General features: G+C 54.8%; 55 protein-coding genes, 1 other RNA gene, 1 riboswitch and 1 other annotated feature (1 of these 58 cut by a window edge). Of the genes, 47 read left to right on the forward strand and 9 right to left on the reverse strand.

From position 1 onward, the window contains the following. Positions 1-425: 425 nt before the first annotated feature. Positions 426-1,088, reverse strand: coding sequence for a GNAT family N-acetyltransferase (locus JUF11_RS07645; protein WP_204119075.1), 663 nt, complete (start codon positions 1,086-1,088; stop codon positions 426-428). 393 nt (positions 1,089-1,481) lie between these two features. Further along, positions 1,482-1,600 (forward strand) — a sequence feature (ribosomal protein L10 leader region). Positions 1,601-1,632: 32 nt separating this feature from the next. Here JUF11_RS07645 and rplJ point away from each other — a divergent pair. Together rplJ and rplL are read left to right on the forward strand one after the other, a co-directional pair. Continuing rightward, positions 1,633-2,139, forward strand: coding sequence for a 50S ribosomal protein L10 (rplJ, locus tag JUF11_RS07650; protein WP_204119076.1), 507 nt, complete (start codon positions 1,633-1,635; stop codon positions 2,137-2,139). Between the two features lie 60 nt (positions 2,140-2,199). Beyond that, a complete protein-coding gene (gene rplL / locus JUF11_RS07655) occupies positions 2,200-2,568 on the forward strand; it encodes a 50S ribosomal protein L7/L12 (protein ID WP_125579857.1) in 369 nt (122 codons plus the stop codon). A gap of 93 nt (positions 2,569-2,661) precedes the next feature. On the opposite strand, the gene JUF11_RS07660 is transcribed toward rplL, so the two are convergent. Further along, the gene (locus JUF11_RS07660; protein ID WP_204119077.1) at positions 2,662-3,447 is read right to left on the reverse strand and encodes a hypothetical protein; all 786 of its coding nucleotides are present in this window, start codon (positions 3,445-3,447) and stop codon (positions 2,662-2,664) included. 131 nt (positions 3,448-3,578) lie between these two features. On the opposite strand from JUF11_RS07660, the gene mprF reads away from it, so the two are divergent. The 8 genes from mprF to ffs all read left to right on the forward strand — a co-directional run bounded on the left by mprF (position 3,579) and on the right by ffs (position 12,207). Next, positions 3,579-6,200, forward strand: a complete 2,622-nt coding sequence (gene mprF, locus JUF11_RS07665; protein WP_204119078.1) for a bifunctional lysylphosphatidylglycerol flippase/synthetase MprF — start codon at positions 3,579-3,581, stop codon at positions 6,198-6,200. Between the two features lie 3 nt (positions 6,201-6,203). Continuing rightward, a complete protein-coding gene (locus JUF11_RS07670; protein WP_204119079.1) occupies positions 6,204-6,809 on the forward strand; it encodes a class I SAM-dependent methyltransferase in 606 nt (201 codons plus the stop codon). Between the two features lie 24 nt (positions 6,810-6,833). After that, positions 6,834-7,334: a tRNA adenosine(34) deaminase TadA gene (gene tadA, locus JUF11_RS07675; RefSeq protein ID WP_204119080.1), complete on the forward strand. Its 501-nt coding sequence runs from the start codon at positions 6,834-6,836 to the stop codon at positions 7,332-7,334. Further along, positions 7,331-7,981 carry a response regulator transcription factor gene (locus tag JUF11_RS07680; protein ID WP_204119081.1) on the forward strand — a complete coding sequence of 217 codons (651 nt, stop codon included), beginning with the start codon at positions 7,331-7,333 and terminating at the stop codon, positions 7,979-7,981. The genes tadA and JUF11_RS07680 overlap by 4 nt, the downstream gene beginning before the upstream one ends. Then, the gene (locus JUF11_RS07685; protein WP_204119082.1) at positions 7,968-8,960 is read left to right on the forward strand and encodes a sensor histidine kinase; all 993 of its coding nucleotides are present in this window, start codon (positions 7,968-7,970) and stop codon (positions 8,958-8,960) included. Before JUF11_RS07680 ends, JUF11_RS07685 begins: the two co-directional genes overlap by 14 nt. Before the next feature lie 51 nt (positions 8,961-9,011). Beyond that, complete coding sequence (locus JUF11_RS07690) at positions 9,012-9,677, forward strand: ABC transporter ATP-binding protein (RefSeq protein WP_204119083.1); 666 nt, start codon at positions 9,012-9,014, stop codon at positions 9,675-9,677. A gap of 4 nt (positions 9,678-9,681) precedes the next feature. After that, on the forward strand, positions 9,682-12,057 hold the full coding sequence (locus JUF11_RS07695) for an FtsX-like permease family protein (RefSeq protein ID WP_204119084.1): 2,376 nt from the start codon (positions 9,682-9,684) through the stop codon (positions 12,055-12,057). A gap of 63 nt (positions 12,058-12,120) precedes the next feature. Further along, positions 12,121-12,207: signal recognition particle sRNA small type (ffs, locus tag JUF11_RS07700), an RNA gene on the forward strand. Between the two features lie 44 nt (positions 12,208-12,251). On the opposite strand, the gene JUF11_RS07705 is transcribed toward ffs, so the two are convergent. Continuing rightward, positions 12,252-13,907 carry an ABC transporter ATP-binding protein gene (locus JUF11_RS07705; RefSeq protein ID WP_204119085.1) on the reverse strand — a complete coding sequence of 552 codons (1,656 nt, stop codon included), beginning with the start codon at positions 13,905-13,907 and terminating at the stop codon, positions 12,252-12,254. A 158-nt stretch (positions 13,908-14,065) separates the two neighbouring features. Between JUF11_RS07705 and dnaX the strand changes: the two genes are divergently transcribed. The 10 genes from dnaX to JUF11_RS07755 all read left to right on the forward strand — a co-directional run bounded on the left by dnaX (position 14,066) and on the right by JUF11_RS07755 (position 21,214). Continuing rightward, a complete protein-coding gene (gene dnaX / locus JUF11_RS07710) occupies positions 14,066-15,748 on the forward strand; it encodes a DNA polymerase III subunit gamma/tau (RefSeq protein WP_204119086.1) in 1,683 nt (560 codons plus the stop codon). An 18-nt stretch (positions 15,749-15,766) separates the two neighbouring features. Beyond that, positions 15,767-16,072 (forward strand): YbaB/EbfC family nucleoid-associated protein, encoded by a 306-nt coding sequence (locus JUF11_RS07715; protein WP_204119159.1) that lies wholly within the window; start codon positions 15,767-15,769, stop codon positions 16,070-16,072. A 9-nt stretch (positions 16,073-16,081) separates the two neighbouring features. Beyond that, entirely contained in the window at positions 16,082-16,681 is a 600-nt protein-coding gene (recR, locus tag JUF11_RS07720; RefSeq protein ID WP_204119087.1) for a recombination mediator RecR, read from the forward strand. A 261-nt stretch (positions 16,682-16,942) separates the two neighbouring features. Further along, a complete protein-coding gene (locus JUF11_RS07725; protein ID WP_204119088.1) occupies positions 16,943-17,203 on the forward strand; it encodes a DUF2508 family protein in 261 nt (86 codons plus the stop codon). 107 nt (positions 17,204-17,310) lie between these two features. Next, on the forward strand, positions 17,311-17,976 hold the full coding sequence (tmk, locus tag JUF11_RS07730) for a dTMP kinase (protein WP_204119089.1): 666 nt from the start codon (positions 17,311-17,313) through the stop codon (positions 17,974-17,976). Continuing rightward, entirely contained in the window at positions 17,973-18,302 is a 330-nt protein-coding gene (gene darA, locus JUF11_RS07735) for a cyclic di-AMP receptor DarA (RefSeq protein WP_125579839.1), read from the forward strand. Before tmk ends, darA begins: the two co-directional genes overlap by 4 nt. Further along, the gene (gene holB, locus JUF11_RS07740) at positions 18,302-19,276 is read left to right on the forward strand and encodes a DNA polymerase III subunit delta' (RefSeq protein WP_204119090.1); all 975 of its coding nucleotides are present in this window, start codon (positions 18,302-18,304) and stop codon (positions 19,274-19,276) included. The genes darA and holB overlap by 1 nt, the downstream gene beginning before the upstream one ends. A 4-nt stretch (positions 19,277-19,280) precedes the next feature. After that, positions 19,281-19,619, forward strand: coding sequence for a DNA replication initiation control protein YabA (locus JUF11_RS07745; RefSeq protein ID WP_204119091.1), 339 nt, complete (start codon positions 19,281-19,283; stop codon positions 19,617-19,619). After that, entirely contained in the window at positions 19,619-20,476 is an 858-nt protein-coding gene (gene rsmI, locus JUF11_RS07750; protein ID WP_204119092.1) for a 16S rRNA (cytidine(1402)-2'-O)-methyltransferase, read from the forward strand. The genes JUF11_RS07745 and rsmI overlap by 1 nt, the downstream gene beginning before the upstream one ends. A 15-nt stretch (positions 20,477-20,491) precedes the next feature. Further along, on the forward strand, positions 20,492-21,214 hold the full coding sequence (locus tag JUF11_RS07755; RefSeq protein ID WP_204119093.1) for an acyl-[acyl-carrier-protein] thioesterase: 723 nt from the start codon (positions 20,492-20,494) through the stop codon (positions 21,212-21,214). A gap of 13 nt (positions 21,215-21,227) precedes the next feature. Here the strand turns inward: JUF11_RS07755 and JUF11_RS07760 are convergent, their stop codons facing one another. Together JUF11_RS07760 and JUF11_RS07765 are read right to left on the reverse strand one after the other, a co-directional pair. After that, the gene (locus JUF11_RS07760; protein WP_204119094.1) at positions 21,228-21,896 is read right to left on the reverse strand and encodes an endonuclease III domain-containing protein; all 669 of its coding nucleotides are present in this window, start codon (positions 21,894-21,896) and stop codon (positions 21,228-21,230) included. Beyond that, a complete protein-coding gene (locus JUF11_RS07765; protein ID WP_270235408.1) occupies positions 21,883-22,854 on the reverse strand; it encodes an asparaginase in 972 nt (323 codons plus the stop codon). Before JUF11_RS07765 ends, JUF11_RS07760 begins: the two co-directional genes overlap by 14 nt. 297 nt (positions 22,855-23,151) lie before the next feature. Beyond that, a riboswitch (THF riboswitch) is annotated at positions 23,152-23,249 on the forward strand. Positions 23,250-23,283: 34 nt separating this feature from the next. Between JUF11_RS07765 and JUF11_RS07770 the strand changes: the two genes are divergently transcribed. The 4 genes from JUF11_RS07770 (at position 23,284) to tsaD (ending at position 26,473) form a co-directional block, all read left to right on the forward strand. Beyond that, on the forward strand, positions 23,284-23,808 hold the full coding sequence (locus JUF11_RS07770) for a folate family ECF transporter S component (protein ID WP_204119096.1): 525 nt from the start codon (positions 23,284-23,286) through the stop codon (positions 23,806-23,808). A 390-nt stretch (positions 23,809-24,198) separates the two neighbouring features. After that, positions 24,199-24,921 (forward strand): tRNA (adenosine(37)-N6)-threonylcarbamoyltransferase complex dimerization subunit type 1 TsaB, encoded by a 723-nt coding sequence (gene tsaB / locus JUF11_RS07775; protein ID WP_204119097.1) that lies wholly within the window; start codon positions 24,199-24,201, stop codon positions 24,919-24,921. Next, a complete protein-coding gene (gene rimI, locus JUF11_RS07780; protein WP_204119098.1) occupies positions 24,905-25,438 on the forward strand; it encodes a ribosomal protein S18-alanine N-acetyltransferase in 534 nt (177 codons plus the stop codon). Before tsaB ends, rimI begins: the two co-directional genes overlap by 17 nt. Before the next feature lie 12 nt (positions 25,439-25,450). Next, positions 25,451-26,473, forward strand: coding sequence for a tRNA (adenosine(37)-N6)-threonylcarbamoyltransferase complex transferase subunit TsaD (gene tsaD / locus JUF11_RS07785; RefSeq protein ID WP_204119099.1), 1,023 nt, complete (start codon positions 25,451-25,453; stop codon positions 26,471-26,473). Between the two features lie 55 nt (positions 26,474-26,528). Here tsaD and JUF11_RS07790 read toward each other — a convergent pair whose 3' ends face one another. Next, a complete protein-coding gene (locus tag JUF11_RS07790; protein ID WP_204119100.1) occupies positions 26,529-28,469 on the reverse strand; it encodes an ABC-F family ATP-binding cassette domain-containing protein in 1,941 nt (646 codons plus the stop codon). 214 nt (positions 28,470-28,683) lie between these two features. Between JUF11_RS07790 and JUF11_RS07795 the strand changes: the two genes are divergently transcribed. After that, positions 28,684-29,349, forward strand: coding sequence for a redox-sensing transcriptional repressor Rex (locus JUF11_RS07795; RefSeq protein ID WP_204119101.1), 666 nt, complete (start codon positions 28,684-28,686; stop codon positions 29,347-29,349). Between the two features lie 81 nt (positions 29,350-29,430). Here JUF11_RS07795 and JUF11_RS07800 read toward each other — a convergent pair whose 3' ends face one another. Together JUF11_RS07800 and JUF11_RS07805 are read right to left on the reverse strand one after the other, a co-directional pair. Then, complete coding sequence (locus JUF11_RS07800) at positions 29,431-30,507, reverse strand: LCP family protein (RefSeq protein WP_204119102.1); 1,077 nt, start codon at positions 30,505-30,507, stop codon at positions 29,431-29,433. Between the two features lie 97 nt (positions 30,508-30,604). Beyond that, positions 30,605-31,234 (reverse strand): CPBP family intramembrane glutamic endopeptidase, encoded by a 630-nt coding sequence (locus tag JUF11_RS07805; RefSeq protein ID WP_204119103.1) that lies wholly within the window; start codon positions 31,232-31,234, stop codon positions 30,605-30,607. Positions 31,235-31,404: 170 nt separating this feature from the next. Here JUF11_RS07805 and groES point away from each other — a divergent pair, with 170 nt between their 5' ends. From groES to JUF11_RS07850, 10 genes are all read left to right on the forward strand, one after another. Further along, complete coding sequence (gene groES, locus JUF11_RS07810) at positions 31,405-31,689, forward strand: co-chaperone GroES (protein WP_204119104.1); 285 nt, start codon at positions 31,405-31,407, stop codon at positions 31,687-31,689. Positions 31,690-31,748: 59 nt separating this feature from the next. After that, complete coding sequence (groL, locus tag JUF11_RS07815) at positions 31,749-33,374, forward strand: chaperonin GroEL (RefSeq protein WP_204119105.1); 1,626 nt, start codon at positions 31,749-31,751, stop codon at positions 33,372-33,374. 162 nt (positions 33,375-33,536) lie between these two features. After that, a complete protein-coding gene (locus tag JUF11_RS07820; RefSeq protein WP_204119106.1) occupies positions 33,537-33,902 on the forward strand; it encodes a DUF1827 family protein in 366 nt (121 codons plus the stop codon). A 129-nt stretch (positions 33,903-34,031) separates the two neighbouring features. After that, positions 34,032-36,599, forward strand: a complete 2,568-nt coding sequence (gene mutS / locus JUF11_RS07825; RefSeq protein ID WP_204119107.1) for a DNA mismatch repair protein MutS — start codon at positions 34,032-34,034, stop codon at positions 36,597-36,599. A 4-nt stretch (positions 36,600-36,603) separates the two neighbouring features. After that, complete coding sequence (gene mutL / locus JUF11_RS07830) at positions 36,604-38,520, forward strand: DNA mismatch repair endonuclease MutL (RefSeq protein ID WP_204119108.1); 1,917 nt, start codon at positions 36,604-36,606, stop codon at positions 38,518-38,520. Next, positions 38,517-39,071: a Maf family protein gene (locus JUF11_RS07835; RefSeq protein ID WP_204119109.1), complete on the forward strand. Its 555-nt coding sequence runs from the start codon at positions 38,517-38,519 to the stop codon at positions 39,069-39,071. The genes mutL and JUF11_RS07835 overlap by 4 nt, the downstream gene beginning before the upstream one ends. A 142-nt stretch (positions 39,072-39,213) precedes the next feature. Beyond that, positions 39,214-39,336 carry a hypothetical protein gene (locus JUF11_RS13300; RefSeq protein ID WP_268886763.1) on the forward strand — a complete coding sequence of 41 codons (123 nt, stop codon included), beginning with the start codon at positions 39,214-39,216 and terminating at the stop codon, positions 39,334-39,336. A 149-nt stretch (positions 39,337-39,485) separates the two neighbouring features. Then, on the forward strand, positions 39,486-40,169 hold the full coding sequence (locus JUF11_RS07840) for a WxL domain-containing protein (RefSeq protein ID WP_204119110.1): 684 nt from the start codon (positions 39,486-39,488) through the stop codon (positions 40,167-40,169). Positions 40,170-40,298: 129 nt separating this feature from the next. Continuing rightward, positions 40,299-41,267, forward strand: coding sequence for a WxLIP family cell surface protein (locus JUF11_RS07845; RefSeq protein ID WP_204119111.1), 969 nt, complete (start codon positions 40,299-40,301; stop codon positions 41,265-41,267). A 3-nt stretch (positions 41,268-41,270) separates the two neighbouring features. Then, the gene (locus tag JUF11_RS07850) at positions 41,271-41,573 is read left to right on the forward strand and encodes an LPXTG cell wall anchor domain-containing protein (protein WP_204119112.1); all 303 of its coding nucleotides are present in this window, start codon (positions 41,271-41,273) and stop codon (positions 41,571-41,573) included. Between the two features lie 59 nt (positions 41,574-41,632). On the opposite strand, the gene JUF11_RS07855 is transcribed toward JUF11_RS07850, so the two are convergent. Continuing rightward, positions 41,633-42,229, reverse strand: coding sequence for a TVP38/TMEM64 family protein (locus JUF11_RS07855; protein WP_204119113.1), 597 nt, complete (start codon positions 42,227-42,229; stop codon positions 41,633-41,635). Between the two features lie 196 nt (positions 42,230-42,425). Between JUF11_RS07855 and ruvA the strand changes: the two genes are divergently transcribed. From ruvA to JUF11_RS07915, 12 genes are all read left to right on the forward strand, one after another. Beyond that, the gene (gene ruvA / locus JUF11_RS07860; protein ID WP_204119114.1) at positions 42,426-43,004 is read left to right on the forward strand and encodes a Holliday junction branch migration protein RuvA; all 579 of its coding nucleotides are present in this window, start codon (positions 42,426-42,428) and stop codon (positions 43,002-43,004) included. Between the two features lie 10 nt (positions 43,005-43,014). After that, the gene (ruvB, locus tag JUF11_RS07865) at positions 43,015-44,013 is read left to right on the forward strand and encodes a Holliday junction branch migration DNA helicase RuvB (protein ID WP_204119115.1); all 999 of its coding nucleotides are present in this window, start codon (positions 43,015-43,017) and stop codon (positions 44,011-44,013) included. A gap of 17 nt (positions 44,014-44,030) precedes the next feature. Then, positions 44,031-45,065 (forward strand): tRNA preQ1(34) S-adenosylmethionine ribosyltransferase-isomerase QueA, encoded by a 1,035-nt coding sequence (queA, locus tag JUF11_RS07870; RefSeq protein ID WP_125579784.1) that lies wholly within the window; start codon positions 44,031-44,033, stop codon positions 45,063-45,065. Between the two features lie 544 nt (positions 45,066-45,609). Continuing rightward, positions 45,610-46,752 (forward strand): tRNA guanosine(34) transglycosylase Tgt, encoded by a 1,143-nt coding sequence (tgt, locus tag JUF11_RS07875; RefSeq protein ID WP_125579781.1) that lies wholly within the window; start codon positions 45,610-45,612, stop codon positions 46,750-46,752. A 66-nt stretch (positions 46,753-46,818) separates the two neighbouring features. After that, positions 46,819-47,229: a preprotein translocase subunit YajC gene (yajC, locus tag JUF11_RS07880; RefSeq protein WP_204119116.1), complete on the forward strand. Its 411-nt coding sequence runs from the start codon at positions 46,819-46,821 to the stop codon at positions 47,227-47,229. 377 nt (positions 47,230-47,606) lie between these two features. Continuing rightward, a complete protein-coding gene (gene adhE, locus JUF11_RS07885; RefSeq protein ID WP_204119117.1) occupies positions 47,607-50,213 on the forward strand; it encodes a bifunctional acetaldehyde-CoA/alcohol dehydrogenase in 2,607 nt (868 codons plus the stop codon). A 110-nt stretch (positions 50,214-50,323) separates the two neighbouring features. Continuing rightward, on the forward strand, positions 50,324-50,968 hold the full coding sequence (locus JUF11_RS07890) for a metal-dependent transcriptional regulator (RefSeq protein ID WP_204119118.1): 645 nt from the start codon (positions 50,324-50,326) through the stop codon (positions 50,966-50,968). Positions 50,969-51,001: 33 nt separating this feature from the next. Then, positions 51,002-52,480 carry a glucose-6-phosphate dehydrogenase gene (gene zwf, locus JUF11_RS07895; RefSeq protein WP_204119119.1) on the forward strand — a complete coding sequence of 493 codons (1,479 nt, stop codon included), beginning with the start codon at positions 51,002-51,004 and terminating at the stop codon, positions 52,478-52,480. A 47-nt stretch (positions 52,481-52,527) separates the two neighbouring features. Then, positions 52,528-53,625, forward strand: a complete 1,098-nt coding sequence (gene dinB, locus JUF11_RS07900) for a DNA polymerase IV (protein ID WP_204119120.1) — start codon at positions 52,528-52,530, stop codon at positions 53,623-53,625. Between the two features lie 91 nt (positions 53,626-53,716). After that, the gene (locus JUF11_RS07905; protein WP_125579769.1) at positions 53,717-55,042 is read left to right on the forward strand and encodes a DRTGG domain-containing protein; all 1,326 of its coding nucleotides are present in this window, start codon (positions 53,717-53,719) and stop codon (positions 55,040-55,042) included. Further along, positions 55,039-55,986, forward strand: a complete 948-nt coding sequence (locus tag JUF11_RS07910; protein WP_204119121.1) for a DHH family phosphoesterase — start codon at positions 55,039-55,041, stop codon at positions 55,984-55,986. The genes JUF11_RS07905 and JUF11_RS07910 overlap by 4 nt, the downstream gene beginning before the upstream one ends. A gap of 4 nt (positions 55,987-55,990) precedes the next feature. Beyond that, positions 55,991-57,328, forward strand: the 5' portion of a protein-coding gene (locus JUF11_RS07915) for a DEAD/DEAH box helicase (RefSeq protein WP_204119122.1). The gene runs 3 nt beyond the window's last position; only the first 1,338 of its 1,341 coding nucleotides appear in the window; it begins with the start codon at positions 55,991-55,993; its stop codon lies off the right edge, out of view.

Genomic DNA, 57,328 nt, shown 5'->3' on the forward strand with positions numbered 1-57,328 from the left:
CACGCAAGGTCTTAGGCTGGAAGACACCATCGGAAGTCTTCATGGGCAAAAAGTTGCACTTGAGTTGACAATTCGTCGGGCAAGGCCGCGGGTGGCGGCGGTGGGCTCCGCTTGGCCGGGGGTGCTGGCGGTGCGGCCGGTCCGAGCCGAAAACCGGTCTCGGATCTAAAGTTGGAGCCAGCCTCGCTGCGCTCGTTGCTGTCTCCAACTTTGCCGCGATTAGCTCTGGGAAGCCTAGCGCAAAAAACGCGCCGGTCTTCCGGTCGCTAATCGTTTCACTGCCAGACCCCCGCCAAGCTCCGCCCACCGCCGTCACCCGCTCGATAACAGTAACGATTGCCGATAATCATCGTGCCTGTTCGCAATGGAGGAGAGGCCCTGCAGACAAAGCGGCCCCGAATCGTCAACGATGATTCGGAGCCGCTTTAATTATGACTCAGCGCGAGAAAATAGGTGCGTTCTTGATACACTTCCTCAACGTCGAAATCGGCCATCGCGGCTTCAGTAAAGAAGGTAAACCACTGTGGGTATGTCGGTAGGACTGAGAGTCGACCTTGGGCCCCACTCAACACTAAAGTTTGAGTAGCTGGATCCAGTTGCCATTTCACTCGAGGAAACTGATAGCTTTTTGGCGTCGCCAGCGCCCGCCAGTTATGGGCGATTTCTTGACCCCCGAGTTTTTGATATAAGCTGTTGGCAGCTGGGTCGCTGCGCGTAAAGATTTCTACGAAGTCGGCGCCATTTTGCCGCAGTGCGGCTAAACACACGGTTATCAGTGCTTGGCCAATGCCTTGGCCTTGGCGAGCGGGGTCGACAGCAAAGAGTTCAATGTAACTGCCGCGCCCACGATTTTGAACATAGATATCATGTTGCATCCGATCATCATTGAAGACTCCGGCATCGATAGCACCAACGATTTGCTCATCAATCACCGCGACCAGCTGAATGACAGCTTGGTAACCGTCTTCCTCGCCGTATGTATCGCGAACATCGCTAATTTGATCGCGGAATTGTGACCGCATGTAGGCTAAGGCAACGACATTCAACCAGTGCTCTTGGTCTTCAGGCTGATAGGGGCGGATTTTCATAGGGTGGATTCCTTTCCGAGTGGGTTGGCCAGTGCTAATAGGCCAGGGCTTGCACATTGGTCTGGGTTTTACAAATGGGTATACTGTTATCTAGCGAGTGAGGGTGGTGCGGCAGAGGGGCGCGGTGGTCCCGCAGCGAAACAGTCATGCCACGAGGAGCCTGCGCTTTTTGCAGGCTGCTCCTGGCATGAGTGGGGGCAAATCCGAAACGCCGTTGAGCGAAGCGATGGCGGTTCGGATTTGAGGCTGGAGACCGTTTTATGGCTCCAGCCGACCCCGCAGCAGGACCACCGCGCCCCGGCGCCGCACCACCCTCACTCGCGGCAGCACACAAAATCCCCACCAGAACGCAATACCGCTTGACGCTGATGCCCCAACATGGTACGCTACCTCTTGTGATTATTCACTCTGCCTAAGACTCAGGTGGCGCAAGCCTTAATATCCTGCCGAGGTGGTATCAGTTCGTTAGATACCTCTATGTCTTGGTAGACATGGAGTTTTTTTATGCGAAAAACCCCAACCAAACTACAGGAGGTGAAAATCAATGAGTGAAACAATTATCGCTGCCAAAGCCAAGGTCGTTGCCGGCATCTCTGAACAGTTCAAAGCTGCTAAGAGTGCTGTTGTCGTTAACTACCGTGGCCTGACCGTGGCCCAAGTAACCGAATTGCGCAAGGAATTGCGCGACGCTGGTGTCAAGATGGAAGTCATCAAGAACACCTACCTGCGTCGGGCAGCCGATGCTAACGGCTACGAAGACCTCGATGCCGTTTTCACTGGCCCAACTGCTATCGCCTTTTCCAATGACGATGTTGTTGCTCCAGCTCGCATCATGGCCAAGTATGCCAAGCAGTTCGATGCCCTCGAAGTAAAAGGCGGGATCATCGAAGGCAAGGTTGCTAGTCTTGATGAAATCAACCAGTTGGCTTCGTTGCCAGACCGCGATGGGATGTTGTCCATGCTGTTGTCTGTTCTGCAGGCGCCAGTGCGCAACGTCGCATACGCTGTCAAAGCCGTTGCCGACAGCAAAGAAGAGGAACCAGCTGCTTAATGCCGCTTGACCTCGTTGCTTAATGCCACCAAACATCATATAAAAATGGAGGAAACAAACATGGCTTTAGACACACAAGCAATTGTCGACCAGCTTAAAGATGCATCTATCCTTGAACTGAACGACCTCGTAAAAGCAATTGAAGAAGAATTCGGCGTTAGCGCTGCTGCTCCTGTAGCAGCCGCTGCTGCCGGTGCCGACGCTGGCGCTGCCGCTAAGGACAGCTACACCGTTGAACTGACCGAAGTAGGTCAGGAAAAGGTTAAGGTTATCAAAGAAGTCCGTGCCATCACTGGCTTGGGCCTTAAGGATGCCAAGGGTCTGGTTGATGCTGCTCCTTCCGCAATCAAGGAAGACATCGCCGAAGACGAAGCTAACAAGCTCAAGGAACAACTTGAAGCCGTTGGCGCAACTGTTACCCTCAAGTAATCAGGCGTCTACCCTAAAATCGTCAGCGATCAGCTGGCGATTTTTTGATTCCCACGGTAAAGAAAAAACCGAGCACTAGGCTCGGTTAAGGGGTTACTTCGTGGTGGCTTGGTACAGCAGTGGTTCGCTCATGCCAGGGCCTTGGTAGGCCAGCTGTAGGTGCATGCCGGCACCAACAACGACACCGGCATTGCCGAACACGGCCCAGAAGGTGGTGCTGGCATAACCGCCAGGCTCGATTTTGGTGGTGCCCACTTGATTGGCCGGCACCGTGGCTGGCGCGAGGAACGGGCCGGTGATGGTGAACTGACCAGGCGTGGGTAAAAAGGCGGCGGTTTGGCTGTAGTTGGCATATTCCACGGTAATCTGCACGCTTAGGTTCTTGCGGAGCGTCCCTTTGGTGACCAGCGCTTGGCCAGTGCTATCGAGCTGATGCGTGACATTGGTGATGCGCAAGCCGTAAGCGTCATTGGGGCCAAGGCCCATTTCATTCACCGGCAGAATGCGCGTGCTACTGCCGGCGCTGTCAACCACGGTCAGCGTTTTCGTGGTGGTTTTACCATGTGCTTTGGCTTCCAGGGTCAGGATGCCTTGTTTCAACCCGCCGTTAATGGTTTGCTGCTTACCGGTGCCAGTGCCGCTGACCAGCACCTTATCGGCCGCGTCGCGATCCCGCAGCGTGAATTTGGCATTATCGCTGATGGTGAATTGCAACTTGGTTTTGCCGTTTTGCGATTTGAACAGGGTCGTTTTCAGGTTAATGGTTGGGGCGGGGTAGGTCTTGCTTGACTGGCTCTCTTGGCCGTTTTTGGCAGGGCTGCTGCAAGCGGCTAACAGCGCCAAGGCCAGCACGGCAAGCCCGGTTTTGAAGAATTTCATTGTACTGCCTCCATCTCTGCTTTGATTGTACGAATTCCGCCGGCCAATTACAAACTGGTGCCGCCGTATAACACTATTGTTAGCTGGCACAAGGCTAACCTCCGTTATAATAAACAGGAACGGAGGGCGTTATGAAGAAGTTTGGACAATCAATGGTTGATGGGATTCGCAAGCACCTGACCTTGCTGAAGGTGCTCTTTGTGTTGTCAGTGTTGGTGTTTGTAATCATCGAACTGGGCCGGATCGGCCGCGAGCTGAGTGGGGCGCAAATGCGGGCTAGCTTGGCGTCACAAAGTCCGCAGTCGCTGCTGGCCATGGCGGCACTGGGGTTGGTGGCGGTGGTGCCAATGCTGAATTACGACTTCACCATCACCAAAATGCTACCAGGTGACTTTAAGCCGCTTTACGTGGTGCGGTCAGGCTGGGTGGTGAATTCCTTCACCAACATCGCCGGTTTTGGTGGCTTTTTAGGCGCCAGTTTGCGGGCGAATTATTATCATGACAAGGCGACGAACAAACAAATTTTGGTGGCCATTTCCAAAATCGCTTTGTTCCTGCTGGCCGGGCTGTCGCTGTGGTCCATTTTGGCGCTGCTGCTGATTTTTGGGCTGGGCATCGGCCGAATGTTCTCGGATTACTGGATTTGGTTGATTGGCGGCGCCGCGTATTTTCCGGTGCTGATGGTGGTGACGCATCTGTCCAATCAACGCTTCTTTGCTGACATGCCCATTCGCCGCCAGCTCAGCTTGACCCTCAGCTCTTTTCTGGAGTGGGGTGGCTGCGCCTTATTCTTCCTAGCCATCGGCGGGTTCATGCAGGTGCCGATCAACTTGGCCCATGTGCTGCCGCTTTTCATGGTGGCCAATGTGCTCGGCGTGATTTCTATGGTGCCAGGGGGCTTAGGTTCTTTTGATGTGTTCATGCTGCTGGGGTTGACCCAGCTCGGGGTGAATAATAACCTGGCGGCGGTGTGGTTGCTGTTTTACCGGTTGTTCTACTATGTCATTCCCTTTCTGATTGGGATCGGCTTTTTTCTGCAGGATGCCGGGCGCCGGCTGAATGCCGAACTCGAAGGCCTGCCGCTCCAGGTGGTGCGCAAGGTCGCGCATATCGTGCTGGTGGTCTTCCTGTATTTCTCAGCGATTATGTTGTTGCTGCGCGGGATTATTCCAGTGTCGGCGATGAAGAACCATGTGTTTGTGCGGCTGTACCCATACACCTTCCTGTTTTTGAGCCGGGTCACCAACATCATGATGGCCTTCATTATTTTCGGCTTTGCCCGTGGCATTGCCAATCGAGTCAAAAAGGCTTACGCGCCGACGGTTATCGTGCTGTTGCTGGCACTGGCTGGCTCCTTGATGCGTGAGTACAGCTTGCGCTTCATCCTCTTCTTGGCGGTCATTCTCGTGGCGGCGGTGTTCGCGCGTAAGGAACTGACCCGCGACCGCATGGATTTTCCTTGGGGCAATCGGCTGGTGGATGCCGGCATTTTCGGGATGACGGCGTTGTTTTATGCGCTGGCGTTGTTCTACAATGTGCCGAATATTCACCACCGTCGGCCAGTGCCGCAGGTCTTCCTCTTTCCGTCAGAGCGGATGTGGTTCTCCACTTTTGTCGGGGTGTTGGTGGCGGCGCTGACGCTGGGGGTGATTTATCACTATCTGTCCAACCCGAAGCCCAATCTAGGCGTTGACCTTGATGTGGCGCGCGTCAAGGCAGTGCTGGCGCAATACGGCGGTAATGAAATTTCACATTTGGCCTTCACCGGTGATAAAAAGTTACGCTTTTATCAGGTAGATGGCGAGGACCGGGTGTTTTTCCTGTACCGTAAGAAAACCGATAAAATCGTCATTCTCGGGGAGCCGATCGGTGATCCGGACCAAATTGGCCCCGCCATTGCCGATTTCATGGCTGCCGCGGATAGCAATGACTTGACGCTGGTCTTCTACGAAATTTCCGAGCAGCTGACGATGCTGCTCCATGAGTATGGGTTCGACTTCATGAAGTTCGGGGAAGAAGGCGATGTGGATGTGACCAACTTCTCCTTAGCGGGCACTAAACGCAAAGGCGAGCGCGCTTTGATGCACAAATTTGAGCGTAAAGGGTACACTTACCAGTGGCTCAAGCCGCCCTTTAGTGCCGAGACCCTCGCGGCACTCAAGCAGGTGTCAGATAGTTGGCTGGAAGGACGACCGGAAAAAGGCTTTTCGCTCGGCTTTTTCGATGCCGATTATCTGAACACGGCGCCGGTTGCGGTGATCAAAGATCAAGCTGGCCAAATCGTTTCCTTCGCTTCAGCAATGCCGATGCACGATGGTCAAACGACCAGTATCGACTTGATGCGCTCCAGTGAAGCCGCCCCAAGCGGCATCATGGATGGCATCTTTATCAATTTGTTCCAGCAGGCCCAAGCAGACGGCTATCAGTACTTCAACATGGGGATGGCGCCACTGGCCAATGTCGGCACTTCCTCGTATTCCTTTTTTGAAGAGAAGCTGGCGCATTTGGTTTACCAATATGGGTATCGCTTTTATGGCTTCCAGGGGTTACGCTCATATAAGAACAAATATGTCACCAAGTGGGTGCCCAAGTATGTCGCTTATCGTAAGCGCAATTCGCTGTTGTTCACCTTGCTGCAAATTCTGCTGCTGGTGAACCAGCGGGTGGATCAGCGCAAGGAAGGCGGCTACTTGACGCGCCGCTTGGCTAAAATCAGTCGGATCAGTGACTTGGTCCAACGAAGTGAGAGGTAAAACATGTCCCATTATTATGAAAATGATCCTGAGCTCGCTCATGATGAACACGAATTCAGTTTCACCTTGGCAGGGCACCCATTGCGGTTCACCGCGGACAACGGCGTGTTTTCCAAGCACACGGTAGATTTTGGCAGTCGCGTTCTGATTGAGACCGTGGTTGAGCAAACCCTGCCAGCTGGGCCGATTCTGGATGTTGGCTGTGGTTACGGCCCAATTGGTTTGGCCTTGGCCAAGCAGTATCCAGAGCGGCAAGTGGTGATGAGCGATGTGAACGAACGTGCCTTGGGCCTCGCCAAGCGCAATGCCGAAGCGAACCAAATCGCCAATGTCACTATTGTTGAATCGTCGGTATACGATGCGATTGACGGCCAATTTGGTGTCATTGTTACGAACCCACCGATTCGCGCCGGCAAAGCCATTGTTTCCGCCATTCTGGAAGGCGCACTGGCGCACTTGCAACCAGGCGGCCAGCTCTACGCCGTGCTGCAGAAAAAGCAAGGTGCCTCGTCGGCTTTGAAGCTGATGCAAGCCACTTTTGGCCAAGCCGAAAAGGTCAAGATGGCCCATGGGTACTATATTTTGCGAGCCACGAAACCAACGGCCTAGCATTCTTCGAGAAAGGAGCCGCTCATGAACCAATCAGAATCCGAGCATTACATGGACCTCGCGCTAGAAGAAGCCCGCGCCGCCGGCCTGATTGGTGAAGTGCCGATTGGGGCGGTGATTGTGCATGATGGTCAGGTCGTGGGCCGCGGGCATAACCTGCGCGAACACAGCCAAGACAGCACGCTACATGCCGAAATCTTGGCCATTCAGGAGGCCTGCATGACTTTGGGCAGCTGGCGGCTGGAAGATTGCGATTTGTATGTCACACTGGAGCCATGCCCGATGTGTGCCGGCGCCATGATCAACAGTCGCATTCGCCGCTGTTACTACGGCGCGCCGGACCCCAAAGCGGGTGCCGCCGGAACGCTCGTGGATTTGCTCTCAGATCAGCGGTTCAACCACCAAGTTGAAGTCGTTGCTGGCCTGAAACAGGCTGAAGCAGCGGGGTTGCTGCAGAATTTTTTCCGCGGCATTCGCGCGAAACGCAAGGCGGCGAAAAAGGCCCGGCAGGAGGGTTCGGCATGAAAATTTTGATTGTGGAAGACGAGCCAGGACTCCGCGCTAGCATGGCGGCCTTTTTTGGCAGTCAGCATCAGGTGCTGGAAGCGGGAGATTTGGCCGCCGCAACAACAGCCTTGACCCAAAGCCCAGAACTCATGATCCTCGATTTGACCTTGCCGGATGGGGATGGCCTACCTTGGCTTCAGTTGTGGCGCCCTAGCCTCAGCGCGAAAGTCGTGGTGCTGACGGCGAATGATCAAGAATCCACCGAGCTGCAAGGCCTTAAACTCGCTGACGAGTATTTGGTTAAGCCGGTGAGTCTGCGGGTGTTAGCCGCCCGGGTCGCTAAGCTTTGGCCAGCAGCAGATCTACAGATTGGGGCGCTCTCTGTGGACTTTGCCGCGCACCGCGTCACCCGCAGTGGCCAACCAATCACCCTAACGGCGGCGGAATGGCGTTTGTTCAGTTACCTGGTGCAAAATCGCGGTCAAATTCTCAGTCGGGAGCAGATTATCGCCAGTTTGTGGGATACCCGCGATGCCTTTGTCGCTGATAATACCTTAACGGTGACCATGAAGCGGCTGCGCGATAAGCTCGAACCCGACCCGGCGAAACCGCAATTGCTTCGTACCATCAGAGGAATGGGGTATTTTCTCGATGCTCAAGCCTGAAGTTAAACCTATCGCCTTGCTGGCGGCGGGTTTGATGATGATTACAGCGCTAGTGTGTTTGCTGGCCTGGTGGCTAAGTCCGCAAGCGGGACTTGGCCTTTTTGCGTTGCTTGGGCTGGCGTGGGTTTTGATTGGCGGGCTGAGCTGGTGGTGGCTGCGGCAAATCCGCCGCCAGCTGGCGAGCATTCAGGCGCAGCTTCATGCGGCCCGCACCGGGGTCAGCACTTATGATATTGCGGCCAATGATGAAGGCGCGTTTTCGAGCCTCAACAACGAGCTTTACCACTATGTGCGACAAACAGCCGCCATGCGCAGTGACCTGCAGCGCGACCGCAATCAGTTAACGGTGGCCATCACTGACATCGCCCATCAGCTGCGCACACCGATTGCGGTTCAAACCAACCTCACCGAACTGCTCACTGCAGCCAATTTGGCTGAGACAAAAACCGAGTTGCGCCAGCAGAATCTGCGCTTAGCGGCGCTGGTTAACCAGCTCATTACCTTGGCTAAAGTGGACACCCATACGCTGAGTCAAAGCCGCACCACCATCAGTGTGGACACCTTGATGCGGCAAAGCCTCGCGCCGCTGTTGACCTTGGTGGCCGACCAGGAACTGGAGCTGGCTTGGCACGTGGATCCGACATTAACCGTCCAGGTGAATGAGAAGCTGATGCAAGAAGCACTGATTAATCTTTTGAAAAACACGATTGAACACGCGCCGAAAGCGAGCACTGTGACCGTGCAGGCCCAGGCCACGCCGCTTTCGACCATCATCACCTTGCAAAACGCCGGCCCGCAGATTCCAGCAGCGGATTTGCCTCATCTCTTTGAACGTTTTTACCGCGGCAGTCAAAGCGCACCGAATAACTTAGGTATCGGGCTGGCCATTGCCCAAGGCATCATTGAGGCTGGCGCCGGGCGGCTGACGATCAGCAATCTAACGGTCGGCGTGGCAATGCGGGTGGAATTATTTCACTAGTCACCTTGCTGTCACTTACCGCGGGTAACTTAAGCAGTGGAGGTGAGGCACATGCCAATTTTAACCGCGACTGATTTAGTCAAAACGTATCCAGAAGAAGAACGACCGGCGCTTGATCATGTGAACTTAACTATTGAGCCTGGTGAATTTGTGACCATTGTCGGGCCTTCAGGGTCAGGCAAGTCGACTTTGCTGCATTTGCTAGGTGGGGTGGATCGGCCGACCAGTGGCCAGGTGCAACTCTATGACACCGATTTGTATCAGCTGAATGAAACTCAGCTCGCCATTTTTCGCCGGCGCCAGGTGGGGTTGATCTATCAGTTCTTTAATTTGATTCCCAGCCTAACCGTGGCTGAGAACATCACGCTGCCGTCTGAATTGGACGGCAAACCAGTGAGTGAAGGCCAGCTGGCTTTGATGCTGGACCAGCTTGGCTTGACCGCAAAGCGCAATGCACTACCAGCCCAGCTCTCGGGTGGGCAGCAGCAGCGGGTGGCGATTGGCCGCGCGCTGATCAATGAGCCAGCAATCGTGTTAGCCGACGAGCCAACGGGCAATTTGGATCAACACAATTCCCAAGAAATCATGCGGTTGCTACATTACGCCAACGTCAAGCAAGGCCAAACAGTGATTGTGATTACCCATGATCCGCAGGTCGCGGCGCAAGCGCAGCGGGTGATGACGATGACTGATGGCCACTTGACCGAGGGGCGGTGAGGACATGAGCATTCTCACCAAATTAGGCTGGCGCCAGCTGCGGGTGGAGCGCGGCCGCACCCTGCTCACCATTGCGGCGATGACCTTGGCGGCCACGTTAGCCGTGGCGACGTTGGTTGGACTGCGGAGCCTGCAAGACAGCATGTATCAGTACCAGTTAAGTAGTACTGGCGGCATGGCAGTGGCGTTTCCGGCGACCGCTGCGCAAACCGTGGCCAAATTAAGCGCGTCACCGCTTTTAACTAAAACCCAGCAGTATGCCGATGAAGGCACGATTAAGGTCGATCATACCAAAACCAATGACATTACCGGCGCCATTCATCTCACGGCGGTAACGCCAGCGACGAAGCCGGCGCTGAAGAGCATGCTGGCCAGTGGACGTCTGCCGCAAGCCGCTGATGAAGTGCTGTTGGCCGATGTCTTGGTGACTGCCCAACGCAAGCTGGGGAGCACGATCCAGGTCAAATCCGCTGGCCACACCCATCAGTACCGCGTAGTTGGCACCACCAATGTGTATGCAAGCAGTTTCATTCCCACTGGCGGGGTGCTGCGCATCACGCCGCACCTGCCCGGTCGCCGCATCACGTTGCTGGCGGCGCTGAAAAATCCGGCGACGGGCAAAGCTGACATGGTGAGTCTGACGAAGGCCCATGATTTGCCTGTGAGTCAGCTGCGCTTGGCCAATCAGGCGTTGAAGGTGATGTGGGGCGCCGGTGATACCAAGGCGCGCACCACCCAGATCATCATTGTGCTGGTGATGCTGGCCGTGATTGGGGCCGTGGCCTTGATTATGATTTATACCAGCATCAATTTAGCCGTGCAGGCGCGGCGCCAGCGCTATGGTTTGTTGCGGACGATTGGCACGACGCCGCAGCAAATTCGGCTGCTGGTGGTGCAAGAATCACTTTTGCTGGTGTTACCGGCTTTGCTGTTAGGTGGCGTGATTGGTATCGGTGGCCTGGCACTGGCGCTACAGTGGATGAATCGTGTGCTAGCAGGCAACGAGTTACCAGTTATTTTGTATCTGCATGTGGATTGGTTGCCGCTAGTGGGCGCGGCACTGTTTATGGTACTCGTGACGCTACTGGCTGCCGCGCGGCCAGCCCGGCGCGCCAGTCGGGTGACGCCAATCGAGGCCATTCGCGCCTTGAATCCCTCGCCGCGGCTGACCGCGCGGAAACTGCGGCCGACCTGGCTCATTCGCCATCTCCACCAACCAATGTTGAAACTCGGGGCGATTTTTGACCGCCGCGACACTCGGCGTGGTACGATGCTGGTACTGCTGACGGTTACGGTGGCGTTGTTCATCGGGTTGACTAGCTTTGTCGGCAATTTTTGGCGCGTGTTTGAATCACCGGCCAGTGCGGATGTGATTGCCACGCTGCTAGGGCAAGGCGACCAAACCAAGCAGCTGAAACGAACCCTAGCGAAAGTCACTGGTATCAAGCGCCAGTTGATTGTACGCACCACTTCGGTGATGATTAAAAGCGGCAAGGAAACCGGCAATGACCTGACGCTGTATGTCGTACCAGAAGCACAGCTGGCACGCGATTTTGGCGGCCAGCCAACGTTGCTCAACACCAAAGTCTTCTACGAAACGGCGAAGGGACGTCAGTATTATGCCTGGCAAATCAATCCGAAAACCAACCGTAGACTGCATTTGGTGAACGGTTTTGAGGCCAAGAAAGCCGGCCAGTGGATCGCCCCTCAGTATATGGCGTTAAGCAAGGCGCCAGGCTTTAAGGGGATGCTCTATCCTGACGGCCTGGCGGGCCTCGTGATTTCGCTCACCCAATTCCACCAGTGGGCCGGTAAACTCGGTATGAAAGACGCCGACCTGACGTCAGAAGTGGCGGTGAAGTTAAGCCCAAAATCGCAGCATACGGCAGTGATTAAGGCTTTGCGCAGTCAATTTGGTCGGGCCCAAATCGCTGACGTCGTGGCCGATAATCAACAGTCAGAAGCGATTATTACGGTGGTGCGACTAACGGCCTGGGCGTTTATCGCTTTGCTGTCCCTAGTCTGCCTAGCGACTGTGATTAATCACACCTTTGCCAATTTAACCGCCAGTCGGCGCAGCTTGGCGATGTTGCAGTCGATTGGCACCACGCCGAAGCAGGTGTTGACGATGCAGCAAGGGCAGTACAGTTTGCTGCTCGTGCAAGGCTGGCTGCTGGGCAGTCTTTTAGGCATTGGCCTTAGTGCGCTGCTGTTTCGGGTGATGGCCGGGGCATATTCGAACGCTCATTTCGTTTGGCCCGGCGTGCAAATTCTCGTGGCCTTAGCCGCCTTAATGATTGTTTGGCTAGGGTTTGGTTTCGCCACCTGGCGCATGCTCAACCATCAAAATATTGATGAGCTGGTGCGAAGTAGCGATTAATGGTTCTACTGATGCAGACTAGTCAAGGCTTAGGGTTTCGTGTATACTAGATTTTGCCGAAAGGCCTTGAGGCAATGGCAGCCTTTCGAATTGTGTCAGGTCCGGAAGGAAGCAGCACTAAGAATCGTTTGTCATGTGCCTTAAGTTTTTGAGCAAATAAACAGGACGTCTCCTTGTCGAGGCGTCCTTTTCTATTACTTCAAACCAAGTGTTGTCAAGGCTTGGGCCACCGCTGGGTCCGTCACTGGTCCTTGGGCAATCAGCCGGCCGGCCTGCATGACGAAAATCGTATCCGCCTTGGCGAAGGTCTTAGCCCGATATTGGTGGGTAATCATAATCAGCCCCTCTGGCATGTCAAAAATATCATCCTGTAGTTGGGCGGCGATTTGCGGATCGAGGCCAGTGGTTAATTCGTCTAATACGAAGAACCGATAATCTCGCAGCAAAAGCCGGGCAATCGCCAGGCGCTGTTTTTCCCCACCAGACAGAAGCGGGCTGGTGCGGTCGACCAGGGTGGCCAAACTGTGTTGCGTCAACCAATCGGCGAGGCCAGCTTGTGTTAAGGCAGCGGTAATCTGGTCATCGCTGTAGTTCGGTGCGAATAAGGTCACGTTATCGCGGACACTGCCAGCGAAAATATCAGCCTGCTGCTCCAGCTCACCAATCGCGCTGAAGACGGATTCCGGGGCCAGGCTAGCCGCTGGTTGGCCGCTTAAAGTGGCGGTGCCAGCGGTTGGCGTTAGTTCACCGAGAAGCAGGCGCATCAAGGTGGTTTTGCCGCTGCCGCTGGCACCAACCAACAGGTATTTCTTGGCCGGGTCGAGCCGCAGCGAAATGTTTTGCAACACACTTTGATAAGCTAGGTGATCCGCCTCAATCAGTGGCGTGGTTAAAGATAAGACTGGCGCTTCAGCAGCTGGCAGCGGGCGGTCAGCCACTGCCGCCAATTCAGTCGCCACTTTACGCGCCCCATAAAACTCGGCTAGCATCGCGGTGAGCGAGGCCAGGGGCCAGTTGAAGAAGCTGGCCAACTGCGAAAAGGCCACCAGCTGGCCCAAGGTGATTTGACCGCGTCGGACGAAATACGCGCCGAGGAGCCAGGTGCCGAGATACATCACGTCACCCAGAAAATCGGAAATACCACTGGTAATTTTTTGCACCTGCTGATCGCGCAGACTAGCAGTTTTCACCCCGGCGGCGGTGGCTTGATGCTGGCGGAAAAACGGCGGCTGCGCCAGGGCATGGGCAATGGTCGTGAAGCCACTCAAGGAATCGGTCACCCGGCTGGTGTAGCGCTCAATGGTGGTGACCACTTCCGCTTTGGCGTGTTCCAAAGGTTTTTTGACCAAAAACGGAAAGACCAAAGCCGGGATGGTTAAGGCGACGACGCCCAAGGTGATGACCGGATCGATGAGCAGTGTACCAGCGGCGGCCAGAAACAACAGTAGTACCAGATAAATGGCGCGTAAAATGACGTGAAAATAGCTGGTGGTGACGATATCAACTTGTTTGGTGAGCTGGGTCACGTATTCGCCGACGGGCTTGCGACCGAAATGCTGCGGCTGCTGAGCGAGCGTGCGCTGAAACAGGTCATTGCGCAGTTCTTCGGCTAATTGTAGCGGCAAGGCTTCATTCCAGTATTCACTAGCGGAATCGGTCACAGCTTGGAGCACGAGGTAACCAATCACCAGTGGAATCGCGATGGTAAAGGCTAGGGAGATCCGGCCCGTGGCAATGTCGGTGATCATTTGCAGCACATAAGAATAAGTGACCAGCACCGCTGCGGCCGCTAGACTTAACAGGCCGGTCACCAGCAAGCGCCAAGGATGGCGCCATAAGTATCGTTGCATGAAAGGAGTCCTCCTAGTATGGGCAAAGATTAGCATGCTTTAACCAACGATACAATTACCATTTTACCCAGCGTGACTTTTCCTGACGGCGACGATAAATGCGGCGCCGGAGCCTGGTCGCGTATGGTAAACTAGAACAGATAGAAAGGATGAGGACAGTGGCTTATCAAGCGTTGTATCGGGTGTGGCGGCCCCAAACCTTCGCCGATGTGATTGGGCAAACGGCCATCACCACGACTTTAAAAAATGCGCTGATCACCGGCCAAACCAGCCACGCTTATCTCTTCTGCGGGCCCCGCGGCACCGGGAAAACCAGTGTGGCGAAGATTTTGGCCAAGGCGCTGAACTGCCGCCATCTGGAAGATGGTGAGCCGGATAATACCTGCGACTTATGTGTGGCCATCAATAACGGCAGCTTAACCGATGTGATCGAAATCGATGCAGCTTCAAACAACGGCGTCGACGAAATCCGGGACATTCGCGACAAGGCCAAGTACGCGCCGACCTCCGCAAAAGTCAAAGTTTACATCATCGATGAAGTCCACATGCTGTCGACCGGGGCGTTCAATGCCTTGCTGAAGACGTTGGAGGAACCACCGGCGCATGTGGTGTTCATTTTGGCCACCACTGAACCGCAAAAAATTCCCGCCACCATTATTTCGAGGACCCAGCGGTTTGATTTTCGCCGCATTACGCCGCAAGACATTGTCGACCGGATGAAGCATATCCTGGACGAAAAAGGCATCACCTATGATGACCAAGCCTTGCTGGTGATTGCCAAGGCGGCAGAAGGCGGCATGCGCGATGCGCTTTCCATCCTGGATCAGGTCCTCGCTTTTGGGCAAGATCACGTCACCGTGGAAAATGCTTTGGATGTCACCGGCGGCGCCGCGGTGACCCAGCTGGGAGAATACCTTCAGCATTTGGCAGATCATGATACTGCGGCGGCGCTGACCACCATCGAGCAATTGCTGGCGAGCGGCAAAGACGCTGGCCGGCTGATTGACGATTTGATTGGGTACCTGCGCGATTTGCTGGTGTACCAGCAGGCCCCGACCTTGGTCAACGACACCGCTAGCGCCTTGCAAGACACGCACTTCAAAGCCCTCGCCGATAGCTTTGCCCCAGGCCAGTTGTACCACATGATTGCGGTGCTCAACCAAACCCAGGGGCAGCTCCGGCTGACCAATAGTCCCACCTTGTACCTGGAAGTAGCAACCGTGCAACTGGGCCAACCCGCGCCGACTCAGGCCGCAGCACCAGTGGCCGAGGCTGAGGCCGCACCAGCGTATTCCGCTGCGGTGACCAAGCTGGAAGGCGAGGTATCGCGGTTAACTCAGCTGGTGCAGAACCTGCAAGCCGGCGGGCAGACCCCGGCGGCCAAGCCGAAGCCGAAAGCCAAGCCGGTGAAAGTCAACAAGGCACAGATTTATCCCGTCCTGGGCGCCGCCACCAAGCACGACCTGGAAGCCGTGCGCGACATTTGGCCCGATCTTTTGTCCATGCTCTCGGTGCCAGATCAAGCCATGATGAAGGTGTCTAAGCCCGTGGCGGCCAGTCCTGAAGGCGTGATTGTCAGTTTTGCCTATGACATTTTTGTCGAACGCGCCAGCAATGACGCTAACCTGCTGGCCGCGCTGAAGGATGACCTGGCGAAGCTGATGGGTAGCCCAAAGCAGATTGTGCTCGTGCAGCAAGACGAATGGCCGCGCGTGCGCAAAGCCTACCTGGCAGAAAATGGCGCGCCGCATGCGGCGCCGCAGCCGGCAGCAGTGCCCCCGGTGGTGAAAACCATGACCGACTTGTTCGGCCAAGACAACATTACGATTAAAAACGACTAGGAAAGAGTGATTGATATGATGCGTGGCGGCAATATGGCTGGCATGATGAAACAAATGCAAAAGCTGCAAAAAGAAATGACTCAGGCGCAAGACGAACTGAATGCCACTGAATTCACCGCGACTTCCGCTAGTGACATGGTGACGGTGGTCTTCAGCGGCGACAAAACGCTGAAGGATATCCAGATCAAACCTGAGGCCATCGACCCTGACGATCCTGACATGCTCCAAGACTTGGTGCTGGAAGCCGTTAATGCTGGTTTGAAGCAAGTCGATGACGCCACCAAAGCCAAGATGGGCAAGTACACCCGCGGCCTGCCAGGCTAGGAGGGCAGCATGCAATATCCTGCACCGATCGAAAAATTAATTGCCAGTTACATGAAACTGCCTGGCATTGGGAGTAAGACCGCCACTCGGCTGGCGTTTTACACCATTGATATGAATAAAGATGACGTTGACGCCTTTGCCACCAGTCTGACAGAGGCCAAGTCGAAGCTGCATTACTGCAGTATCTGCGGCAACATCACCGATGATGACCCGTGTGAAATCTGCCAGGACCAAGGCCGCGACCAAACCACCATTCTGGTGGTAGAGCAGCCCAAGGATGTCATGAGCATTGACCGCACCAACGAATACCATGGCCTTTATCACGTCCTTCATGGCGTGCTGAGCCCGATCGAAGGCCGCGGGCCGGAAGACCTCAACATCGAAAGCCTAATTACTCGCCTGCAAAAGCACCCGGAAGTTAAAGAAGTGATTGTGGCCACCAACGCCACCCCAGAAGGCGAAGCCACCGCCCAGTATCTGGCCCGGTTGATCAAACCCGCCCAGATTAAAGTCACCCGCCTGGCCCATGGCTTGGCCGTGGGGTCAGATATTGAGTACGCCGACGAAATGACCCTGCTGAAGGCCGTCGAAGGGCGGACGGAAATATAGGCAAAGGCGGTGGAGGTCGGCGGGCTTAGCTCGACGAGTAGCTTAGCAAGATGCTCAGGCCTTGGCCTCACGCAGCGCGACTGCGGTGAAATGGCAAACCACCTGACTTCCGCAGCCTAGTTGCGCTCCGCGGGGCAACGGATGAGTGTCTAGCTACGCCCAACGTCTCGAAGCCGAAAACCGGCTTCAATGCGTTGGGCTAGGCTAGCCATCATCCTAAGTGCGCCCCGCTCCGCAGCCTTTACCTGAAAGGAGTGCCTCATGTTTTTTCATAAATCAAAACCTTCGATCAAAGAAAATGCTGATCGCAATCTGATGCTTGAAGTCTACGTCGTCCGCGATAAAATGGCGGCGCAGCGCAAGTTGATTGCGAGCTTCCGGGAAGTGGATGAGCTGACCAAGGCGCAACTGAGCGTTCAGGCCGGGTTGTTCGACTTTTTGCACCGCGAAGCGCGCATTCGGCAGGTGTCCGGGGAGCTTGTGGCCCGGATTGCAGCGGCACATCTGGAAGAAAATCAATAACCCAATTAAAAGCCGGCAACGGCTTTTTTGCGTTGCGGCACTGGTGGTTTAATTTATGGCGGGTTTCAAGTAAACTAGAAGTAACACAGTAGAAGAGAGTGAATGTCGTGGCAGGAAGATTTATCACGTTCGAGGGGCCGGACGGAGCGGGTAAAACCAGCGTGTTGAATGCCCTAATGCCGGTGATTCAGGCGCATGTCGAGACCCCAGTCAAGTTGACTCGCGAACCGGGAGGCGCCGAGATTTCAGAAAAAATCCGCACCTTGATTTTAGATCCTGCCAACACGGCGATGGATGCCAAAACCGAGGCGCTGCTATATGCAGCTTCACGCCGTCAGCACCTGGTGGAAGTCATTCGCCCGGCGCTGGCCAAAGGGGCGCTGGTGATTTGCGATCGCTTCGTGGATAGCTCGGTGGCTTACCAAGGTGGCGGCCGGGAAATCGGGGCAGAAGCGGTGCTGGCGATGAACCAGTTTGCCACTGATGGCATGAGTCCCGAATTGACCATTTACCTGGACATTCCCAGCGCTGAAGGGTTAGCCCGAATCAAGGCCCATCGCGCCAGCCGGCAGTATGACCGGCTCGATCAAGAGCAGCTCGCGTTCCATGAACGCGTGCGCGCCACGTATTTGGCCTTAGCCCAAGCCCAACCGCAGCGCATCAAAACCGTGGATGCCAGCCAGCCCTTAGAAGACGTGATCAAAGCCTGTGAGGCGGTGCTCAAAGCCCATCTTGGCGCCGCTTGGCAGAGTTGCAAGGAGGAAACCTTATGAAGCTCATCATGGCCATTGTTCAAGATAAAGATAGCAACTTGTTGTCCAGCGAATTCATCGACGCTAATATTCGCGCCACGAAGTTGTCCTCTACTGGCGGCTTCCTGAAGTCAGGCAACACGACTTTCATCATCGGGGTCGAAGACGAACGCGTTGACGAAGTGCTGCAGATCATCAAAGAATCTGCCCAAACCCGGCGTCAGTTCATGACCCCGCCGGTGAACTTAGACGCCACTGCGGACAGCAGCATGGCTTACCCGATTGAAGTGCAAGTCGGCGGGGCCACGGTGTTCGTGCTGCCTGTTGACGCTTTCCATCAGTTCTAATGGCCAATCTGAATGTCCTGCAGCCCAAGCTGCTGGCGCAGTTTGAAGCAATTATCGACCGCGGTGAGCTGAGTCAGGCGTACATTTTCGCTGGTCCAGCCGGGGTGGGCAAGGCGGCGCTGGCGCAGTGGATCGCCCAGCGCCTGTTTTGTCAAAATGTCCAGGAAGGTCAGCCTTGCGGGCAGTGCGCAGAATGCCAGCGTGTGCTGTCAGGCAACCATCCCGATGTGGTGTGGCTGCAGAGCGATGCCAAAAGCATCAAAGTCGACGATATCCGCAACTTAAAAGCGGAAATGAGCAAAACCGGGGTCGAAAGCAACCAGCGGATCTTCATCGTCACCGATGCGGAAAAGCTCACCGCCGGCGCGGAAAATAGTCTGCTGAAGTTCTACGAAGAGCCAGTGCCAGGAATGACCATTATCCTCACCACCAGTGCTAAAAACCAGTTGCTACCGACGATTGTGTCCCGAGCGCAGGTGATTAACTTTCAGCCGGCGCCAGCGCAAGCGGTGATCGATCAGCTGATGGCAGCCGGGATTGCACCGCAACTGGCTAGTGTCGCCGGGCATCTGACTGCCGACGGCGCGGCGGCGCAGGCAATGGCTGAGGCACCGCAATTTGAAAAGCAGGTCGGGGCCGTATTGATGTTGCTCCGTAAAACCGCGGCGCAAGATCCGGAGGCCTTTGTGATGGTGCAGACGCAGCTCTTGCCTAATGCCAAAACGCCGGCTGACCAAAAACAGTTGCTGGCGATGCTGGCGCTAGGCTACGGCGACGCGCTGAACCGTCATTACCAAGTGCAGGCGCCGCAAGCTTTTGGCCAAGCCGAAGTGATTGAGCAGCTTAGTGAGCTCAGTGGCCCGGTGCTAAGTCGCGCGTTGGCTGCGATTTTGGCCGCGCAAATCAAGTTAGGCCAGAATGTCACATTTCAATCAGCAGTCGAGCAGCTTGTGTTAACACTGCTAGAAGGGTGATCACGTGGAGAAAAAAGATCTCTATGATAGTTTTATTCAACTTGAACATGATACGCAGGCGATTTTAACCAAAATTACCAGCCTGAAAGACGAGCTGGCGCATACCTTGGAGCATAATGCCGAACTCGAAATGGAAAACAAGCATCTGCGCGAGCACCTGGCGGAACTGCAAGATGGCAGTGAGAACGAGACGACTGGGGCGGTGGAGTTGTCCAAATCGAAGGCCAATCTGGAGAGCCTGTATAACGAAGGCTTTCATGTGTGCCCGTATTTCTATGGCCAGCGCCGCGTCGCGGATGAATCCTGTGCTTTTTGCCTTGATGTCATCTATGGTGAACATTAATGACCGCTGAGCAAATGGCGAGCTTTGCGCCCCATGAGACTGGTACCCTGTACCTAGTGCCGACGCCGATTGGCAATCTTGATGACATGACCTTCCGCGCAGTGAAGACCTTGCAGATGGTCGATTTGATTGCGGCCGAAGACACCCGCAACACGCAAAAGCTGCTGAATCACTTTGAAATTACCACCAAGCAAATCAGCTTCCATGAGCACAACACCCAAGCCCGCATTCCGGAACTACTGGCCAAACTGCAAGCCGGGCAAAACATTGCCCAGTGCTCTGATGCCGGGATGCCTTCGATTTCCGATCCAGGCAAGGAACTGGTGAAAGCGGCGATTGAGGCCGAGATTCCAGTGGTGCCGCTACCAGGCGCTAATGCCGGCTTAACCGCGCTGATTGCCAGTGGCATTGCCCCGCAGCCGTTTATGTTTTACGGTTTTTTGCCGCGTAAGGCTAGCGAGCAGCAGGCCGTCTTGGCGGCATTGAAGGATGAGCAGCAGGCGATTATTTTTTACGAGTCGCCTTATCGGGTGGCGAAAACCCTGGCAGCGTTGCAAGCAGGGCTGGGCGACCGCCAGGCGGTGCTGGCCCGGGAGCTGACCAAGAAGTTTGAGGAATTCATTCGGGGTTCCTTGACCGAGCTGATCGACTACGCCAAAGCAGGCGTGCGCGGTGAGTTCGTGATTATCGTGGCGCCAGGGGAACCAGTGGCGCCTGAGCGTAGCGCGGTGCCGCTGGCGGAGCAAGTCCAGGCTCTAGTTGATGGCGGTGAGCGGCCCAATGATGCCATCAAAGCCGTGGCAAAAAGCAATGGTCTTAAGAAACAAGCTGTCTACAACGAATTTCATGGGTTATAAGCAGGAGGAGATTATTTGGAGTATACAGAACCACTGACCGTGCCTTTTTTCCTTGGCACGAAAACCGGTGAGCTGACGCTTAGCAATATGGTCAATATCATGCTCCTGATTTCGGAAAAACAGCTCGACCAAATCGGCGCTGGCATGAGCGCCTTAGCCGAGCACGGGGCGGGGTGGGTGATCACCCAGTATCACATTGATATCACGCGGATGCCGAATGTGGACGAACCGCTGATTATTGGCACGCAGGCCACCAGTTACAACAAGCTGATGACCTACCGCGACTACTGGATTGAGGACCAAAACGGCCAGCGCATCGTGATGATGCACGGGGCCTGGGTGATGATGGATTTGACCAAGCGCAAAATCATCCCGATTATCACTAGCTTCCCTGAGAAGGTTGGGGCGGCTTTTGACACCAAGGTCGAGCGCTTCCCGCGCCTGACCAAGCGCACCGCATTCGACCAGACCCGGACCTATCGCGTGCGGTATTTTGACATTGACCGCAATGGCCATGTCAATAATGCGCACTACATGGACTGGCTCGAAGATGCACTGGGGGCGGATTTTCTCACCAGCCACCAGCCGCAGTCCGTGGACATCAAGTACGCACGCGAAGCCACTTACGGCACCACGGTGGATGCGGCAGTGACGGTAGAAGGCAAAACGTCCTACCATCAAATCAGTACCGATGGCGTGGTGAACGCTGAGGCCAAGTTAACTTGGCGGGTACGCTAAAAAAGCAGATTCCCTAGGGAGTCTGCTTTTTGGTTGGGCTCAGGTTCAAAGTGGTTCGGCTTAGAAAGCTGGCGTCAAAGGCGACTTGGCTTTTGACGGTTTTGCCGAAATTATCAATCAAGCCGTGAAATTCCTGTGCATCGGCCAGCGGCCACTGGACGACCGCAGTGGTCACTTGCGCCAGTTTGGAATAGGTGGGAAAAGGCTGGCCTAACCAGCCAAACAGCCGGCGCGCGTACAGGTCGGCGATGAAGGTCGGTTGATCGAAGGCGTAAAGTCGCATCGCATCAGCGGTTTCGTTGCCGATGCCAGGCAAGGCCAAGAGTTGCTGCCGCAGCTGGGCCGGCGGACGGCGGCCGATTGCCGCCAGGTCAAAGGCAGCGGGCTGCAGGAACTGGAAGAGCGCCATCAAGGCTTTGCTTTTATTCTGGTAAAAGCCGCTAGGGCGAATCAGCTCGATCCAATCAGCCTGCTTCAGCGCCGCCAGTTTTGCGGGGTCAAAGCCTGGCCCTTGTCTCAGGTTGGTTAAGCTACGATCAACATTGCGCCAGTTGGTGTTTTGCACCAAAATCGCGCCCACCAGAATTTCATATTTGGACTCGGCCGGCCACCAACCGGATGGGCCCAGTGCTGCGGCGAGGGTGTGATAAAGCGCGGGGAGGGTGAGGTTAGCTGACGGCATTGTTCACATACGCCGCCAAAGCGGCCCCGGTTTTGCCTGCTGACAACCCGACAATCAGCTTGATGCGCGCCTTTTGGCCATTCAGGCCGCGGCAGAAAATCACACCCATTTGTTTCAGCCCCACACCGCCGCCTTCGTAGTCGTAGATATCTTGCGCGATGCCATTGAAGCAGCGCGACACCAGCACGACTGGCACATTGCGGTCCAGCAGGCGCTGAAGGGCCGGCAAAGTGGCTGGCGGCAAATTGCCGGCGCCGAGCGCCTCAATCACGAGGCCAGCCGTATCAGCGGGCAAGGCATCGAATAGTGTGCCGTCCATGCCAGCGTAGGCCTTCAGTAAAAATACCGGCGCCTTGATTTCATCAATGGGACTGGTGGCTGTCCGCAGCAACTGCTGAAAGAACATCACGCCGTTTTTACCCACCAAGCCGATGGGGCCAAAAGTCGGCGTGCGGAAAGTGGCCACGTTGGTGGTGTGCGTCTTCGTGACGAAGCGCGCGCTGTGAATTTCGTCGTTCATCACCACCAGGCACCCCATGCCACCCGCCTGGTCGCTCGCCGCGACGCGAATGGCGGACAGAAAATTATAATCACCATCGGCCCCAATTTCATTGCTGGAACGCATCGCACCGGTGACCACGACGGGGATTTTCGCATCAGTGGTTAGATCCAGGAAAAAGGCGGTTTCTTCCAGCGTGTCGGTGCCATGGGTCACGACGACGCCATCAATCCCATTGGCTTCGGCCTCGCGAATGCGCAGACTCAGCTGCAGCATGTGCGCCGGCGTGATGTGCGGCGAGGGCAAGTTGAAGGCTTCTTCTGACGTGACCGCGACGTCTGGAAAATGAGTCGCCACGCCCAACAAGGGGTTGTTGACGCTTGGTACCACAGCGCCATCAGCATTTTCGGTCATCGAAATGGTGCCGCCGGTATGCAGAACTAGGATATGTTTCAAGATGCACCTCCAAGGATTGTGAATAAGTTTAGCTTAAGCGGCGCCTGCTTAAGATGCAACCGCTGGGCAACAAAAAAACCACCGTCAGGGCAGACGGTGGCTCAATGCCTCTGGGCGGAGGCTGTAACGCTTGGTTACAAAAACCAATATTAGCCGCCGCTGGTTAAAAGCGGTTTGGCAACCAGCAGGAAATAGGGAAAAGTTTCGTGTGAGTTTTCTCATAATTCCACCATGAAAATTATCTTTTGAGCAATGTTGCGTTTTCCAGAAAACCAAGTATGCTGTAGAAGTACCAAAAATCTAGGAGTAGGCATCAACGCGTCAAGTGCCGCCGGAACGGAATGTGAACGGTGGACGAAGATCAAGTGGATCGCGATGTTGGTGCCGCATTCGCCTGAGCAATTAGGCGTCTCCTCAAAGGAGATTGTCGTCATGGATGTTATTTCTTTTTCTGGCCCCAAAATGAAGGCCAGTCGCACGATTGTGTACATGGGGTTGTTGTTCGCTTTATCGCTGATTTTGAAGCGATTTACGTTTGGCCCCTCGTTTCTGCAGTTTGGCATCGCGTTTCTCGCCACCACGCTGATGGGCTATTACCTTGGTCCGGTGCTCGCGGCAGTTGACGCCGCGCTGGCCGATCAAGTCGGCACGATTTTAGGCGGGGGCATGAATTTTCCCTTATTTACCCTGAACGCCATCATCGCGGCGCTGATTTACGGCATGTTCCTGCACGGCCACAAAGTCACCTGGTGGCGGGTCTTGATCCCTGTCGTGTTGGTCGTACTGATTGTCAACATCTGGCTCAACACCTGGTGGATTGACCTGCTCGGCACCCAATGGCAAGGAATCATTGTACAACGCACCATCAAGAACCTCGTGATGATTCCTATTCAATGGTTCCTCACCTTCACCGTCTTAAAGACCTTGGAGCGGGTGCAACCGAGTCTGCACGCATAAGGTATGAAAGTCGAAGAGGCCAGAACAACTGGCCTCTTTTTTAGTGGGTAGGGTTTTACGGCAATGTTCTATGGCCTAAAATTTTGACCTTTTCTACGCGAAAACTGAGGGTTGTTGAGTCAGCGTAAGCCCAGGTAGTGAATCGCTAACGTAGGGCCGGCCAGCCGGAGCCGCCAGGGGCTCAGTGGTGAAATTGTTCTTAGCCAACTTGTTGGCTTAGAACAAGCCGCGACTTCAAGACAAGCATCGCTTGGCTCGAAGCGCTGGCCACCACGTTCCAGCCCCTGGCGGCGGAGGCTGGCCGACCCGGCAGTTAACTATTACCCCCAACTTTTCCAATTTTCAACGACAATGGTAGAATAGGAACCATTAGAAACGGAGGCCGACAAGATGAAGATTCTGGCGCTGGACACGTCCAACCAGGCAATGAGCGTCGCAGTGATGGTGGACGGGCAAGTGCTCGCAGAAATGACCCTGAACCGCAAAAAGACCCACAGCGAACAACTGCTGCCGACCATTGACCATCTGCTCCAACTTAGTGCCTTGACGCCAGAGGCCCTGGACCGCGTGGTGGTCGCTGATGGTCCAGGCTCCTACACCGGTTTGCGCATCGCTGTGACCACCGCTAAAACCTTGGCTGATACCTTGCAGCTAGAGCTAGTCGGCATTTCCAGCCTGGCCACGCTGGCCGCGGGCGCGCTGCGGACCAAAGACATCATCGTGCCGCTGATGGATGCCCGGCGCCAAAATGTATTTGCGGGCATGTACCAATGGCTGGACGGGGCGCTCATCAACGTGGCCGCTGATCGGCACGTTGCCCTAGAGCAATTACTGGCAGAGTTGGCCTTGCTGAAACAGCCGGTCACCTTCATCGGCGGTGATGTGGCTAAGTTTCGCGACGCAATCAAAGCGCGCCTCGGGGCCCAGGCCCATTTTGTTGATGCTGTATCGGCCTTGCCGCAAGCGGGGCGCCTGGCGCTGCTGGGCCAACAGGCGGCGCCGGTGCCACCGGCCACCTTTGTCCCGCGGTATTTGCGGCTCACCGAAGCGGAAACGAACTGGCTGAAGACGCATGACGATAAGGGGCACGCACCTTATGTTGAGAAAGTTTAAGCAATGGTTCGACCATGAACCACCCACTGAGTTAAGTTTTCCGGCGCAACCCTTGGTCATCAAGGGCCGTCAGTTTGAATTGCGCCGCATGACCAACCGCGACATCGATGAGGCGTTGGCGCTTGAAAAAGCCATTTATCACGATACCCCGTGGGATCGGATTGCGTTTTTATCCGAGCTACGGAAAGTGCAGCGCAACTTGTATCTGGTGCTGACCGCCAATGAGGTCATGGTGGCCTTCGTCGGCTGCTGGTTTGGCAAAGACGAGGCGCACATCACCAACATTGCCGTGGCGCCGGCCAATCAAGGCCAAGGTATTGGCGAAGCGCTGATGCAGGTGATGCTGGCCAAGGCCTATGAACTCGGGAGCGCCAAAATGACGCTGGAAGTGCGCACCGACAATCTGGTGGCGCAGAATTTGTATCATAAATTGGGCTTTACCGACGGCGCCATCAAAAAGGGCTATTACATCGCCACGCATGCGGACGCGATGGACATGACCAAGCCGTTGGATTAGAAAGGAACAACCATGAGCGAGCGCGAATTAATTTTAGCTTTTGAAAGCAGCTGCGACGAAACCTCGGTGGCAGTGGTGGAAAATGGCGTCACCATTTTGAGCAACATCATTGCTACCCAGATTAATTCCCATAAACGTTTCGGCGGCGTGGTGCCAGAAGTCGCCAGCCGCCATCATGTGGAGCAGATTACCGACTGCATCAATTTGGCCCTGGCAGAAGCCAAGGTCTCTTATGCGGACCTGACTGCCGTGGCGGTGACCTATGGGCCGGGGCTAGTTGGCTCTTTGCTGATTGGGGTCACCGCCGCCAAGACCGTGGCTTATGCGCACCATTTGCCCCTGATTCCGGTGAACCACATGGCAGGCCACATTTACGCAGCGCGGTTTGTGAAGCCGCTGGTTTATCCGCTGCTGGCCCTGATGGTGTCAGGTGGCCACACCGAACTGGTGATGGTCACCGCGCCAGGCGAGTTTGCCATTATTGGCGAAACCCGCGATGATGCTGCCGGTGAGGCTTACGACAAAATCGGCCGCGTGCTGGGGATTACCTATCCCGCTGGCAAGGAAGTCGACCGCTTGGCCCACTTGGGGCAAGACACGTTTCACTTTCCGCGGGCAATGGATGGGGAAGCCAACCTGGACTTTTCCTTCAGCGGCTTGAAGTCGGCGTTTATCAACACCGTGCATCATGCTGACCAAATTGGCGAAACCTTAGACCGCAATGACCTCGCTGCCAGTTTCCAAGCGGCAGTGGTGGATGTGCTGGTGGACAAAACCATGCAAGCCTTGCGCGAGCATCCAGTTTCGCAGTTGGTGATTGCCGGGGGTGTGGCGGCCAACCAAGGCCTGCGCGAAGCCATGACCGCGGCGCTGGCGACCCAGTTTCCTGCGGTCGACGTCGTGATTCCACCAGTCCGGCTGACCGGCGATAACGCCGCGATGATTGGGGCCGCCGCGCATATCGAACTGGCTAAGCAGCACTTCGCTGATGAAACGCTTAACGCCGTGCCTAACCTAAACTTTGCTCGCGCCTAACCAAAAAGGCCGTTTTCCCGCTGGGGAGAACGGCCTTTTACTTACCTGTAAACAGTTAACCTTCGAGATCTTCGAGCTTTTGGCTGGCTTCGGCCCAGGCTTCTTCAGTGTCGTTGATGGCCTTTTGGTTGGCTTCCAGTTTGGCCTGCAGCTTTTGCATTTCGACGTAATCACTGAGCGCCGCTGGGGCGGTCATGGCGGTTTGAATGTCGGTGGCCGCCTGGGCGAGGTCATCGAGCTGGGTTTCCAGCTTCTCGACCTCGCGTTGCAGTTTGCGGACTTCACGCTGATTTTGCTTGCTTTGCTGGTAGTCGACGGCGGCGCCACTCGCCGCTGGGGTCGCCGCGGGGCCAGCTTGTTCGGCCTTGGCAGCTTCAACTTCAGCCAGCTTTTCCTGGTAGTAATCCCAGTTGCCTAAGTAGAGGTCTGAGCCGTCAGGGCTGATGGCCACAATGCTGGTGGCCAGCTCGTTGATGAAGTACCGGTCGTGGGAAACGAACAGCACGGTGCCGTCAAAATCAGCCAGTGCTTCTTCTAGCACTTCCTTGGAGTTGATATCCAAGTGGTTCGTGGGTTCGTCCAAAATCAGGAAGTTGTCATGCTTGAGCGAGAGCTTGGTTAATTCCAGCCGGGCTTTTTGGCCGCCAGACAAATCACCGACGCGTTTTTCGATATCGTTGGCGTCAAATAAGAAGGCGGCCAAGGCGGCGCGGACGCTTTGCTCGGTCATCAGGGGATGTTCATCCCAGATTTCGTTGATGACGGTTTTGTCCCAGTGGAGCTGATGCTGGTCCTGATCATAGTAACCGGTGGTGACATTGGTGCCAAACTTGGCGCTGCCGGCCAAAAATGGGATTTGGCCCAGCACACTTTTGAGCAGTGTCGACTTGCCGACGCCATTGGGGCCAATCACAGCAATGCGATCGCCTTTGTTGACCTGAAACGAGATGGGGCCGGCCATTGGGGCATTGGGTTCGTAGCCCACCGTGGCGGTTTGCACCTTGAGCACCTCGTTGCCGCTGGTTTTCTCGGCAGAGAAGCGGAAGTGGACCGTTTTCTCGGCACCACTGGGGCGCGGCAGTCGGACCATTTTCTCCAGCTGCTTGCGCCGGGCCTGCGCCTGTTTGGTGGTGCTGGCCCGGACAATGTTTTTGTCGACGAATTCTTGCAGCTTCTGAATTTCCTCTTGCTGCTTGTTGTAGGCCTTCCACGCCAGGGCCTTGTTGTCGGCTTTTTGCTTCAGGTAGCCGGTGTAATTGGTGGTGTAGTGGATGGTCATGGTGGCCGTTAGTTCATAAATCTCGGTCACCACATGATCGAGGAAGTACTGGTCATGGCTGACGGTCAAAATCGCACCGCTGTAGCCTTTCAAATAGCCTTCCAGCCAGGTCAGGGTATCGATATCCAAGTGGTTGGTTGGCTCGTCTAAAATCAGCAGGTCGTGTTTTTCCAGCAGCAACTTGGCCAACGCGAGGCGGGCGCGTTCGCCGCCGGAAAGGGTTTTGATTTTATGGTCAAACACGGATTCCGGGAACTGGAAGCCATGCAGCACACCGCGAATTTCGGCGCGGTAGCCATAGCCGTTAGCGGCCTGGAAGTCATGCTGAATTTGATCATATTGAGCCATAGTTTGATCAAAGGCTGCCTGATCTTTGGCCAAGCTGGGGTCAGCGATTTTGGCTTCCAACTCGTGCATCCGCTGCTCCATTTTAATCAGCGGCGTGAACACAGTCAGCATTTCATCAAAAATCCCGCGATCAGAATCTAGCCCTGAATCCTGGGCCTGATAGCCAATCGAAACGTCATGCGCCAGCGTCACCTGGCCGTCATCTGGGGGATTAAGGCCGGCGAGAATCTCCAGTAGCGTGGTTTTACCGACGCCATTAGGGCCTACCAGGCCGATGCGGGCGCCGGTTTGGACCTCGAGATTGATGCCGGTGAATAGGTCGTTGCCGTTGAAGGTGCGGCCGACCCCTTGAGCTTGCATGATAATCATGCGTGGAACCTCCTGTCGTTGCGCTTGCTGCAGCAAGCATACATACTTCCAGTGTACCATACTGCGCCACTGGGCCCAGCTGGGGTTCGTGAAATAAATTGAACAAGCAAAGCGACTTTGCTTGCTTCCAAGGGGAAAAGCGGTTACTATCAAATAGAAAGCATGCCGTATATTTCACAAAGTAATGCGGCAGAGATCGAGGAGGATTCATCATATGGCTGAAACCATTATTCCCAAGGCAACGGCAAAGCGCCTGCCGCTTTACTACCGGTACCTGAACTTTCTCGCCAATTCCGGGACGACCAAAGTGTCATCAACCGAACTTTCTGAAGCCGTCAAAGTGGATTCCGCGACCATTCGCCGCGACTTCTCCTATTTTGGGGCTTTGGGCAAACGGGGCTATGGCTACGATGTCATGGACCTACTGAAGTTTTTCAAAAAAATCCTGAATCAAGACCGCCTCACCAACGTCGCTTTGGTTGGGGTGGGGAATCTTGGCCACGCGCTGTTGAATTACAACTTCCGCCAGGCCAATAACATCCGTATTTCGGCTGGTTTTGATGTCAATCCAGCGCTGGCTGGCACCATTCAAAGTGGCGTGCCGATTTATCCGATGTCCGAACTGGTAAAACAGCTCAAGGACCAGCAAATCGAGATCGTCATTTTGACGGTGCCAACCGATGCCGCGCAAGGCATCACCGATAACCTGGTGGCTGCTGGTATCAAAGGCATCATGAACTTCACGCCGCTGCGGATTTCGGTGCCAAGCTATGTGCGGGTACAAAACGTTGATTTGGCCACTGAGCTGCAGACCCTGATTTACTTCCTGGATCACTATGGTCCAACCCTGCAGGATACCGACGAAGACGATATTGAATAGACTGACTCAAACGACTCGCTTGGCGGGTCGTTTTTGCGTGGCAGGGTAAACAAAAAAGCCCGCACACTGGCGGGCTTAGCATTATAGATCCGGATTATAGAGCACGTAGGTTTGCGCCGCGGCATTATCAAAATTGAAATTGGTATTGGCATTGTTTTCGCGGACGTTCTGGTTGGTCAAGGTTTCAGTTTGCAGACCCAGCGCTGTGCGCAGCAGATCGGAAACTCGCTGCAGTTCGGTGGTCGATGGAATCTGGTAAGACGATGGCCCAGGATAAACCCAAGCGTCATGGCCTTGCAGGGTGGTGGAGGTAATCTTCTTCGCCGCACTGCGATAGTTCGTGGCCAGCGCCATCATGTCATTAAATGATAAGTTGGTGCGCATGTTGCTCGAAACGGTCTTCAGTAGCTTATCGAAGTTCTTCAAGGTGTCGGTGGACAGGGCCTTTTTGACAATGGCCTTGATCACCTGTTGCTGACGTTCTTGACGGCCATAGTCACCTTTAGGATCTTGATGCCGCATGCGAGCGTAAGCCAAGGCTTCGGCGCCATTCAGGTGCATTTTGCCTTTGGTGAACTTGTAATTGCCGACTTTCGGGTCTGACCAGGAGAAGGCGACATTGACATCAACCCCGCCCACCGCATCAACAATTTTTTCCAAGGCGCCCATGTTGACGGTTAAGTAATACTTGATCGGCACATTGACCAAACTGCTGCTGGTATTCACCGCCATTTTGGAGCCGCCGATTTCGTAAGCGGCATTGATTTTCTGCATGTTGAACGACTTGGTGCCAATCATCTTCGCTGCGGTGTCGCGGGGGATGGACACCATGGTGGTGGTTTTTTTCTTGGGATTGACCACCGCCACAATCATCGTGTCGGAACGGCCGGTTTCACTGCGGCCCAAGGCACCGGTGTCCACGCCTAGCAGCAAAATCGCAAAGGGCTTCTTGGCCTTAATGGTTGCTGCCACTTGACTTTGGTCGCCATCTTCGGTGCCAATGCCATGGTAAGTGGAATCGACAGCGTACTTGGCTTGGGAATACAGCCGCAGTCCATAAGCGCCAACGCCTACCAACAGCGTGGTGATGACAAGCAACAAGATTTTAAGTAAGGGCCGGCGGGGGCGGTTGCTCCGGCGGTTAACGCGACTATCCATAAGGGTCCTCGGCTTTCGTTTTTTTCTATTGTAGAAATATTTTGATTAAACGCACGACTTCGCTGGCGAATTTAACGCAGGCTTAATGATTGCAGGGTTAATGGACGAACGCGTACCCTAGGGTCAAGGCCAGCATGCCAATATGGGCAATTAGCGGGGTTTCGACGCTACCGGTTTGCCGATACAGGTAGGCATAGGCGATACCGACCAACGTGGCAGTGAGCCAATGGGCCGGGTCAGTGGCTAAGGCAAACAGCAAGCCCGATAGCAAGGCGGCGCCAAATGTGCCAATCACCCCGGCCAAATTACCGAAAATCACGCGGCGAAAGGCCAATTCTTCCAGCAGTGGCCAAATGACAATCAGCACTAGCGCATAAAGCGGCAAAGTGTGCAGCGTGGTGGTGGCCTGGGTTAACGTCGGCGCTGCGGTGTGAAACAGCAAGTTCTCGAGCCAAGTGCCGAGCAGCTGGATCACCAAGACAATGGCAATGCCCGTCACCCCCCAGATGACCCGACTTTGGGCACTGGCCACGCCTGGGGTTTCAATCGCGTTAGCAACCACCAGCTGGCGGTCGCAGCGCCAGGCCCAAATCGCCGCCACGAGGCCGAGGCCGATTATCAGCCACAGCCCGGCTTGGCCTGGCAGAAAGGCGAGGGCTAACTGTGATAACACTAGTAGTCCCACGTAGAGGCCGAGGATTTGTGCAGCATGTTTTTTGAGTGACAAGAAAGGTGCCTCCTTCAATGAACCCGTCTGAGCCGTTCTTTTCACCAAGTATAACAGAGTGGGGTAAAAGGGTTGCATTCGCAACCGAAACTGGTTATAGTATCTATTGTAGTTAGCACTTAAGACATAAGAGTGCTAAAACAAACTTAAACATGTATGGAGGGATCGCTTTGTTAAAACCATTAGGAGATCGCGTGATCGTCAAAGTCGTTGAAGACGAGGAAGAAACCGTTGGCGGTATCGTCCTGGCCAACAACGCTAAGCAAAAGCCACAACAAGGTAAGATTGTGGCCGTTGGCGAAGGCGGCGTTACACCAGAAGGTAAGCGGCTGCCACTGAGCGTCAAGGAAGGCGACACGATCCTGTACGATAAGTATGCCGGCTCCGAAGTGAAATACGAAGGTGACGATTACTTGGTCCTGCACGAAAAGGACATCATGGCCATCGTTGAGTAAGCAAGAGTTCAGACTCCTGCTCGTCATTAACTAAACTATATATGAGGTGAAAGACACAAATGGCAAAAGAAATTAAGTTTGGTGAAGATGCCCGCCGCTCCATGCTGGAAGGCGTCGATAAGTTAGCAAATACCGTTAAAACCACCCTTGGGCCTAAAGGTCGCAACGTGGTTTTGGATAAGTCTTACGGTGCTCCAGAAATCACCAACGATGGTGTGACCATCGCCAAGAGCATCGAATTAGAAGACCACTACGAAAACATGGGTGCCAAGTTGGTTGCCGAAGTCGCAACCAAGACCAACGACATCGCCGGTGATGGGACCACCACTGCGACTGTTTTGGCCCAAGCCATCATTCGTGAAGGCCTGAAGAACGTAACCGCCGGTGCTAACCCCGTTGGCATCCGCAAAGGGATCGAAGAAGCAACGAAGACTGCGGTTGATGAATTGCACAAGATTTCCCACAAGGTCAACGGCAAGAAAGAAATCGCGCAGGTTGCTTCCGTTTCTTCTTCCAGTCCAGAAGTCGGCGATTTGATTGCTGACGCCATGGAAAAAGTCGGTCACGACGGCGTTATCACCCTTGAAGAAGGCAAAGGGATTCAAACTGAGCTTTCCGTTGTTGAAGGGATGCAGTTCGATCGCGGCTACCTGTCCCAGTACATGGTGACCGATAACGACAAGATGGAAGCTGACCTCGACAATCCTTACATCTTGATTACTGACAAGAAGATCTCCAACATCCAAGACATCCTGCCTTTGCTGCAAGAAATCGTGCAACAAGGCAAGGCCCTCTTGATCATTGCTGATGACGTTGACGGTGAAGCTTTGCCAACCTTGGTCCTCAACAAGATTCGTGGGACCTTCAATGTCGTTGCCGTTAAGGCCCCTGGCTTCGGCGATCGCCGCAAGGCTCAGCTGGAAGACATCGCTGCTTTGACTGGCGCCACTGTCATCACTGGCGACTTGGGTCTGGACCTGAAGGACACCAAGATCGATCAGCTTGGCCAAGCCGGCAAGGTGACGGTAACCAAGGACAACACCACGATTGTTGAAGGCGCTGGCGACAAGGATGCCATTGCTGAACGCGTGGCCACCATCCGCAAGCAAATCGACGAAACCACCTCTGACTTTGACAAGGAAAAGCTGCAGGAACGTTTGGCTAAGTTGGCCGGCGGGGTTGCTGTGATCCGTGTTGGGGCCGCTACGGAAACCGAACTGAAGGAACGCAAGTATCGCATTGAAGATGCCTTGAACGCTACCCGTGCTGCGGTTGACGAAGGCTACGTTGCTGGTGGCGGTGTTGCTTTGGTCAACGCTGCTAAGGCAGTCGCTGACCTGAAGGAAGACGGCGACGTCCAAACCGGGATCAATATTGTCCTGCGTGCTTTGGAAGAACCTGTCCGTCAGATTGCCACCAACGCCGGGCTGGAAGGCTCCGTCATTGTTGAACGCCTGAAGCACGAAAAGACTGGCTTTGGCTTCAACGCTGCTACCGGCGAATGGGAAGACTTGGCTGAAGCCGGCATCATCGACCCAACTAAGGTAACCCGTTCTGCTTTGCAAAACGCGGCCTCAGTTGCTGCTTTGCTGCTGACCACGGAAGCGGTTGTGGCTGATAAGCCAGAACCAAAGACTGCTGCGCCAGCGCAACCAGACCCATCTGGCATGGGCGGCATGATGTAATCTAACCAGGCTGCTACCAAAGGCTCCCGCCTTTTGGAGCGCAACTATTAAGAACGGTGACTTGCAATGAGCGAGTCATCGTTTTTTTGCTTGCGGTAGCGTCAGACATGCGCAGGCAGGGGTCAGCGTGGTAAAATAAAACGGGAAAAGGAGCTGATTCGTATGAAATTAATTGAAAATCCGATTCGTCTGAACTTTAGTTTGCACAAGTCTTTGCCTTACACCATGCGGTATCTGTACGGTAAGAGCAATGTGAAAACGTTCCGGCTCTATACGCTCGGCTCCGTGCATGTGTACTCGATTGAAGCGTTCGATAAGCTGGATATTGTGATGACGCATGAGCATCGCAACATTAAGCAAACCGAGGTGGATTTCGTCTTGAGCAAACTGTTGCCCAATGACGATCCGCAAGCGCTCAAAATCAGCCACTCGGCCAAAGCCGAAATCGAAGGCGACTTGCATAAAAAAATCCGCGTGAAAGACCTGGTCATCATTGAAAAGCCGTTAACCTCGGCTGATGCCAGCTAACTTTCGACCAGTCGCGGCGCCAAGCTCCCCAGCGGAACTTGGCGTTTTTTGGTGGGCTGAGGCACTGCCCGCAAGCGCTGAAGTTAGTGTTAAAATAATAGGTAACGATTTGGAGTGAGGGAGTAAACCATGGCCAAGCAAACCAGTACGACGCCGATGATGCAGCAGTATCAGGCCGTCAAAGATCAATATCCTGATGCGTTTTTGTTTTATCGCATTGGCGACTTTTATGAATTGTTCAACGATGACGCCATCAAGGGCTCGCAAATTCTGGAGCTGACCTTGACCGCTCGCAGCAAAAATGCCGAAAATCCCATTCCCATGTGTGGGGTGCCGCATCACGCTGCCCAAAGCTACATCGACATTCTCGTTGACCGCGGCTATAAGGTCGCCATTTGTGAACAAATGGAAGACCCCAAAAAAGCCGTGGGCATGGTCAAGCGCGAAGTCATTCAACTGGTCACGCCTGGCACCAAGATGGACGTCAAAATCGGCGAGGCCAAGTCCAACAACTACCTCGCTGCGGTGGTGCCAGAAGAGGGTCGCTATGGCATGGCCTATGCTGACTTATCAACAGGCGAATTCAAGGTGACGGTGCTGAGCAATCGCTTCACCTTGCAAAATGAGCTGGCAGCGTTAGGCACCCGCGAAATTGTCGTGCCGAATGAACTCAGTGCCGAAGACGAGAAGCTGCTGGGCCAAGGCGAGCGCCTGCTGTCGAAGGCCGACGCCGTGGTCTCCGCGGAAGCCAGCTATGTCAGCCAGGACTTGACTGACCAACTCGCGGTGCAGGTGGTGTCGATGCTGATGCAGTATCTGCTCACCACGCAAAAACGTAGCCTGGCACATATCCAAAAGGCCGTTTACTATGAACCAGCGGCTTATTTGGAAATGGACCAGGACGCCCGCACCAACCTGGACATCATCAAAAACAGTCGCACGGGCCGCAAAGGCGACACCTTGCTGGCCGTGCTGGATAAAACCAAAACCGCGATGGGCGGCCGCTTGCTAAAGCAATGGCTGGATCGGCCGCTGCTAGACTTAAACGCCATTTTAGCCCGGCAAAACCAGGTTCAAGACTTGCTGGATCATTATTTTGAACGCAGCGAGCTGCAAGAACGCCTGACCAAAGTGTACGATTTGGAGCGCCTCGCGGGCCGGGTGGCATTTGGGACAGTCAATGGCCGGGACTTGATTCAGCTGCAAACCTCTCTCGACCAAGTGCCAACGGTGCAAGCCGTGCTGCAAAAACTTGACGATGGCAGCTTTACCGCACTGCTGAAAGCCATCGATCCAGTGGCGGATGTCGCGGGGCTGATTCGGCGCGCCATTGAACCGGAACCGCCGATTTCGGTCACCGATGGCGGCGTGATCATGCGCGGCTATGATGCCAAGCTGGATGAATATCGCGATGCTATGGCCAATTCCAAGCAGTGGATTGCGGACCTGGAGGCGTCTGAACGCCAAGCTACCGGCATTCACAACCTGCGGATTCGCTACAACAAAGTGTTTGGTTACTACATCGAAGTCACCAACAGTCAGCTCGACAAGGTGCCAGAAGACCGCTACGAGCGTAAGCAAACCCTGACCAACGCTGAGCGGTTTACCACGCCGGAGCTGAAGGCCAAGGAAAGCACAATTTTGGAGGCGGAAGAACGCGCCACCGGCCTGGAATACGATTTGTTCCAGACCATTCGCGGTCAGGTCAAAGACCAAATCGCGCGCCTGCAGAAACTGGCAGCGCAGATTGCGGCGCTGGATGTGCTGCAGAGTTTCGCCGTGGTGGCTGAAAACGACCATTACGTCCGGCCCGCCATGCACGCCGGTAGTCACGACCTGGCCATTCATGGCGGCCGTCATCCGGTGGTGGAGCAGGTGCTGGGGGAAGCCAAGTACATCCCCAACGATGTCGTGATGGACAAGGACACGGATATCCTGCTGATTACTGGGCCAAACATGTCCGGGAAAAGCACCTACATGCGCCAGCTAGCGTTAACCGTCATCATGGCCCAGGCCGGGTCGTTTGTGCCGGCCGATGACGCCAGCATGCCGATTTTTGATCAGATTTACACCCGCATCGGCGCTGCCGACGACTTGGCTAATGGCCAAAGTACCTTCATGGTCGAAATGCTGGAAGCCAACGCGGCGCTGAGTCATGCCACTGCCAGCTCGCTGATTTTGTTCGATGAAATCGGCCGCGGCACCGCCACCTATGACGGCATGGCGCTGGCCCAGGCCATCATCGAGTACCTGCATGATCATGTCCACGCCAAGACGTTGTTCTCGACCCATTATCACGAGCTCACCGCCTTGGCGGACGACCTTCCAAAGCTGGCGAATGTCCATGTCGGGGCCGTGGAAGAAAACGGCACGCTGGTCTTTTTGCACAAAATGATGCCAGGCCCGGCGGATAAGTCTTACGGGATTCACGTCGCTAAGTTGGCCGGGCTACCAAGCAGCCTACTGAACCGCGCGGATACCATTTTGACCAAACTCGAAGACAACAGCCAAGAACCAGCCCCGGCCGCCGCGGCCCCGGCAGAAGACGCCCAGCTGAGCTTGTTTGCGCCAGAGCCGCCGAAGCCGAAAGACAGCCCAGTGCTCAAGAAGCTGGCTAAGTTTGACCTGATGGCGGCAACGCCGATGGAGGCCATGAATTTGTTGTACGATCTGCAAAAGCAGCTAAAGAAGAAGTGAGATTATGCCTAAAATTCATCAGCTCTCAGAAACCCTGAGCAACCAAATCGCCGCTGGGGAAGTGATCGAACGTCCGGCTTCAGTGGTCAAAGAATTAGTGGAAAATAGTATCGACGCCAAGGCCACCCAGGTCGATGTCGTGGTGCAAGATGCTGGTCTGAAACTGATTCAAATCATCGACAACGGCATCGGCATCGAGGCCGAAGATGTGCCGACGGCGTTCTTGCGCCATGCTACGTCAAAAATCCTAACCACCCGCGACTTGTTCAATGTCCACACCTTGGGTTTTCGTGGTGAAGCGCTGGCGTCGATTGCCGCCGTCGCCGATGTTACCTTGGCCACGGCGACTGAAGCCGGGCTGGGGACGATTGCCCATATCCAAGGCGGCAAGCTGATCGACCAGCACTCGGAAGGCCTGCGCCAAGGCACTCAGATTAGCGTGAAGAATCTGTTTTACAACACACCGGCGCGCCTGAAGTATGTCCAGTCGCAAAGCACCGAGCTGAACCATATTCTGGACATCGTGAACCGGCTGGCGCTGGCGCACCCGGAAATCGCCTTTACCTTGAAAAACGGTAATAACCTCGTGATGAAAACCGCCGGCCATGGCGATTTGCAGCAAACCATCGCCGGTATTTATTCGGTTGGCGTGGCCAAAAGTATGCTCGATTTCAGCGGCAGTGATTTGGATTTCAAAGTCACCGGCTACACGAGCTTACCTGACACCACCCGGGCCTCGCGCAATTACATCAGCCTGATGGTCAATGGCCGTTACATCAAAAACTTCCAGCTCATCAAGGCTTTTATCGCCGGCTATGGCTCCAAACTGATGGTCGGGCGCTACCCACTGGCAGTGATCAACATTGAACTCGATCCGCTGCTGGTCGATGTCAATGTCCATCCCACGAAACAGGAAGTGCGCCTCAGCAAGGAAGACCAGCTGAGCAACCTGCTGACGACGACCATTCGTGAGCGGCTCGGCCGGGAGAACCTCATTCCCGATGCCTTGCACAACTTGCGGCAACACAAGCCAGTGGACATGGACCAGCTGACCATTGCCTTGAACCAAGTCACCAATCCGCAGCCGGCCGCGCCGGATATGGTGCATGAAGACCCAGCACCGCTGCCAGAACAACCAAGTTCTACGCCTGAGACTGGCGCTTCTACTGGCCTCGCCATCGACGAATTGGATGCCCGGCCGATTTTCGATGAACCTGACCGCTTGGCCGCTTGGGATGAGAAATACAAGCAAGCGCCCCAACCGACAGTGGTACCGGATTTGACTCGGGATGACAAGCCAAAGGAACGCTTCCCTAGCGAACTGCGCTATCTTGGCCAAGTTCATGGCACTTACCTGCTGGCAGAAGCGCCAGATGGCTTGTACATGCTGGATCAGCACGCTGCCCAAGAGCGGGTTAATTATGAGCGCTTGCGCCGGGAAATCGGCGAAGTCAGTAGCGATGAACAGGCGCTGCTGGTGCCGATTACCTTGGACTATCCGGCTAGCGATGCCGTGACTATTCGCGCCCGCCGCGAGGTGCTGGCTGGCGTCGGCATTGAACTGGAAGACTTTGGTCAAAACACCTTCGTCCTGCGTCAGCATCCGACCTGGTTCAAAAAGGGTGAGGAGGAACAAACGGTTCGTGCCATCATCGACTGGGTGCTGAATGAAGGCCATGTCACGGTGGCGGCGTTTCGGGAACAAACCGCCATCATGATGAGCTGTAAACAAGCCATCAAGGCGAACCATCACCTGGATGCCCCGCAAGCTGAGGCCTTGCTCAAGCACCTGGCTGAATGCGAAAATCCCTTCAACTGTCCACATGGCCGGCCGACACTGGTGCATTTTTCCAACACGGATTTGGAAAAGATGTTCAAGCGCATTCAGGACAGCCACACCAGCTTCGGAGGCGCAAAATGATTATCTTAGCCAGCAACTCACCGCGCCGGCAAGAACTGCTCAAGCGCGTGGTGCCTGACTTTACCGTGATGCCGGCCGCCGTTGATGAACGAGCCTTGCCCATCCTGCCGCCGCGTGCTTATGTGCAGCGGCTGGCGGCAGCCAAATGTGGCGCCGTGGCGCGCGAGCATCCTGGAGCCACAGTGATTGCCGCCGATACCATGGTGGCTTTCAACGGTGAACTGCTCGGCAAGCCTCAGACGGCCGAGGCGGCGACAGCAATGCTCACCGCACTTGGGGGGCAGACGCACCAAGTCCACACTGGCCTGTGCGTTTATTGGCCAGACAAAACTATGCGGCAAACAGTGGTGACCACCGAAGTGACCTTCTGGCCGTTAACGGCCACGGAGATTGCGGATTACGTGGCGACCGGCGAGCCCTTGGATAAGGCTGGTGGCTATGGCATTCAGGGTCAAGGCAGTTTGTTGGTCAAAGCCATTGCTGGTGATTTTTATAATGTGGTGGGTCTACCCATCAGCACACTAGCGCGGGTGCTGGCCGCCAAACAATAAGTCGAGTCATCGGCTTATTTTTTTTGGCTTAAAGTGCCTTGGTGCGGCATTTGCGTAATTAATAGTCAGCGGCAAAATTGGCGCGAAATGATTGTTAATGGCATGAGCAAATAACTGGCGCGTTTTGGCATTTGGTGGCAAGATGACCGGTACTCAAAGCAATGGCGAGCTGTGCCAGCGCGTTGAGCGGTGTCTGGCCAAGGCGTTGTGCCGACTGCCAACTAAGGAGGTGGTGCTAACGGCTGGGGTCGTGGCCCGCAAATGACACCGGATAAGGCTGGACCCGCCGCGGCCAGCGACTGTTGATCTTGGGTAAGTTAGTGCGTGTTGGTCGCCTGCAATGAGGGTAGTGTAAGGCCCGGAAGGCGACCGTTTGTAAGAGACACAGTCAGTAATTTCAAGGGGGACTTTGGGATGAAAAAAGCAACATGGTTATTTAGCAGTGTAATTGCGGCATTATTGACGACTGGAGCACCGGCTGTGGTGTCAGCAGAAAGTGGACCAGGTACTAGCGATAGCAATCTATCAACTGGAACTACAGACGGTTTCACCTTAGCAACAGATACAGAAGTAGCAACTGCTGAGAGTGTTGCCGAGGTGAATATTCAACCTGGCAACCTTTTTCTGAAAGCGGTGCCGAACCTGAATTTCGGAGAGAAAGAAGTGAAGGGTTTAATTACAAATGGGCTAGATTTCTCATTGACAAAGGGTACTATTCAAACCGGAGCGGCCGCGTACGACGGCAATTCTTCTAATTCAATTGAAGTCGACGATTTTCGGGGCACAAATGCAGGTTGGACCTTAAACGCTAAAATCAGTGGCTTTACGAAACTAGGAGACAATAGCGCAAGCCTTTCTGCGACTGAATTTACCCTCACAGGAGCAGTAAAGACCGACACATTGGATGAAAATTTGACCGGAAGCAACATTGCGACCGGTGAAACCTCTATCCTTACTGCGGCCGAGGGCAAAGGTTCAGGTATTGTTCAATCCACACTTGAAGACGCGAAACTATCATTTGCAAAGACTCCTAATGCAGTTGCTGGTACCTACCAGGCAACTGTGACATGGACACTTAGTGCAGTGCCAGGAGCTTAAGGATTTAACATTGCTCAATTGCTTCGGGCAGCTTTCAAAGCATTTATCTGCTCATGTCAGTAAATCTCTTGACAAGAGTGGGGTCTGGCCCAAGTTAGTCCCAGTTTTGCGGTGAGAGGGGGTGCGGTTATGAAACGATGGTGGTGGCTTATCCTCCTGCTAGGACTGTTCTGGCCAGGTCAACCAGTGGCCGCGGAAGGGGCAGGCTTCACAGTGACACCAGACCTTCCGGCGAACCAAATCGGTGGCGATACTGGTTGGTTCAACTTGCTGGTGAAGCCGGGCGAAACCCAAACCTTGACGGTGACAGTGGCCAATCAATCGGATCAGGATAAACAACTGAAGCTGGAGCTGACCAATGCCTTCACGCAAGACAATGGGCAGGTGGGCTATGCGCCAAATCAGAAAAAGGCCGCTTCTGCCAAGTTGCAACTGACGGCCATTGGCTCGAAACCTATTTCGCTGATTTTGGCCGCGCATCAGGGCCGGAAGGTGACTTTTCAGGTGAAACCACCAGCGGAGGGCTTCTCAGGACAAATCCTAGGCGCGGTGTATGTTCGCGATGAAACGCCACCGGCAGAAGCTTCTGGCAGTGGCTTTGCAGTTACCAACGCCTTCGCAATGGTGGTGGCGGTTCAGCTGCAGACTAGCGAAAAGCTGGTGCCGCCAGCCGTGCAGTTGGATGCCGTGAAGGCCACCACTGAGCACATTCAAGCGACCCTCCAAAACACTGCACCGCGGCTGTTTGGCAAGCTGACGTTGCAGGCAAAAGTGTTGCCGGTTGGTCAGAAGACGGCCGTTTACACCCAAAAGAACACGGATTACGCCATGGCGCCCACCTCAGCCTTCAACTACCAACTCACCCCGACCAAAACTTTGGCCGCAGGCGAGTATCAGCTGGTGATCGACGCCAGCGCTGGCAACTACAAGTGGCATTTGACGAAGAACTTCACGTTGAAGCAGGTCATCGCCGCGGCCCCAGCACCAGCGCCGAAAGTTAATCCGCCGGTCTGGTGGCCATGGGCCGTTGCGCTCGTCGCCGTGCTGCTGCTCGGCATCGGGCTCGGTTGGTGGCGTGGCCGCAAACAGCGGGGGTGACCTATGAAAAAAGTGGGATGGCTTTTAATCGCTGGGCTGAGCTTCAGCTTTTACACCGCGCAGCCGGTGCGAGCTGATCAGATGCGCAGCACGGCGAGCTTCACCCTTGTTGCGTCGCCGCCAACTTGGCCAACGCCGGGGGCACCGACGGAACAGCCGCCAAAGCGGCCTTCGCCTGGTCCGCTACCGGCTACTGGGGAAACGCAGCACGCGCTGGTGGTGTGGCTGGGCGTTGGCTTGCTGGCGGCGCTTGGCCTGAACCAGCGCCGGGTTAACCGGCGGCGCGGGCTGAGACAGATAGGGTAAACAACAAAGAGGCAGTGCTCGCATGAATGCAAGCACTGCCTCTTTCAGTTTGGCTTCAGTTACCCGAACAAGCGCAGGAGCCAATGCGCGCCGAAAATCAACGCCCAGCTGTAAGCCGCAATCGTAATGGGTTTGCCCAGAATGATGATCCAAGAAAACATCCGGGTTTTCATATGGGTCAGGCCGGCAATCAGGCAAAGCACGTCGTCTGGCGCGATTGGCGCGATGATGGCGACGGCGAAGAACATGTCGAACTTCTGCTGGTTCTTGGCGTAGGCCATGTATTTTTCAAAGACTTTTTCCGGCACGATATGGAGAATGAAGGGCTTGCCGTAACGGCGCGCCAGGAAGAAGTTGATGAAAGAGCCGATACAGATACCGATGTAGTTATATAAAAAGCCTTGCCAGGGGCCAAACAGGAGCACCCCGGCCGCGGTACTGACGCCGCCAGGAATGATGGGGATGACGACTTGAACGATTTGAATGGCGATGAAAATCAATGGCCCAACAAAACCAGTGCCGTTGAGGTAATTCTGGAGGTTGCTGAGGTTTTTAAAGACCCCGATGCGATACCAGTAGATCGTCACGGCAATGATTGCCAGGAGACTCAACAAGGCGGTAATGTTGATCAGCCGGCGTGAGGTCGTTTCGCTCAAAAGCGTCACCTTCTTTCGAGGATAATTTTATCAGCTTGAAGCAGTGCTGCCTAGCATTGCGTGCGAACAGTTTCGTCACTTGGCGCTTGGGCTTAAGTCGTAGAACGCCGGTAAAACAGCCTTGGCGTGCATGGGCGAAAGCCGGCTTTTATGGTAAACTGGGTTGCAAACATATGTACTGAAAAGAGAGGGCACTATGTACGAATACTTGAATGGCACCGTCGCTGATGTCGCGCCAGGCTATGTGGTGCTGGATGTGCAAGGCGTGGGCTACCGCCTGCTGATGGGCAACCCTTATGCTTACACGATTGGCCAGCAAGCCAAAATCTATGTGCAGCACATCATCCGCGACAACGACCAGGCCTTGTATGGGTTTGAAAACCAAGCGGCCAAGCAAACCTTCAACCAGCTGCTGACGGTGACCGGGATTGGGCCGAAGTCCGCACTGGCGATTTTGGCCAATGCCGACACCACCGGCCTGGCCCAAGCTGTGGCCAGCGGCGACGTGGGCTTTTTGACGAAGTTCCCTGGTATTGGCAAAAAAACCGCGCAGCAGATTATTTTGGATTTGAAAGGTAAGCTGCACCTGACCCCAGAAGCCGATCCGACGCCGGCAACGGCAAACGTCGACCCCGCCTTAGCGGATGCCATGGCCGCCTTGGTGGCCCTGGGTTACCCAGACAAAGCGGTGGCAAAGTTAGAAAAGCCGTTAACTGCCAGTGGGGCGACGACGACGGATGAGTATTTGCGCCGCGGGTTACAATTATTGAGCTAGGAGGATTGTTGTGGCAGACGAGCGAATCGTATCAAAAGACGCTGAGCCGGATGACGACGCTATTGAGCGGAGTCTGCGGCCGCATCAGTTAGCCGACTACATCGGCCAAACTGCGGTGAAGTCGCAGCTCACCGTCTACATTCAAGCGGCGTTGAAGCGCGAAGAAGCCATGGACCATGTGCTCCTTTATGGCCCGCCTGGCTTAGGGAAAACTACGCTGGCTTTGGTGATTGCCAACGAACTTGGCGTGCACATTCGCACCACCTCTGGCCCGGCGATTGAAAAGCCGGGCGATTTGGTGGCGATGCTGAATGAACTGCAACCAGGCGATGTCCTGTTCGTGGATGAAATTCACCGCTTACCGAAAATCGTTGAAGAAATGCTGTACTCGGCGATGGAAGACTTTTACATCGATATCGTGGTAGGGGAAGGCCCAACCGCGCACCCGGTGCATTTTCCCTTGCCGCCGTTTACGCTGATCGGCGCCACGACCAGAGCCGGAATGCTGTCGGCGCCGCTGCGTGACCGCTTCGGCATCACGGAACACATGCAGTACTACAACGAAGATGAGCTGAAGCATATCGTGCTGCGCTCGGCTTCGATTTTCAATATGGCGGTGCCAGACAGTGCCGCACTGGAAGTGGCCCGACGCTCACGGGGCACTCCGCGGATTGCCAACCGCTTGTTGCGGCGCATTCGCGATTTTGCCGATGTGGCGGACTCCGACTTGGATGTCGCTTTGGTGGATCACGCTTTGGCCCAACTGCAAGTGGATGACCGCGGTCTGGATGCCATCGACCGCAAGTTGCTGGGCATGATGATTCGCGACTATGATGGCGGGCCAGTGGGGCTGAACACCATCGCCGCGAACATCGGCGAGGAAACCGCGACCATCGAAGAAATGTATGAACCCTATCTCCTGCAAATCGGTTTTCTCAAGCGCACGCCGCGCGGCCGCATGGTGACGCCGGCGGGTTATGACCATTTGCACATTCCCTTTACCCATTAAATGATTGGAAGGATAACATGCTCACTACTGAAGACTTTGACTATGATTTGCCTCATGAACTGATTGCCCAGACGCCGCTGAAGGAACGTGACGCCAGCCGCTTGCTGGTGTTGAACGCGGAAACTGGTGCGTATGAGGATAAGCATTTTTACGACATTCTGGATTACCTGAACCCCGGCGACGCAGTGGTGATGAACGATACCCGGGTGATGCCAGCGCGGTTGTATGGTGTGAAAAAAGACACCGGTGCCCACATGGAAGTGCTGCTGCTGCACAACACAGAAGGCGACCAATGGGAAACCTTGATGAAGCCAGCCAAAAAAGCCCCAGTTGGCACTGAAATCGACTTTGGGGATGGCTTGTTGAAGGCAACCGTGAAGGAAGAACTGGATCACGGCGGTCGCATTATTGAGTTCCACTACGACGGCATTTTCATGGAGATTCTGGATCAGCTTGGCGAAACCCCGCTGCCGCCGTACATCAAAGCTAAGCTCGATGACCCGGAGATGTACCAAACCGTTTACGCCAAGGAAATGGGTTCGGCGGCCGCCCCAACCGCTGGCCTCCACTGGACCCCAGAACTATTGCAAAAGGTCAAAGACAAAGGCGTGAAGCTCGTTTATCTGACGCTCCATGTCGGCCTGGGCACCTTCCGGCCGGTGTCTGTGGACAACATTGAAGACCACAAGATGCACAGCGAATTCTACCGCTTCTCTCAAGAAGCCGCGGACACGCTCAACGAAGTCAAAGCCAATGGCGGCCGTATCATCGCCACCGGCACCACCTCGATTCGCACCTTGGAAACGATCGGCACCAAGTTCGACGGTCAGATCAAACCTGACTCCGGCTGGACCGACATCTTCATCAAGCCTGGCTACCAGTGGCGCTTGGTCGATGCCTTCATCACCAACTTCCACCTGCCAAAGTCCACGTTGGTCATGCTCGTCGCCGCCTTCACCGGTCGCGAAAACATCCTGAACGCCTATCACCACGCGATTGAAGAAAAGTACCGCTTCTTCAGCTTTGGCGACGCCATGTATATTCACAAGTAAAAGGCTGCGGAAGGTGGCCGTTTTTAGCCCGACAAATAGCCTAGCTCTGAGCCTTATCGGCGAACTTTGCCGATGAGACTCAGAGCGTAGCTATTTGCTCGGGCGTTGGCCGCCTGGAGCGCAACTACACAAGGCTGCGGAAGGTGCCCGCTTTTAGCCGGATGATTAGCCTAGCCAGATGGTTTGCCACCGATTTTTGGTGGCGGGCCAGCTGGCGTAGCTGCTGCCGCATGTCAGCCTGTACGCGCTATGCGCTACAGGCTGATCAACCCACTCCGGCGCTGGCCACCTGGAGCGCAACTAGAGTAGGCTCCGGCTTCCGTGCTGTCCCACGCAAAAAGGCCCGGTTCACACCGAGCCTCACCACGTGGTCCGCGGCGGGAATCCGCAACCAACTACGAAAACGAACAACCCAAGATTTTCTTTTAACGCATCGCTGCGTGGAACATCCATCGTAAATTTCGATCACGAGAAAAGCGGATTCCCTAGCTTGAGGATAGCACGCGGCACGACTTTGTTGCAACGAAACGACCTAGGAGGCATTATGGCACCTGCAATTTCATACCGCTTGATTCACCAAGACAAACACTCCGGCGCGCGCCTGGGTGAGTTGATCACCCCGCATGGGACGTTCCCGACCCCAATGTTTATGCCAGTGGGCACGCAGGCCACAGTCAAAACGCTGGCGCCTGAGGAACTGGAAACGATGGGGGCAGGGGTCATTTTGGCCAACACCTATCATCTCTGGGTGCGCCCTGGTGAGGAAATCGTCCAAGAAGCCGGCGGCCTGCACCAGTTCATGAACTGGCACAAGGGAATCTTGACTGATTCCGGCGGCTTTCAGGTGTTCTCATTGGCCAAAAACCGCGACATCACCGAAGAGGGGGTGCATTTTAAGAACCACATCAGTGGGGCCAAAATGTTCCTGTCGCCGGAAAAAGCGATTGGCATTGAAAATGCCCTTGGCCCGGATATCATGATGAGCCTGGATGAGTGCCCGCCGTTTTTTGAAAGCTATGATTACGTCAAAAAAAGTGTTGCGCGCACCAGTCGTTGGGCCGAGCGCGGCCTGAAGGCGCACCAGAATCCGGCAACGCAGGGGCTGTTTGGTATTGTGCAAGGGGCAGGGTTCAAAGATCTGCGCCAACAAAGTGCCAAAGACCTGGTTAGCTTGGACTTCCCAGGTTATTCCATTGGCGGCTTGTCAGTTGGGGAGTCGAAAGAGGAAATGAACCACGTCCTTGACTTCACCACGCCGCTGCTGCCGGAAACTAAGCCGCGCTACTTGATGGGCGTGGGCTCACCAGATGCCTTAATCGATGGGGTGCTGCGCGGCATCGATATGTTCGACTGCGTGCTGCCCACTCGCATCGGTCGCAAAGGTACCGTGATGACGTCGCATGGCCGCTTGGTGGTGAAAAACGCCAAGTACGCCCATGACTTCACGCCGCTGGATGATCAATGCGATTGCTACGCTTGCCGCAATTATACCCGGGCGTACATCCGCCATTTGCTGAAGGCGGATGAAACCTTTGGTGAACGGTTGGCCAGTTATCACAACGTCTACTTCCTGCTCCATCTGATGAAGCAGGTGCGAGAAGCTATCGCGAAGGATGAGCTGAACGAATTCCGCCAAGCCTTCTTTGAGGAATACGGCTACTTCAAGCCTGACGCCAAGAACTTCTAGTCTAGCGATTGCGGTGATTCTTTGGTACAGTGTTACTGAACAAATAAGAAAACGAGGTAATTCATTTTGAGTAGTGGATTTTCAATGATCATCTTACTGGTGCTGATGTTCGGGGTCATGTACTTCGGCATGATGCGCCCACAGAAGAAGCAGCAACAACAACGCATGGAAATGCTGAAGGGCCTGAAGAAAGGCGACAAAATCGTCACCATCGGCGGCTTGCATGGGGTGATTGATTCTATCGATCGCGCCGGCAACACCGTTGATTTGGATCTGGACGGTGTTTTCCTGACCTTCAGCCTGTCCGCCATTCGCACAGTGACGCCAGCGGCTGCCCCAGTTGAGGACAAGCCCTATAGCGAACCAAGCAGCGACGATGTTACCAGCAACGACGCTAGCGATAACGCTGATAGCGAAGCAGCCAGCGAGGACACACCGGCTGACAGCGACAAGCAGGACGATAGCGAAGCCAAATAAGCACCAGCTTCGAGCTTCCAGTTGAGCGGCCACCTCTCACTGGGAGCTTTTTTCGTGGGCTGAATTAAATTGTTCATCGGGTAACATGAACTCACCGGGCTAATTGACAGTTTGACGGTCATCGCGCCAGTAGCGGGGATGAGGCCCGTCGTAGCGATGAGGGATAAGACAATAAAAGTTGAAATGAACACGGTTACGCTCACTCAATAACGAAATATTTTTAAATGAGAATGCCTTTATAACAGTGTTTTCGACCCCTCCGATATTTTTCGTGAAAAATTTCACCGAAACTTGTTTACAAATTCACAATCATCGGGTATATTATTGTTTGTGAAATGGTTAACAAAAATTGAAGCCTATCTTGTGGAGGGATATCAATGCTGAAAGACAAACCGGAAACCCAAACCGACATTGAAGCGAATATTGACCAACTCGTTGCCAATGCTCAGGAAGCGCTCAAAGTGCTGAAGACTTATGACCAAGAGAAGATCGACCAAATCGTGCACCGCATGGCGATTGCCGGTCTTGATCATCATATGGAATTGGCCAAGATGGCGGTTGAGGAAACCGGCCGTGGCGTTTATGAAGATAAAGCCATCAAGAACATGTTCGCCACTGAAGAAATCTGGCACTCCATCAAGGATGACAAGACGGTGGGCGTGATTTCAGAAGACAAGCAAAAGAACATCGTCCAGATTGCGGAACCAATCGGGGTCATTGCTGGGGTTACACCAGTTACGAACCCGACTTCCACGGTCATGTTCAAATCTGAAATTGCCATTAAGACCCGGAACCCAATCATCTTCTCCTTCCACCCAGGTGCGCAGAAGTCTTCCGCGCGGGCTTTGGAAGTGATCCGCGACGAAGCCAAGAAGGTTGGCCTGCCAGATGGTGCCTTGCAGTTTATCGCCATCCCAAGCATTGAAGCTTGCCAAGCCTTGATGCATCACCCAGGCATCGCCACGATTTTGGCTACTGGTGGCCCCGGCATGGTCAAGTCCGCTTATTCCTCAGGCAAACCAGCGCTGGGCGTTGGGGCCGGGAATGCGCCAGCTTACATCGAAGCGACGGCGAACATCAAACAGGCGGTCAACGATATCGTCCTGTCCAAGAGCTTTGATAACGGCATGGTCTGCGCCTCTGAACAAGGCGCCGTGGTTGACGCTGCGATTTACGACGACGTGAAGAAAGAATTCACTGCGCAAGGCGCCTACTTCGTTAAGCAAAAGGATATCAAGAAGCTCACCGAAACCGTGATCAACACCGATAAGATGGCAGTTAACCCACGGATCGTTGGCCAAAGCGCTTGGCAAATTGCCAACTGGGCCGGCATCGATGTGCCAAAGGATACGCCACTTTTGATTGCTGAACTCAAAGGCGTTGGCGATAAGTTCCCACTGTCTCACGAAAAACTGAGCCCAGTTTTGGCCATGTTCAAAGCTTCCGGCCATGAAGAAGCCTTCGAAATGGCGGAAACCATGCTCGACATCGGCGGCTTGGGCCACACCGCCATCATCCACACTGCAGATGATGATTTGGCCCTGGATTACGCCGACAAGATGCAAGCTTGCCGCGTGCTGGTCAACAGCCCATCCACATTCGGGGGCATCGGCGATCTGTACAACGAAATGATCCCATCCTTGACCCTGGGCTGCGGCTCTTACGGTGGTAACTCAATTTCACACAATGTGGGGACGATCGACTTGCTTAACATCAAAACTTTGGCAAAACGCCGCAACAACATGCAATGGGTCAAGCTGCCACCGAAGATTTACTTCGAACGCAACTCAGTACGCTACTTGGAAAAGATGGACGGCCTTGATCGGGTGCTGATCGTCGGCGACCGGGGCATGGAAAAGCTTGGCTACGTGCGCATCGTTGAAGATGTTTTGAAGAACCGGACCAACAACGTCGATATCCAAACCTTCTTGGATGTTGAACCTGATCCTTCCAGCAACACGGTTTACAAAGGCACCGCGATTGCTAAAGACTTCAAGCCAGACGCAATTGTTGCCATCGGCGGCGGGTCTGTCATGGATGCGGCCAAAGGCATCTGGTTGTTCTACGATGGGGATGGCGACTTCTTCGGCGCCAAGCAGAAGTTCTTGGATATCCGCAAGCGGACCTACAAGTTCCCGAAGCCAACTAAGTCCAAGCTGGTCTGCATCCCAACCACATCTGGGACTGGCTCTGAAGTCACCCCATTTGCTGTCATCACCGACTCTGACACGGGGATCAAGTACCCACTGGCTGACTACGCTTTGACGCCAGATGTGGCCTTGGTTGATCCGCAGTTCATCGAAACCGTACCGCCGAAGGTTGTTGCGGATACCGGCCTGGATGTTATCTGCCATGCCACTGAAAGTTTTGTTTCCACCATGGCCAGCTCTTACACCAAGGGCCTGTCGCTGCAAGCGTTGAAGCTTGCCTTCGACAACTTGGAACTCTCTTACCAAGGCGACCTGGATGCCAAGGCGAAGATGCATGACGCCTCCACGATTGCCGGGATGGCCTTTGCTAACGCGCTGCTGGGCATCAACCACAGTATCGCCCACAAGCTTGGCCAGACCTTCCACCTGCCTCACGGGCGCTGCATTGCGATCACCTTCCCACACGTCGTTCGCTACAATGCGAAGACCCCGAAGAAACGTGCCGTTTGGTCCAAGTACAACTACTTCCGCGCTGACGAAGATTACGCCGAAATCGCTCGTTACCTGGGCCTGAAGGGCAACACCACGGCCGAATTGGTTGAAGCTTTTGCTCAAGCCTACATCGACCTGGCCCATCGCGTCGGCGTTAAGATGAGTCTGAAGGAACAAGGCATCACGAAGCAAGCCGTTGACGAAAGCGTTGATCGTTTGGCCGAATTGGCTTACGAAGACAACTGCACGGTCACCAACCCAGTTGAACCTTTGATTGCCGACATGAAGCAAATCGTGCTCGACGAATACGAAGGTACCGCCTCTAGTGACAGCGTGAAATAACCGCTGCTTCAAACAGTCATGTTAATCGGAAAACACGCCAGTCAGGCGTGTTTTTTTTGTTCACTTCATGCATAATAGAGAGTGTGTACAAACTGAAAGTAAGGATGACTATGACCCCGAATAAAGAAGACTACTTAAAAATGATATTTGAACTCGGCGGCGATACGGCTTTGATTTCCAACAAGCAGATCGTAGCTGGGCTGTCAGTGTCTGCGGCTAGTGTTAGTGAGATGATCACCAAACTGGTGGAGCAGCAATACGTGACCCACACGCCATATCAAGGGATCAAGCTCACCGCCAGTGGCCAGCGGCGAGCAGCTAGTTTAGTGCGCAATCACCGGCTGTGGGAAGTCTTTTTGGCCAATGACTTGGGCTATCCCGTCGATAATGTCCATGCCGAAGCCGAAATGCTGGAGCATGCTACTACCGCCGAAATGGCGGAGCGCATGGCAAAGTTCTTGGGTAATCCCAAGTACTGCCCGCACGGCGGTGTGATTCCTGATGAAGACGGCCATTACCTCGACCAAAGCCGAGTCACCTTGAGCACCGTGCCAGTTGGGGCCAAAGGGCATATCGAACGTATTGTCGATGAGGCTAGCCTGATTGACTATGTCTTCGGCCTGGGCCTGCATATCGAAGACCATTTTGAAGTGTTAGCAAAAGAAGATAAGACAATCACGATTCGCCAGCGCGAAACCGGCAAAGACCTTGCTGTGGATGCCGTGCGCGCCGAGCATATTTTCGTGGAGTTGTGACCGCTGAAAAGCAGAAAGTAGTGACAAGCGATTATGAGTAATGAAGTCAATGCAGTGATTATCATGTTTGGCGGGTCAGGCGATCTGGCCCACCGGAAACTGTATCCGGCATTGTTCGGATTGTACCGTAAAGGCGTCTTGAAGGACCATTTCGCCGTGATTGGCACCGCGCGCCGGCCTTGGAGTGATGATTACTACCGCGGCGTGGTGCGCGATTCCGTGGCCGGTAGCGAAGAAGAGCATGAGGCCGAAGCCGAAGCGTTTGCCAGCCATTTTTACTATCAATCGCATGACGTGACCGATTCATCGCATTACGTCACGCTGAAGCAATTGGCCCAGAAGTTGGATGATCAATATGCCGTTGGCGGCAACCGCATGTATTACATGGCCATGGCGCCGCAGTTCTTTGCCACCATTGCCACGCATCTCAAGTCGGAAGCGCTGCTAACCAAGACCGGCTTCAACCGGTTGATCATCGAAAAGCCTTTTGGCCATGATTATCCGAGCGCCAAGGAGCTCAATGATGCCTTGACTGGCACCTTTGCCGAGGAACAAATTTATCGCATCGACCATTATCTGGGCAAGGAAATGGCGCAGGCCATTTTGGCCCTGCGGTTCGGTAATCCCTTGCTCAAGACCGTGTGGAATAAGGATTACATCAAAGACATTCAGATCACTTTGGCCGAGGCCGTGGGTGTGGAAGAACGCGCTGGGTACTACGAAACCGCCGGCGCCTTGCGCGACATGGTGCAAAATCATGTGATGCAATTGCTGGCTTATCTGACCATGGATGAACCGACGGCGATGACCTCAGAGGCCGTGCACGAAGTCAAAAGCCGGGCCTTTGATCAGTTGCATCGCTACACCGAAGAAGAGGCAGCGGCCAACTTTATTCGTGCCCAATACACGGCGGCGGCCATCGACGGTCAGGCCATCAAAGGCTACCGCGAAGAAGATGGCGTGGCGAGCGCCTCTTTGACGGATACCTTTGTGGCGGGTCGGATTATGACCGATGCTCCAGCCTTTGCTGGGGTGCCGATTTTCATTCGCACCGGCAAGCGCCTGACCCGCAAGTCCACGCAAGTTACCGTGACCTTCAAGGGTGGCAAGACGCCCTTTGGGGAAGGCCAAGATGCCCATTTGACGATTTATATCGAACCGTCACAAGGTTACACCTTGGAGCTCAATGGCAAGCAGCTCGGCGAAGGCAACATTTTGACGCCGAACCGCCTCGACTTCCGGCATGATCCAGCGGCGATTGCCGCAGCGCCAGAGGCCTATGAACGCTTGATTGGCGAGGCTTTGGCTGGCGATCAGACCAACTTCAACCACTGGCGGGAGCTGGCCCAAACCTGGCATTACGTTGACGTTATTACCGCCGCTTGGCAAAAACAAACAGGCATTGAAACTTATCCTGCAGGCACCATGGGCCCCCAAGCGGCCTTTGACCTGCTGGCCAAAGATGGCCACCAGTGGTACTGGCAGCCAACTAGAGTGAGAATGGCAGATTAAGCACAAAGGGGGATGGCGGGGCTATCCCTTTTTGAATCGGAGTAAGCATGCTCGAAATACCGCTCCAGAACGATACCCATCGTAAAATCATTCACGTGGACATGGACGCGTTTTATGCCTCCATCGAGGAACGCGATGATCCTAAGCTCAAGCGCCGCGCCTTGGTGATGGCGCATGATCCGCGCCAAACCGGCGGCAAAGGGGTGGTGACCACAGCGAATTATGTGGCCCGCCAGTTTGGTGTGCACTCCGCCATGCCGGCCAACGAAGCCTTGCATCTGGTGCCGCGGCAGCTGCTAACGTTCAAGACCCCGGACTTCACTAAATATCGAGCGGTGTCGCAGCAGATTCACACCTTGTTTCATCAAGTGACGGACTTGATTGAGCCAGTCGCGCTGGATGAAGCCTATCTGGATGTCACCGCCAATCATGATTTCAATACCACCATTGAGCTGGCCCTGTGGCTGCAAGATCAAATCCGCCAAACGACCCAGCTGTCGTCTTCCATCGGGCTGTCTTACAACAAGTTTCTGGCCAAGGAAGCCTCCGAGTATAACAAGCCCCGCGGCCGGACCGTGATTTTGCCAGAGCAGGCGCAGCTGTTTTTGGACCGGCTACCGATTGAAGCGTACCGTGGGGTGGGGAAGAAAACTGCGCCAGTGCTGCAGGCGATGGGTATCACTGATGGTTTGAGCTTGCGAGCGTTTAGCCAAGAGGCGCTAATTGCCAAGCTCGGCAAAATGGGTTTTGAGTTATACCGACATGCCCGCGGCGTCGATAATCGGCCGGTGCAGGTGCGGGATGCCAAGTCCATCGGCAAAGAGCGCACCTATCGCGCGGTATTGACCACAGACGGTGCTGTTGAAGAACAGCTCGCTTATTTGGCAGACTTGGTGGCCGCGGCCTTGGCTAAGAAGCAAAAACATGGCAAAACCGTCGTGCTCAAGCTCCGCGACAGCGACTTCAACACCCAAACCCGGCGCAAAACCCAAGAAACTTATTTCAACGGCCGGGATGCGATATATCAAGCGGCCCTCGCGTTGTGGCAGGAAGTGCCGGTCAAGCCCAAGGCAGTGCGGCTGCTCGGCATCACGATGACCGCCTTGGATCCGCAGCAATACGAAAACATCGATCTGCCGCTGTAACAGGCTCACGCTGTGTTATAATACAGTTAGACTGAAAAGGGTGCGCCGCTTGCCGCAAGCCGGCATCTTTGCGCACAAAGGGGCAAAACAGATGGCAACGAAACACGAACAGATTCTCGATTATATTGGCAGCTTAGCGGTTGGCACGAAGATCTCAGTGCGCTCAGTCGCCAAACACCAACATGTGAGCGAAGGCACGGCTTACCGCGCGATTAAAGAGGCCGAAACCACTGGGCTGGTGTCCACCATTGAACGGGTCGGCACGATTCGCATCGAGCAAAAGCCGATGAGCAATATCGACTCGCTGACTTTTCGCGCCTTGCTGAAGCTGATCGACGCTAAGGTCCTTGGCGGCTCGGCTGGTTTGGCCAAGCGGCTGGATAAGTTTGTGATTGGGGCGATGACCCCAGACGAGATGCTGCGCTACATCACCAAGAATTCCTTGGTGATTGTCGGCAACCGTGAAGATGCTCAGCGCCTGGCCTTGCAAAACGGGGCGGCAGTGCTGATCACTGGGGGCTTCATGACCTCAGATAACGTCATTCGCCTGGCCAACCAGATGGACTTGCCGGTGCTGCAAACCAGCTATGACACCTTCACCGTAGCCACGATGATCAACCGCGCGCTGTCAGATCAGGCCATCAAACAAGACATTTTGACCATTGCGGCGATTTACACGCCGCTGAGCGACGGGGTGCAGACCGGGCTGGCCGATCAAACCGTGGCTGATTTCACCCGGCTCCGGGCCGGCCGCAATGATTTCGCCTTACCGATTATCACGCCCACCGGCCGGTTGATCGGGATGGTGACGCGCAAACAAGTGGCCGGCAAAAAAGGCACTACGCTGCTTGAACGGGTGATGGCCAAAGACCCGTTAACCGTGCGGCCATATCTGGGCGTCACCGCCGTGGGCCACACCATGCAAGGACGCAGTATTTCGGTGCTGCCCGTTGTGGATGATTCATGGCAGCTGCTGGGGATTGTCACCCGCAGCAGCGTCTATTCCGCTTTGGCGGAGCTGGGCACCAACTCGCAAGGCACCACGATTGCCGACCAGGTCGCCGCCCAAATGGCCCTGGTCACGCCGGCGCCAGCTGAAGGGCCGGCCTTCACGCTGACCACGACCCCCATGATGATGAACAAGCTGGGCACGCTGAGCTTCGGGGTCATGAGTGAAGTCGTGAACTACAGCATTACTTATTATTTGAACCAAAAAGGGCGCCGGAACGTGCTGATTGATCAGCTGTCGCTGCACGCGTTTCGGCCGGTGCAACTCGAATCCACCGTTCATATTAACGTCGCGCCACTGGAAGTTAATTCCCATGAAGGCACCTTTGATGTCAGCCTGTTAACCGATGGGCTCCTTGTCGCCAAGGCCCTTGTCACTTGTCAGTTATTGGAAAGGACAACACGATGATTCAAGACCAGATTATTGCCACCATTGAAGCGTATGACAAGATTATTATCCACCGCCATGTGAAACCAGACCCAGATGCCCTAGGTTCCCAAGGCGGACTCGCGGCGGCTTTGCGCGCGGCGTATCCGAGCAAGCAGGTGTATCAAGTCGGCGGCTCTGTCGGCGATTTGGACTGGCTCAGTCAGATGCAAACCATTCCTGATGACCTGTATCAAGGCGCGCTGGTCATTGTCGTCGATACCGCCGATCGCCCGCGGGTGTCGGATCAGCGTTTTGACCAAGGGGCGAAGCTGATTAAAATCGATCATCATCCCAATGATGATGCCTATGGCGATTTGCAATGGGTCGATGAAGACGCCAGTTCGGTGTCGGAAATGATTTTTGACTTGATTCAGCAGACCCCGAGTTTGAATCTGAACGCCAAAAGCGCGCGGCTGCTCTACGCCGGCATTGTTGGCGATACCGGTCGTTTCCTGTATAATAACACGACCCCCCACACGCTCGAGGCCGCCGCGCGGCTCATTCGCGAGGACTTTGATCCCACCGCTTTGAACAACAAAATGGGGGCGCTCACCTTCGCGCAAGCCAAGTTGCAAAGCTATATCTTTAACCATCTGACCATTACGCCAGCTGGCGCTGCCACCGTGACGATTCCACTGGCCGTGACCTTGGAGCTGGGTTTGACGCCTGATCAAGTGCATGCCGGCGTCGGCACTCCAGGCCGGTTAGGGGAAGTCATTGCCTGGGCCTTGTTTGTGGAGCAAGCCGATGGCGAACCTTACCGGGTCAACCTGCGCTCCAAAGGGCCAATCATCAATGGTCTAGCCAAAGCCCATCATGGCGGCGGTCATCCGCTGGCTAGCGGCGCGAAGGCGATGGATCAAGCCGAAATAACGCAAATCACAAAGGAGCTCAGTCAGTTAGTGGCTGACTTCGGAAAGTAGAAACATGCCAACAAATCAATTCAAACAATATGCTCTGGCGCCATTTTTAATTGACGCCCTTGATGCCACGCACATCACGACGCCCACCCCGATTCAGGAGCAAGTGATTCCGGCGTTGCTACGCGGGGAAAGTGTGATTGGCCAAAGCCAAACCGGCTCTGGGAAAACCCATGCCTTCCTGCTGCCGTTGCTGTCGCGGGTGGATGCGGGCAAAGACACTGTGCAACTGGTCATCACCGCGCCTTCGCGCGAGCTGGCCGACCAGCTCTATGAAGTGGCCAAATCCTTAACTGCTGCCACCGAGCTGCGGGTGCAGCGCTATGTTGGCGGCACCGACAAGAGCCGCCAAATCGAAAAGCTGCAGCACCAGCAGCCGCAAGTCGCCATTGGGACGCCAGGGCGCCTGTTGGACTTAATCAAAGCCGGGGCCTTAGCCGCTTATCCGGCCAAGATGTTCGTGGTGGACGAAGCGGATATGACGCTGGACATGGGCTTTTTAAACACTGTGGATCAAATCGCCAGTTTGTTTGGCGAAGATCTGCAAATGGCGGTGTTCTCTGCCACCATTCCCCAAAAATTGCAGCCGTTTTTGAAGAAGTACATGCAAAACCCCACCACCATCGAGCTGAAACCGAAGTCCGTGATTGCCGATACGGTGGCCAACTGGCTGCTGGCAGTGCCGAGTCGCGACCGCAATGCCACGATTTATAAACTGCTGACCATGGGCGAGCCGTTTTTGGTGTTGATTTTTGCTAATACCAAAACCAGTGTTGACGCCATTCATCAGTACCTGACAGACCAAGGCCTGAATGTGGCCAAAATTCATGGCGGCATTGAACCGCGCCAGCGCCGGCGGGTGATGAAGGCCGTCGCTGACTTGAAATATCAATATGTGGTGGCCACAGATTTGGCTGCCCGCGGCATTGATATTGATGGCGTATCGATGGTGATCAACGCTGAGCTCCCAACCGATAACGAGTTCTTCATTCATCGCGTTGGCCGTACCGGCCGCAATGGCCTTTCTGGCACGGCGGTGACCTTGTACCAGCCAGGCCAAGAAGCGCAGATTGCCGAACTCGAACACTTGGGCATCAAGTTCCAACCGAAAGCGCTGAAAGACGGCGAAATCGTGGATACCTATGATCGCAACCGCCGCGCGCGCCGCGTGCCGAAGGCTGATCCGCGCAGCGGGAAAATCAAATCGTTAGCCGCCAAAGAGGCCAAGAAGAAAATGCCTGGCTACAAGAAGAAGATTAAAAAGGCCGCGGCGAAGGAAGCTTGGTTCAACAACCGGGTCAACAAACGCAACGAAGCCCGTGCGGCCCGCAAAGCAAAGAAGCAG

The organism is Lacticaseibacillus suilingensis, from assembly GCF_016861845.1.
Classification (GTDB): Bacteria; Bacillota; Bacilli; order Lactobacillales; family Lactobacillaceae; genus Lacticaseibacillus; species Lacticaseibacillus suilingensis.

Bases quoted from the DNA above. Each gene is read 5' to 3' on its own strand.
- JUF11_RS07645 (WP_204119075.1), bottom strand. From the start codon at position 1,088: ATGAAAATCCGCCCCTATCAGCCTGAAGACCAAGAGCACTGGTTGAAT.
- rplJ (WP_204119076.1), top strand. From the start codon at position 1,633: ATGAGTGAAACAATTATCGCTGCCAAAGCCAAGGTCGTTGCCGGCATC.
- rplL (WP_125579857.1), top strand. From the start codon at position 2,200: ATGGCTTTAGACACACAAGCAATTGTCGACCAGCTTAAAGATGCATCT.
- JUF11_RS07660 (WP_204119077.1), bottom strand. From the start codon at position 3,447: ATGAAATTCTTCAAAACCGGGCTTGCCGTGCTGGCCTTGGCGCTGTTA.
- mprF (WP_204119078.1), top strand. From the start codon at position 3,579: ATGAAGAAGTTTGGACAATCAATGGTTGATGGGATTCGCAAGCACCTG.
- JUF11_RS07670 (WP_204119079.1), top strand. From the start codon at position 6,204: ATGTCCCATTATTATGAAAATGATCCTGAGCTCGCTCATGATGAACAC.
- tadA (WP_204119080.1), top strand. From the start codon at position 6,834: ATGAACCAATCAGAATCCGAGCATTACATGGACCTCGCGCTAGAAGAA.
- JUF11_RS07680 (WP_204119081.1), top strand. From the start codon at position 7,331: ATGAAAATTTTGATTGTGGAAGACGAGCCAGGACTCCGCGCTAGCATG.
- JUF11_RS07685 (WP_204119082.1), top strand. From the start codon at position 7,968: ATGCTCAAGCCTGAAGTTAAACCTATCGCCTTGCTGGCGGCGGGTTTG.
- JUF11_RS07690 (WP_204119083.1), top strand. From the start codon at position 9,012: ATGCCAATTTTAACCGCGACTGATTTAGTCAAAACGTATCCAGAAGAA.
- JUF11_RS07695 (WP_204119084.1), top strand. From the start codon at position 9,682: ATGAGCATTCTCACCAAATTAGGCTGGCGCCAGCTGCGGGTGGAGCGC.
- JUF11_RS07705 (WP_204119085.1), bottom strand. From the start codon at position 13,907: ATGCAACGATACTTATGGCGCCATCCTTGGCGCTTGCTGGTGACCGGC.
- JUF11_RS07715 (WP_204119159.1), top strand. From the start codon at position 15,767: ATGCGTGGCGGCAATATGGCTGGCATGATGAAACAAATGCAAAAGCTG.
- recR (WP_204119087.1), top strand. From the start codon at position 16,082: ATGCAATATCCTGCACCGATCGAAAAATTAATTGCCAGTTACATGAAA.
- JUF11_RS07725 (WP_204119088.1), top strand. From the start codon at position 16,943: ATGTTTTTTCATAAATCAAAACCTTCGATCAAAGAAAATGCTGATCGC.
- darA (WP_125579839.1), top strand. From the start codon at position 17,973: ATGAAGCTCATCATGGCCATTGTTCAAGATAAAGATAGCAACTTGTTG.
- holB (WP_204119090.1), top strand. From the start codon at position 18,302: ATGGCCAATCTGAATGTCCTGCAGCCCAAGCTGCTGGCGCAGTTTGAA.
- rsmI (WP_204119092.1), top strand. From the start codon at position 19,619: ATGACCGCTGAGCAAATGGCGAGCTTTGCGCCCCATGAGACTGGTACC.
- JUF11_RS07760 (WP_204119094.1), bottom strand. From the start codon at position 21,896: ATGCCGTCAGCTAACCTCACCCTCCCCGCGCTTTATCACACCCTCGCC.
- JUF11_RS07770 (WP_204119096.1), top strand. From the start codon at position 23,284: ATGGATGTTATTTCTTTTTCTGGCCCCAAAATGAAGGCCAGTCGCACG.
- tsaB (WP_204119097.1), top strand. From the start codon at position 24,199: ATGAAGATTCTGGCGCTGGACACGTCCAACCAGGCAATGAGCGTCGCA.
- rimI (WP_204119098.1), top strand. From the start codon at position 24,905: ATGTTGAGAAAGTTTAAGCAATGGTTCGACCATGAACCACCCACTGAG.
- tsaD (WP_204119099.1), top strand. From the start codon at position 25,451: ATGAGCGAGCGCGAATTAATTTTAGCTTTTGAAAGCAGCTGCGACGAA.
- JUF11_RS07790 (WP_204119100.1), bottom strand. From the start codon at position 28,469: ATGATTATCATGCAAGCTCAAGGGGTCGGCCGCACCTTCAACGGCAAC.
- JUF11_RS07795 (WP_204119101.1), top strand. From the start codon at position 28,684: ATGGCTGAAACCATTATTCCCAAGGCAACGGCAAAGCGCCTGCCGCTT.
- JUF11_RS07800 (WP_204119102.1), bottom strand. From the start codon at position 30,507: ATGGATAGTCGCGTTAACCGCCGGAGCAACCGCCCCCGCCGGCCCTTA.
- groL (WP_204119105.1), top strand. From the start codon at position 31,749: ATGGCAAAAGAAATTAAGTTTGGTGAAGATGCCCGCCGCTCCATGCTG.
- JUF11_RS07820 (WP_204119106.1), top strand. From the start codon at position 33,537: ATGAAATTAATTGAAAATCCGATTCGTCTGAACTTTAGTTTGCACAAG.
- mutS (WP_204119107.1), top strand. From the start codon at position 34,032: ATGGCCAAGCAAACCAGTACGACGCCGATGATGCAGCAGTATCAGGCC.
- mutL (WP_204119108.1), top strand. From the start codon at position 36,604: ATGCCTAAAATTCATCAGCTCTCAGAAACCCTGAGCAACCAAATCGCC.
- JUF11_RS07835 (WP_204119109.1), top strand. From the start codon at position 38,517: ATGATTATCTTAGCCAGCAACTCACCGCGCCGGCAAGAACTGCTCAAG.
- JUF11_RS13300 (WP_268886763.1), top strand. From the start codon at position 39,214: ATGACCGGTACTCAAAGCAATGGCGAGCTGTGCCAGCGCGTTGAGCGG.
- JUF11_RS07840 (WP_204119110.1), top strand. From the start codon at position 39,486: ATGAAAAAAGCAACATGGTTATTTAGCAGTGTAATTGCGGCATTATTG.
- JUF11_RS07845 (WP_204119111.1), top strand. From the start codon at position 40,299: ATGAAACGATGGTGGTGGCTTATCCTCCTGCTAGGACTGTTCTGGCCA.
- JUF11_RS07850 (WP_204119112.1), top strand. From the start codon at position 41,271: ATGAAAAAAGTGGGATGGCTTTTAATCGCTGGGCTGAGCTTCAGCTTT.
- ruvA (WP_204119114.1), top strand. From the start codon at position 42,426: ATGTACGAATACTTGAATGGCACCGTCGCTGATGTCGCGCCAGGCTAT.
- queA (WP_125579784.1), top strand. From the start codon at position 44,031: ATGCTCACTACTGAAGACTTTGACTATGATTTGCCTCATGAACTGATT.
- tgt (WP_125579781.1), top strand. From the start codon at position 45,610: ATGGCACCTGCAATTTCATACCGCTTGATTCACCAAGACAAACACTCC.
- adhE (WP_204119117.1), top strand. From the start codon at position 47,607: ATGCTGAAAGACAAACCGGAAACCCAAACCGACATTGAAGCGAATATT.
- JUF11_RS07890 (WP_204119118.1), top strand. From the start codon at position 50,324: ATGACCCCGAATAAAGAAGACTACTTAAAAATGATATTTGAACTCGGC.
- zwf (WP_204119119.1), top strand. From the start codon at position 51,002: ATGAGTAATGAAGTCAATGCAGTGATTATCATGTTTGGCGGGTCAGGC.
- dinB (WP_204119120.1), top strand. From the start codon at position 52,528: ATGCTCGAAATACCGCTCCAGAACGATACCCATCGTAAAATCATTCAC.
- JUF11_RS07905 (WP_125579769.1), top strand. From the start codon at position 53,717: ATGGCAACGAAACACGAACAGATTCTCGATTATATTGGCAGCTTAGCG.
- JUF11_RS07910 (WP_204119121.1), top strand. From the start codon at position 55,039: ATGATTCAAGACCAGATTATTGCCACCATTGAAGCGTATGACAAGATT.